At 71.5% G+C, this 54,694-nt stretch carries 58 protein-coding genes and 1 pseudogene (2 of these 59 only partly in view); 35 read left to right on the plus strand and 24 right to left on the minus strand.

From position 1 onward, the window contains the following. Positions 1-1,014: the 3' portion of a tannase/feruloyl esterase family alpha/beta hydrolase gene (locus tag OG943_RS26305; RefSeq protein ID WP_328603591.1), read on the plus strand. The gene continues 609 nt to the left of window position 1, outside the view; only the last 1,014 of its 1,623 coding nucleotides appear in the window; its start codon lies off the left edge, out of view; its stop codon occupies positions 1,012-1,014. Between the two features lie 294 nt (positions 1,015-1,308). Here OG943_RS26305 and OG943_RS26310 read toward each other — a convergent pair whose 3' ends face one another. Then, entirely contained in the window at positions 1,309-1,569 is a 261-nt protein-coding gene (locus OG943_RS26310) for a hypothetical protein (RefSeq protein WP_328603592.1), read from the minus strand. A 90-nt stretch (positions 1,570-1,659) separates the two neighbouring features. Then, a complete protein-coding gene (locus OG943_RS26315; protein WP_328603593.1) occupies positions 1,660-2,619 on the minus strand; it encodes a quinone oxidoreductase family protein in 960 nt (319 codons plus the stop codon). 97 nt (positions 2,620-2,716) lie between these two features. On the opposite strand from OG943_RS26315, the gene OG943_RS26320 reads away from it, so the two are divergent. Together OG943_RS26320 and OG943_RS26325 are read left to right on the plus strand one after the other, a co-directional pair. After that, positions 2,717-3,160, plus strand: coding sequence for a MarR family winged helix-turn-helix transcriptional regulator (locus OG943_RS26320; RefSeq protein WP_328603594.1), 444 nt, complete (start codon positions 2,717-2,719; stop codon positions 3,158-3,160). Between the two features lie 171 nt (positions 3,161-3,331). Continuing rightward, positions 3,332-3,727 carry a histone-like nucleoid-structuring protein Lsr2 gene (locus tag OG943_RS26325; RefSeq protein WP_328603595.1) on the plus strand — a complete coding sequence of 132 codons (396 nt, stop codon included), beginning with the start codon at positions 3,332-3,334 and terminating at the stop codon, positions 3,725-3,727. A gap of 289 nt (positions 3,728-4,016) precedes the next feature. On the opposite strand, the gene OG943_RS26330 is transcribed toward OG943_RS26325, so the two are convergent. Further along, complete coding sequence (locus OG943_RS26330; RefSeq protein ID WP_328603596.1) at positions 4,017-4,406, minus strand: DUF5997 family protein; 390 nt, start codon at positions 4,404-4,406, stop codon at positions 4,017-4,019. Between the two features lie 58 nt (positions 4,407-4,464). Between OG943_RS26330 and OG943_RS26335 the strand changes: the two genes are divergently transcribed. Then, positions 4,465-5,214 carry a LysR substrate-binding domain-containing protein gene (locus OG943_RS26335; RefSeq protein WP_328603597.1) on the plus strand — a complete coding sequence of 250 codons (750 nt, stop codon included), beginning with the start codon at positions 4,465-4,467 and terminating at the stop codon, positions 5,212-5,214. 305 nt (positions 5,215-5,519) lie between these two features. Here OG943_RS26335 and OG943_RS26340 read toward each other — a convergent pair whose 3' ends face one another. Then, positions 5,520-5,690 (minus strand): hypothetical protein, encoded by a 171-nt coding sequence (locus OG943_RS26340; protein ID WP_328603598.1) that lies wholly within the window; start codon positions 5,688-5,690, stop codon positions 5,520-5,522. 309 nt (positions 5,691-5,999) lie between these two features. Here OG943_RS26340 and OG943_RS26345 point away from each other — a divergent pair, with 309 nt between their 5' ends. Together OG943_RS26345 and OG943_RS26350 are read left to right on the plus strand one after the other, a co-directional pair. Beyond that, positions 6,000-6,863 (plus strand): helix-turn-helix transcriptional regulator, encoded by an 864-nt coding sequence (locus tag OG943_RS26345; RefSeq protein ID WP_328603599.1) that lies wholly within the window; start codon positions 6,000-6,002, stop codon positions 6,861-6,863. Positions 6,864-7,111: 248 nt separating this feature from the next. Beyond that, positions 7,112-7,846 carry an SDR family oxidoreductase gene (locus tag OG943_RS26350; RefSeq protein ID WP_328603600.1) on the plus strand — a complete coding sequence of 245 codons (735 nt, stop codon included), beginning with the start codon at positions 7,112-7,114 and terminating at the stop codon, positions 7,844-7,846. 182 nt (positions 7,847-8,028) lie between these two features. On the opposite strand, the gene OG943_RS26355 is transcribed toward OG943_RS26350, so the two are convergent. Then, positions 8,029-8,736, minus strand: coding sequence for a hypothetical protein (locus tag OG943_RS26355; RefSeq protein ID WP_442874810.1), 708 nt, complete (start codon positions 8,734-8,736; stop codon positions 8,029-8,031). Positions 8,737-8,780: 44 nt separating this feature from the next. Further along, positions 8,781-9,006, minus strand: a pseudogene (locus OG943_RS26360) (helix-turn-helix domain-containing protein); the annotation flags it as partial. Positions 9,007-9,106: 100 nt separating this feature from the next. Here OG943_RS26360 and OG943_RS26365 point away from each other — a divergent pair. From OG943_RS26365 to OG943_RS26375, 3 genes are all read left to right on the plus strand, one after another. Then, positions 9,107-10,015 (plus strand): SDR family NAD(P)-dependent oxidoreductase, encoded by a 909-nt coding sequence (locus OG943_RS26365; RefSeq protein ID WP_328603601.1) that lies wholly within the window; start codon positions 9,107-9,109, stop codon positions 10,013-10,015. Between the two features lie 441 nt (positions 10,016-10,456). Continuing rightward, the gene (locus OG943_RS26370) at positions 10,457-10,750 is read left to right on the plus strand and encodes a hypothetical protein (RefSeq protein WP_091610771.1); all 294 of its coding nucleotides are present in this window, start codon (positions 10,457-10,459) and stop codon (positions 10,748-10,750) included. A gap of 920 nt (positions 10,751-11,670) precedes the next feature. Next, positions 11,671-12,105, plus strand: coding sequence for an ATP-binding protein (locus OG943_RS26375; RefSeq protein ID WP_328603602.1), 435 nt, complete (start codon positions 11,671-11,673; stop codon positions 12,103-12,105). On the opposite strand, the gene OG943_RS26380 is transcribed toward OG943_RS26375, so the two are convergent. Further along, positions 12,091-12,744: an NAD(P)-dependent oxidoreductase gene (locus tag OG943_RS26380; RefSeq protein WP_328603603.1), complete on the minus strand. Its 654-nt coding sequence runs from the start codon at positions 12,742-12,744 to the stop codon at positions 12,091-12,093. The genes OG943_RS26375 and OG943_RS26380 overlap by 15 nt on opposite strands. A gap of 50 nt (positions 12,745-12,794) precedes the next feature. On the opposite strand from OG943_RS26380, the gene OG943_RS48440 reads away from it, so the two are divergent. Both OG943_RS48440 and OG943_RS48445 read left to right on the plus strand, forming a co-directional pair. Beyond that, the gene (locus OG943_RS48440; protein ID WP_442874811.1) at positions 12,795-13,202 is read left to right on the plus strand and encodes a transposase; all 408 of its coding nucleotides are present in this window, start codon (positions 12,795-12,797) and stop codon (positions 13,200-13,202) included. Between the two features lie 40 nt (positions 13,203-13,242). After that, a complete protein-coding gene (locus OG943_RS48445) occupies positions 13,243-13,704 on the plus strand; it encodes a transposase (RefSeq protein ID WP_442874565.1) in 462 nt (153 codons plus the stop codon). Here OG943_RS48445 and OG943_RS26390 read toward each other — a convergent pair. Both OG943_RS26390 and OG943_RS26395 read right to left on the minus strand, forming a co-directional pair. Further along, complete coding sequence (locus tag OG943_RS26390; protein WP_328603604.1) at positions 13,690-13,884, minus strand: hypothetical protein; 195 nt, start codon at positions 13,882-13,884, stop codon at positions 13,690-13,692. The genes OG943_RS48445 and OG943_RS26390 overlap by 15 nt on opposite strands. A gap of 43 nt (positions 13,885-13,927) precedes the next feature. Further along, positions 13,928-14,467: a TetR/AcrR family transcriptional regulator gene (locus OG943_RS26395; RefSeq protein ID WP_328603605.1), complete on the minus strand. Its 540-nt coding sequence runs from the start codon at positions 14,465-14,467 to the stop codon at positions 13,928-13,930. Between the two features lie 85 nt (positions 14,468-14,552). Between OG943_RS26395 and OG943_RS26400 the strand changes: the two genes are divergently transcribed. Beyond that, positions 14,553-15,833, plus strand: coding sequence for an MFS transporter (locus OG943_RS26400; protein ID WP_328603606.1), 1,281 nt, complete (start codon positions 14,553-14,555; stop codon positions 15,831-15,833). A gap of 20 nt (positions 15,834-15,853) precedes the next feature. Then, positions 15,854-18,403 (plus strand): beta-mannosidase, encoded by a 2,550-nt coding sequence (locus tag OG943_RS26405; protein ID WP_328603607.1) that lies wholly within the window; start codon positions 15,854-15,856, stop codon positions 18,401-18,403. Between the two features lie 48 nt (positions 18,404-18,451). Here OG943_RS26405 and OG943_RS26410 read toward each other — a convergent pair whose 3' ends face one another. The 3 genes from OG943_RS26410 to OG943_RS26420 all read right to left on the minus strand — a co-directional run bounded on the left by OG943_RS26410 (position 18,452) and on the right by OG943_RS26420 (position 21,886). Next, positions 18,452-19,777, minus strand: a complete 1,326-nt coding sequence (locus OG943_RS26410) for a M14 family zinc carboxypeptidase (protein ID WP_328603608.1) — start codon at positions 19,775-19,777, stop codon at positions 18,452-18,454. Between the two features lie 178 nt (positions 19,778-19,955). After that, positions 19,956-21,083: a mandelate racemase/muconate lactonizing enzyme family protein gene (locus tag OG943_RS26415; protein WP_328603609.1), complete on the minus strand. Its 1,128-nt coding sequence runs from the start codon at positions 21,081-21,083 to the stop codon at positions 19,956-19,958. After that, entirely contained in the window at positions 21,080-21,886 is an 807-nt protein-coding gene (locus OG943_RS26420; RefSeq protein ID WP_328603610.1) for a creatininase family protein, read from the minus strand. Before OG943_RS26420 ends, OG943_RS26415 begins: the two co-directional genes overlap by 4 nt. Before the next feature lie 41 nt (positions 21,887-21,927). On the opposite strand from OG943_RS26420, the gene OG943_RS26425 reads away from it, so the two are divergent. After that, positions 21,928-22,860 (plus strand): ROK family protein, encoded by a 933-nt coding sequence (locus tag OG943_RS26425; protein WP_328603611.1) that lies wholly within the window; start codon positions 21,928-21,930, stop codon positions 22,858-22,860. 2 nt (positions 22,861-22,862) lie between these two features. On the opposite strand, the gene OG943_RS26430 is transcribed toward OG943_RS26425, so the two are convergent. The 5 genes from OG943_RS26430 to OG943_RS26450 are packed head-to-tail and all read right to left on the minus strand — an operon-like array spanning position 22,863 to position 27,859. Continuing rightward, positions 22,863-23,663, minus strand: coding sequence for an ATP-binding cassette domain-containing protein (locus OG943_RS26430; RefSeq protein ID WP_328603612.1), 801 nt, complete (start codon positions 23,661-23,663; stop codon positions 22,863-22,865). Beyond that, positions 23,660-24,457 (minus strand): ABC transporter ATP-binding protein, encoded by a 798-nt coding sequence (locus OG943_RS26435; protein ID WP_328603613.1) that lies wholly within the window; start codon positions 24,455-24,457, stop codon positions 23,660-23,662. Before OG943_RS26435 ends, OG943_RS26430 begins: the two co-directional genes overlap by 4 nt. Then, complete coding sequence (locus OG943_RS26440; protein ID WP_328603614.1) at positions 24,454-25,347, minus strand: ABC transporter permease; 894 nt, start codon at positions 25,345-25,347, stop codon at positions 24,454-24,456. The genes OG943_RS26435 and OG943_RS26440 overlap by 4 nt, the downstream gene beginning before the upstream one ends. After that, complete coding sequence (locus OG943_RS26445) at positions 25,344-26,315, minus strand: ABC transporter permease (protein WP_328603615.1); 972 nt, start codon at positions 26,313-26,315, stop codon at positions 25,344-25,346. The genes OG943_RS26440 and OG943_RS26445 overlap by 4 nt, the downstream gene beginning before the upstream one ends. After that, positions 26,312-27,859 carry an ABC transporter substrate-binding protein gene (locus OG943_RS26450; protein WP_328603616.1) on the minus strand — a complete coding sequence of 516 codons (1,548 nt, stop codon included), beginning with the start codon at positions 27,857-27,859 and terminating at the stop codon, positions 26,312-26,314. Before OG943_RS26450 ends, OG943_RS26445 begins: the two co-directional genes overlap by 4 nt. Before the next feature lie 68 nt (positions 27,860-27,927). Between OG943_RS26450 and OG943_RS26455 the strand changes: the two genes are divergently transcribed. The 5 genes from OG943_RS26455 to OG943_RS26475 all read left to right on the plus strand — a co-directional run bounded on the left by OG943_RS26455 (position 27,928) and on the right by OG943_RS26475 (position 33,914). Further along, positions 27,928-28,740 (plus strand): IclR family transcriptional regulator, encoded by an 813-nt coding sequence (locus tag OG943_RS26455; RefSeq protein ID WP_328603617.1) that lies wholly within the window; start codon positions 27,928-27,930, stop codon positions 28,738-28,740. Beyond that, positions 28,730-29,752, plus strand: coding sequence for a serine hydrolase domain-containing protein (locus OG943_RS26460; protein WP_328603618.1), 1,023 nt, complete (start codon positions 28,730-28,732; stop codon positions 29,750-29,752). The genes OG943_RS26455 and OG943_RS26460 overlap by 11 nt, the downstream gene beginning before the upstream one ends. A gap of 199 nt (positions 29,753-29,951) precedes the next feature. Then, on the plus strand, positions 29,952-32,624 hold the full coding sequence (locus tag OG943_RS26465; RefSeq protein WP_328603619.1) for an ABC transporter permease: 2,673 nt from the start codon (positions 29,952-29,954) through the stop codon (positions 32,622-32,624). Continuing rightward, positions 32,611-33,300 (plus strand): ABC transporter ATP-binding protein, encoded by a 690-nt coding sequence (locus tag OG943_RS26470; RefSeq protein WP_328603620.1) that lies wholly within the window; start codon positions 32,611-32,613, stop codon positions 33,298-33,300. The genes OG943_RS26465 and OG943_RS26470 overlap by 14 nt, the downstream gene beginning before the upstream one ends. Further along, on the plus strand, positions 33,297-33,914 hold the full coding sequence (locus tag OG943_RS26475) for an ABC transporter ATP-binding protein (protein ID WP_328603621.1): 618 nt from the start codon (positions 33,297-33,299) through the stop codon (positions 33,912-33,914). Before OG943_RS26470 ends, OG943_RS26475 begins: the two co-directional genes overlap by 4 nt. Before the next feature lie 4 nt (positions 33,915-33,918). Here OG943_RS26475 and OG943_RS26480 read toward each other — a convergent pair whose 3' ends face one another. Continuing rightward, entirely contained in the window at positions 33,919-35,154 is a 1,236-nt protein-coding gene (locus OG943_RS26480; RefSeq protein ID WP_328603622.1) for a copper resistance D family protein, read from the minus strand. A 97-nt stretch (positions 35,155-35,251) separates the two neighbouring features. On the opposite strand from OG943_RS26480, the gene OG943_RS26485 reads away from it, so the two are divergent. The 3 genes from OG943_RS26485 to OG943_RS26495 all read left to right on the plus strand — a co-directional run bounded on the left by OG943_RS26485 (position 35,252) and on the right by OG943_RS26495 (position 37,777). Then, positions 35,252-36,328, plus strand: coding sequence for an isocitrate/isopropylmalate dehydrogenase family protein (locus tag OG943_RS26485; RefSeq protein ID WP_328603623.1), 1,077 nt, complete (start codon positions 35,252-35,254; stop codon positions 36,326-36,328). Beyond that, entirely contained in the window at positions 36,325-36,756 is a 432-nt protein-coding gene (locus OG943_RS26490; RefSeq protein WP_328603624.1) for a cupin domain-containing protein, read from the plus strand. Before OG943_RS26485 ends, OG943_RS26490 begins: the two co-directional genes overlap by 4 nt. A 139-nt stretch (positions 36,757-36,895) precedes the next feature. After that, complete coding sequence (locus OG943_RS26495; protein ID WP_328603625.1) at positions 36,896-37,777, plus strand: GntR family transcriptional regulator; 882 nt, start codon at positions 36,896-36,898, stop codon at positions 37,775-37,777. On the opposite strand, the gene OG943_RS26500 is transcribed toward OG943_RS26495, so the two are convergent. Continuing rightward, positions 37,774-38,676, minus strand: coding sequence for a MurR/RpiR family transcriptional regulator (locus tag OG943_RS26500; RefSeq protein WP_328603626.1), 903 nt, complete (start codon positions 38,674-38,676; stop codon positions 37,774-37,776). The two genes, OG943_RS26495 and OG943_RS26500, sit on opposite strands and share 4 nt — an antisense overlap. A 14-nt stretch (positions 38,677-38,690) precedes the next feature. Beyond that, positions 38,691-39,524: a PHB depolymerase family esterase gene (locus OG943_RS26505; RefSeq protein ID WP_328603627.1), complete on the minus strand. Its 834-nt coding sequence runs from the start codon at positions 39,522-39,524 to the stop codon at positions 38,691-38,693. Positions 39,525-39,700: 176 nt separating this feature from the next. Here OG943_RS26505 and OG943_RS26510 point away from each other — a divergent pair, with 176 nt between their 5' ends. The 9 genes from OG943_RS26510 to OG943_RS26550 are packed head-to-tail and all read left to right on the plus strand — an operon-like array spanning position 39,701 to position 47,616. Continuing rightward, positions 39,701-40,834, plus strand: a complete 1,134-nt coding sequence (locus OG943_RS26510) for a C45 family peptidase (RefSeq protein ID WP_328603628.1) — start codon at positions 39,701-39,703, stop codon at positions 40,832-40,834. Then, the gene (locus OG943_RS26515; protein WP_328603629.1) at positions 40,831-41,574 is read left to right on the plus strand and encodes an amino acid ABC transporter ATP-binding protein; all 744 of its coding nucleotides are present in this window, start codon (positions 40,831-40,833) and stop codon (positions 41,572-41,574) included. The genes OG943_RS26510 and OG943_RS26515 overlap by 4 nt, the downstream gene beginning before the upstream one ends. 29 nt (positions 41,575-41,603) lie before the next feature. Beyond that, positions 41,604-42,548, plus strand: a complete 945-nt coding sequence (locus OG943_RS26520) for a transporter substrate-binding domain-containing protein (protein WP_328603630.1) — start codon at positions 41,604-41,606, stop codon at positions 42,546-42,548. A 22-nt stretch (positions 42,549-42,570) separates the two neighbouring features. Beyond that, entirely contained in the window at positions 42,571-43,215 is a 645-nt protein-coding gene (locus OG943_RS26525; protein ID WP_328603631.1) for an amino acid ABC transporter permease, read from the plus strand. Beyond that, entirely contained in the window at positions 43,212-44,072 is an 861-nt protein-coding gene (locus OG943_RS26530; RefSeq protein WP_328603632.1) for an amino acid ABC transporter permease, read from the plus strand. The genes OG943_RS26525 and OG943_RS26530 overlap by 4 nt, the downstream gene beginning before the upstream one ends. After that, entirely contained in the window at positions 44,069-45,016 is a 948-nt protein-coding gene (locus OG943_RS26535) for a GDSL-type esterase/lipase family protein (RefSeq protein WP_328603633.1), read from the plus strand. Before OG943_RS26530 ends, OG943_RS26535 begins: the two co-directional genes overlap by 4 nt. A 40-nt stretch (positions 45,017-45,056) precedes the next feature. Then, positions 45,057-45,923 carry an alpha/beta fold hydrolase gene (locus OG943_RS26540; RefSeq protein WP_328603634.1) on the plus strand — a complete coding sequence of 289 codons (867 nt, stop codon included), beginning with the start codon at positions 45,057-45,059 and terminating at the stop codon, positions 45,921-45,923. A gap of 4 nt (positions 45,924-45,927) precedes the next feature. Continuing rightward, positions 45,928-46,524 carry a TetR/AcrR family transcriptional regulator gene (locus tag OG943_RS26545; protein WP_328603635.1) on the plus strand — a complete coding sequence of 199 codons (597 nt, stop codon included), beginning with the start codon at positions 45,928-45,930 and terminating at the stop codon, positions 46,522-46,524. 33 nt (positions 46,525-46,557) lie between these two features. Further along, on the plus strand, positions 46,558-47,616 hold the full coding sequence (locus OG943_RS26550) for a zinc-binding dehydrogenase (RefSeq protein WP_328603636.1): 1,059 nt from the start codon (positions 46,558-46,560) through the stop codon (positions 47,614-47,616). Here OG943_RS26550 and OG943_RS26555 read toward each other — a convergent pair. Further along, positions 47,597-48,196 carry a TetR/AcrR family transcriptional regulator gene (locus tag OG943_RS26555; RefSeq protein ID WP_328603637.1) on the minus strand — a complete coding sequence of 200 codons (600 nt, stop codon included), beginning with the start codon at positions 48,194-48,196 and terminating at the stop codon, positions 47,597-47,599. The two genes, OG943_RS26550 and OG943_RS26555, sit on opposite strands and share 20 nt — an antisense overlap. A gap of 68 nt (positions 48,197-48,264) precedes the next feature. On the opposite strand from OG943_RS26555, the gene OG943_RS26560 reads away from it, so the two are divergent. After that, a complete protein-coding gene (locus tag OG943_RS26560) occupies positions 48,265-48,969 on the plus strand; it encodes an SDR family NAD(P)-dependent oxidoreductase (RefSeq protein WP_442874566.1) in 705 nt (234 codons plus the stop codon). Between the two features lie 15 nt (positions 48,970-48,984). On the opposite strand, the gene OG943_RS26565 is transcribed toward OG943_RS26560, so the two are convergent. Then, complete coding sequence (locus tag OG943_RS26565) at positions 48,985-50,346, minus strand: NAD-dependent succinate-semialdehyde dehydrogenase (RefSeq protein WP_328603639.1); 1,362 nt, start codon at positions 50,344-50,346, stop codon at positions 48,985-48,987. Between the two features lie 265 nt (positions 50,347-50,611). Between OG943_RS26565 and OG943_RS26570 the strand changes: the two genes are divergently transcribed. The 3 genes from OG943_RS26570 to OG943_RS26580 all read left to right on the plus strand — a co-directional run bounded on the left by OG943_RS26570 (position 50,612) and on the right by OG943_RS26580 (position 54,439). After that, complete coding sequence (locus OG943_RS26570; protein WP_328603640.1) at positions 50,612-51,130, plus strand: lytic polysaccharide monooxygenase auxiliary activity family 9 protein; 519 nt, start codon at positions 50,612-50,614, stop codon at positions 51,128-51,130. Positions 51,131-51,379: 249 nt separating this feature from the next. Beyond that, positions 51,380-52,177 (plus strand): trypsin-like serine protease, encoded by a 798-nt coding sequence (locus OG943_RS26575; RefSeq protein WP_328603641.1) that lies wholly within the window; start codon positions 51,380-51,382, stop codon positions 52,175-52,177. 264 nt (positions 52,178-52,441) lie between these two features. Then, on the plus strand, positions 52,442-54,439 hold the full coding sequence (locus OG943_RS26580) for an ATP-binding protein (RefSeq protein ID WP_328603642.1): 1,998 nt from the start codon (positions 52,442-52,444) through the stop codon (positions 54,437-54,439). Here the strand turns inward: OG943_RS26580 and OG943_RS26585 are convergent, their stop codons facing one another. Beyond that, positions 54,440-54,691, minus strand: coding sequence for a hypothetical protein (locus tag OG943_RS26585; protein WP_328603643.1), 252 nt, complete (start codon positions 54,689-54,691; stop codon positions 54,440-54,442). Between the two features lies 1 nt (position 54,692). After that, positions 54,693-54,694, minus strand: a 2-nt sliver of a protein-coding gene (locus OG943_RS26590; RefSeq protein WP_328603644.1) for a hypothetical protein. The gene runs 1,213 nt beyond the window's last position; only 2 of the gene's 1,215 nt are visible here; its start codon lies beyond the right edge, outside the window; the stop codon is cut by the window's right edge — 2 of its three bases fall inside, at positions 54,693-54,694.

The following is a 54,694-nucleotide window of genomic DNA, read 5'->3' on the forward strand; positions in this document are numbered from 1 at the left end:
GTCTCGTACGCGTATTGGACCGGCTGCTCGACCGGCGGCCGCCAGGGTTATTCCGAGGCGCAGAACTACCCGGCGGACTTCGACGGCATCGCCGCCAACGCCCCGGCGGTCGACTGGTCCCAGTTCGCGGTCGCGACGCTGTGGCCGCAGGTCGTGATGAACCAGGAGCACGACTTCCCGGCCAACTGCGTACTGGAAGCGTTCCGGCACGCCGCGATCCGGGCCTGCGACCCGCGGGACGGCGTGACCGACGGCATCATCGACCAGCCCGGCACCTGCGGCTACGACCCGCGTGCGCTGGTGGGCACCAAGGCGTTCTGCGACGGCAAGCAGTTCACCGTGACCGCCGCCGACGCCGACGTCGTCCGCAAGATCTGGGCCGGCCCGACCGACGAGCACGGCCGGCAGCTGTGGCCCGGGCTCCCGAAGGGCGCGGACTTCAGCGGGGTGGCCGAGACGAAGGTGGACGACAACGGCACGCCGTACGCCCCGGGCTTCCAGGTGGCTGTCGGCTGGGTGCAGACGTTCCTCGAGAAGCAGCCCGGCTTCGACACCTCGAAGATCACCTACCGCCAGTTCGCCGGCCTGTTCCGCCAGTCGGTCCAGGAGTACGACCACGTGATCGGCACTTCCGACCCCGACCTGTCGGATTTCCGGGCGGCCGGCGGCAAGCTGATCACCTTCATCGGCACCGCCGACCAGCTCATCCCGCCCGGCGGCACGCTGCAGTACCGCCGGCAGGTGGAGCGGGAGCTGGGCGGCACCCAGCGGGTGAACGACTTCTACCGCCTGTTCTTCGGCCCCGGCGTCTCGCACTGCCAGGGCGGCGGCCCGGCCCCGACGGACCAGCTCGGCGCGCTGGTGAACTGGGTCGAGCACGGCCAGGCACCGGCCACCCTGGCCGCCGCCACCCCGGACGGGACCACGACGCGCAACTTGTGCCCGTACCCGCAGGCCTCGCGGTACACCGGCCACGGCGACCCCGCCGTCGCCTCGAGTTACCGCTGCCGCTGAGGTCTTGCGCCGGATGTCTTGAAAGCCGTCTGTCTTGAAAGCCGTCTGGGCCGGGAGTTCCGCGTCCGGCACAGACGGCTCTTTCCCCCAGCCGACCTGGCACTCCACGAGGTAACCCCGACCAGCCGCCCTGGCCGACCACAAAGGACCGTCCTACGCGGACTCGCTCCCATCGAGCCACGCAGCCCGCGCCGGCCGTTGTGGTTAATTCCAGCAATCTGTCCACACAAGACAGTCATCGACGACCGGGAATCCGCTCACTCCGAGGCGCGCCCGCTCACCGCTACGCCACCCTCAGTCGGAGGTCAGCTCCTCAAGTTGCTCCGCGGCGGTGACGTTTCCGGCGTCGGCCAGACGCCGCAGTTCGTCGAGGTTCTCCTGCTCAGTGGCGACCTGGATCAGCTCGTCGGCGGCGGTCGAGCTGCCGCCGTCGGCCAGCCGGCGCAGCTCGGCCAGGTCGCCCCGCTCGCCGGCCAGCTCGATCAGCTGGTCGAGCGCGTCTTCGTCCCCGGCGTCGGCGCGTTCCCGCAGGCCGGGCAGATCCGCATCGTCCATGGCGTCAGCCTCCACCGGATCCGGCCCCGTGTCGAGGCCCTGTCTCCAGGCCCCCTGCCTCCAGGCTCCTGTCTCCACAGTGGATGGACGTCAGGGAGTCAGCACGATGCGCTGCCCCGGCGCGGTCGGGGTGTGCCACGCCTGCTCGACCTGCTCCAGCGGCATCGGCACGGCGTCCACGGCGAAGGTTCCAGCCGTGATCTCCGCGGCCAGCGACGGCAGTTCGGCGATGATGCCGGCCGCCGTCACCGAACCCTGGCCGCTGCCCAGGATGGTCAGGTTCCCCGCGCGCAGCAGGGCCGAGGGCAGCGTGATGTCCGATCCGGCCATGGAGCCGATCTGCACCCAGGACAGCGCCTTCGCCCGGTCGGCGCGCGCGGTCAGCAGCGCGGGCATGGCCTGCTCGGTGGGCCGTCCCCACAGGTAGTCGATGACAACGTCGACGTCCGCGGCCGCGGAGGCGAGCCGGTCGGCGGCGTCCGGCTCGTCATCACCGAGGCGCACCACTTCGTCGGCGCCGAGGGTCTTCAGCAGGTCGAGGCGCTCCGGGTCGCGGCCCGCACCGACCACACGGGCGGCACCGAGGTGTTTCGCGATCTGCACGGCGAGCTGCCCCGCGTTGCCGGTGGCGCCCAGCACCAGCACGGAACCGCCCGGCCGGAACGCGACGCGGCGGCGCAGCGCGATCCACGAGGACATGCCGGGGTTCATCGCCGCCGCCACCGCGGCCGGGTCCGTGCCCGGCGGCAGTGTGACGGCCCGGCTCCGGTCGACGACGGCCTGATCGGCCATGGTGCCCGGCGCGTCGCCGTCGACGATGAAGTAGAGCAGTTCCCCTTCCGGCGTCCGGCCGACCGCGTCGACGCCCGGGACCATCGGCAGGACGCCGTCGGAGGTGTAGTGGCTGCCGTTCGCGGCGGAGCGGACCCGTGGGTGCAGCCCGGCGGCCAGGACGTCCACCAGCACCTCCCGCTCGCCCGACGCGACGGGCGCCGGGAAGGTGTCGTAAGCGGGCGGCGTACTGAAGGAGCGGACTACGGCGGCGTGCATGGGGTTCTCCTGTCCGGGGCGGGGATATTAGTTTGTGGCGCGTACTACTTCACCCAAGGTAGTTTGCGCCGCGTACTAAGTCAAGTAGGGTCACCCCATGCGCACCGAGCCGACCCGGCCCTTGAACACCGTGGACGCCCTCGTCCAGTTGTCCTTCCTGATCCAGCGGGTGCTGTCCGAGATCGGCGCCGTGCACAACCTGTCGGTCATCCAGATCCGGCTTCTCGGCGTCCTGCGCGACCGCCGGCCCGGCATGCTCGAACTGGGCAGCCACCTCGGGCTGGACAAGTCCTCCATGACCGGATTGGTCGGCCGCGCGGAGAAACGCGGCCTGGTCGAGCGCTCGCCCTCGCCCCGTGACGGCCGCGCCGTCCTGGTCTCACTGACCCCGCTCGGCCGTCAGGTCATGCAAAGGTGCGGCATCGAGGTCGGCCGCCGGATCACCGAGCTCACCGAACCGCTCACCGCCGCCCAGGGCGCGCAGCTCACCAAGCTCGCGGGAGCGATCGTCGGCGTGCCACCCCAGGACGTCGACGGCTGACCGTATTACGGCCACGTTTCTTCACGACGGCCGAATCCGGCACTTTCCCGCATATCGGTTTTCCGGGCGGACACCGGCAGGCGGGCACTCCACTGTGGATTTCTGTTATCGTTCGCGTGAAGTCGCGCGGATCCGCGCTGCTGGAGATCCACCGAGGAGGAAAAACCCGGTATGGCTCAGAAGGTCCTCGTCCAGATGGTGGACGACATCGATGGCGGCGTGGCGCACCAGACCGTGCCGTTCGGCCTCGACGGCATTCAGTACGAGATCGATCTCTCCGACGAGAACGCGGTATCCCTGCGGGACGAGTTCGCCCGTTACATCGCCGCTTCCCGGCGCACCGGCGGCCGGAAGGTCCGTGTGGCGGCCGGGATCTCGCCGACCGTCACCCCGGCCGACCGCGAGCGCTCGCGCCAGATCCGCGCCTGGGCGATCGAAAACGGCTGGTCGGTGTCCGAGCGGGGGCGCATTCCCAGCGAGGTCATCGCCGCCTTTGAAGAGAGCGAACGCGAAGCCGCCGCCCCGCGCAAGCGAGGCCGTGCGAAGAAAGCCGGCGTGAAATCCTGAAGCCCGGCGTGCGCGCCCGGGATTTCTTCCCGCCTCGGTGAGCTGAACCGGGAAATCGGACGGTTCAGCTCACCGGGGGCCGGGGTTGGGAAACCGGCATTGGAAAAAATTTCCAATGTACTGGTCAGGCAAGTGTGATCATGATCAACCGCGGGTCCGGCCCGCGGCGCCATACCTCGGCGGCCCAGTTTTGGGCGCCGCCCCCGGTCCGTTTCACGGCCGGAAACCGGGACCGGAGCCGACGCGGATACCGTCGGGAAATCGAATTCCCGGGCCTGCTGCCTCCCGGTCAGGAACGCGGGCGGCGCGGGCCGCCCTGCTCCTTGACGCGCACGGCTTCCTTGCGGACCTCGGCCTGGGTGTCGCGTTCGTGCCGCAGCCAATCCGGGCCGGCCGACTTGATCTCGTCGATCTGCTCGGTGGTGAGGGCCTCGGTGATCCCGCCGCGCGCGAGGCCGCCGATGGACACGCCCAGCTTGGCCGCGATCACCGAGCGCGGGTGCGGGCCGTCGCGCCGCAGCTCACGCAGCCATTCGGGCGGGTCGGTCTGCAGGGCGTTCAGCTCGTCGCGCGAAACGACACCCTCCTGGAACTCGGCGGGAGTGGCTTCGAGGTACACGCCCAGCTTCTTCGCCGCGGTCGCGGGCTTCATCGTCTGGGGGGACTTGGGCGACGTCATGGCGTCCAGGGTAACGAGCGCGTGCGCCGCCCCTGATCACGCCCGGTAATCTGGCCTCGTGACAGGCTCGGAGGAACCCCCGTCGTTCAAGCTCGGCTACGTCCCAGGGGTGACGCCGGCGAAGTGGGTGCGGACCTGGCAGGAGCGATCGCCCGGGGTCCCGCTGGTCCTCGTCGCGACGCCCGCCGCCGACGCCGCGGCCCTGGCACGCGAAGGCGACGCCGACGCGGTCCTGCTGCGCCTGCCGGTCGACCGGACCGGCCTGCACGCGATCCCGCTGTACACCGAGACGACGGTGGTCGTGATCCCGAAGGACCACCTTCTGTCCGCCGCCGACGAGGTGTCCACCGAGGACCTGGCCGACGACGTCGTGCTACACCCCCTGGACGACCCCCTCGATTGGGAGCACCCGCCCGGCCTCGCGGCGCTGGAGCGTCCGGCCACGACGGCGGACGCCATCGAGCTGGTGGCCGCGGGCGTGGGGCTGCTCGTCGTGCCGCAGTCGCTCGCGCGGCTGCACCACCGCAAGGACCTGACCTACCGGACGCTCGCGGACGCGCCGGAGTCGCGCGTCGCGCTGTCGTGGCCGGACGAGGAGACCAGCGACCTGATGGAGTTGTTCATCGGGATCGTCCGCGGGCGAACGGTGAACAGCACGCGCGGGCGGCAGCCGGCTGCTGAGGCTCCGGCTCCCCGCAAACGTCCTGAAGCGGGCGGGAAGAAGCCCGCCGTCGGCAGGTCGGGCGGCCGCGGCGGCGGCGGGCCGCGCGGGGCGTCCAAACGCGGGAAGCCCCGGCGCCGGTCGTAGCGCCGCCGGTTTTTGTCGGTGGGTGCTGTCATGATCTTCCGCATGTGGCGAAGACAACGCAGAGCCCTCCCGGTCACGGCCCGGATCGGAGGCGCGACAACACAAACGGGCCGATGCTCGCGAGACGGCGGCGGTCGCCGTGGCGTGGTCGCGCGGCTGAAAGCGTTGGCGCACAACGCTTTCCTGACATTTCGCCGTCGATCTGCCACCCAGGACCGCCGCGAATGCAGCGACGAGGCCCATCAGCCTGGCTTGCCTACGAGCGGTGAGACCCGTCAGCTCGGCACGTCCACGAGCGAGACCCGTCAGCCGGGCACACCCACGATCTCGGACGGCAGCCCGGCGTTGAGGTGGGCCAGCAGCCAGGCCAGTTCGCGGGCGTCGATGACCCCGGCGTCGGCCGCGCGGATCCAAGCGCTCGCGGCCCGCTCGATGAATTCACGATCGACCGGTGGTCTCGTGTCGTGTTTGCTCATGGCCGCTCCCCGACCGCAGATGGTGTTCTGCCTGCCCCGGGGTCCTGGGGGTCTTGGTCCCAGCGTAATCGCTTCCGCGGCCAGGTCGGCGGTACTCGTTCGCAGGACTTGTTCGCGGCCCTCGTCGGCGGCCCTCGTCCGCGAGCCAAGTCTTCGAGCCGATGCCCGGCGCGGGCCTCCCGGTGAATCCGGTCTGCGATCGGCTCCGGCCAGACCCACCGACCAGCCGCGGACAGGAAACGAAAGGGTAGGAGTCAGGCGGCCACCTTGAGCACCCCATTCCCCGTATCGCCGCTTTAACCTGGGCTCATGGACAGCGAGAACCTCATCGGGCAGTTCCTGCGGGCCCGCCGTGAACTCGTGGACCCCGCCGAGCTGGGCCTGGCGGTCGGGCCGCGGCGGCGGGTCGCGGGGCTGCGGCGTGAGGAGGTCGCGCTGCTGGCCGGGGTGAGCACCGACTACTACGTGCGGCTGGAGCAGGGGCGCGAGCGGAACCCGTCGGCCCAGGTGGTGGACGCGCTGGCGCGGGCCCTGCAGCTGGACGACGACGCGGTCACGCACCTGCACGAGCTCGCGCGGCCCGGGCCGGCCCGGCGACGGCGGACCGGGCAGCGGGAACGCGTCAGCCGCCAGCTGGCGCAGCTGATGGACGCCTGGCCGCAGACCCCGGCGCTGGTGCTCGGGCGCTGCCTGACCGTGCTGGCCGGCAACCCCCTCGGCAAGGCGCTGTTCGGCGGCCACCCCCACAGCGACGACCTCGTCCGGCTGGTGTTCCTCGACGCGGAGGCGCGCGAGTTCTACCCGGACTGGGAGAGCGTCGCGGCCAACACCGTCGGCGGGCTGCGCTCGGCGGCCGGCCTCGACCCCGACGACCCGCTGCTGATCGAGACCGTGGGCGAGCTGTCGGTGAAGAGCCCGGAATTCCGCCAGCTCTGGGCACGCCACGACATCCGCCAGAAGACCAATGGGACAAAACGGTTCCACCACCGGCTCGTCGGCGACCTGACCCTGCACTACGAATCCCTGACCGTGAACAGCGCGGCGGGCCAGCAACTGGTGGTGTACCAAGCCGATCCGGGCAGTCCCTCCGAAGAGGCGCTGGCGCTGCTCGGCAGCCTCACCACCGCCGAAAGCCCTCGCGAAATCGGGAAACGCATTCCCACCGAAAACTGATTTCCGCTTAATACCAACAATTCCTGCTGGGGAAGAACCATGCCTGAAAACGCCTCGCCCGGGTGGCTCATCACGGGCATCGACGACTAGGCCGAGACCGCGGGGCAACGCCGAGCCACCTCGGCAGCTACTGCTGGGCCGAGCCGCCTACGACATCGCATCGGCCCGGCTCGGCTCGGCGCACTCAAGTCCACTTTCGACATCTGGCGCGAAGTCACCCTGAGCGCCGATTACCCAAAGGAGCAAGCATGAACACCAACACCCGCAAGGTCATCCTCGTAACGGGCGCGAGCAGCGGCATCGGGGAGGCCACGGCGCTGCGGCTCGCGGCCGACGGCCACCACGTCGTCGCCAGCGCGCGGCGCGAAGACCGTCTGGCCGAACTGGCGGCGAAGATCCGCGCGGACGGCGGCAGTATCGACGTCCGCCGCCTCGACGTCACCGACCGCGCGGACGTCGCCGAGTTCACCGACCGCGCCCGGCTGGAGCACGGCCGCGTGGACGTGTTCGTCAACAACGCGGGCGTGATGCCGTTGTCCCGCCTGGACTCCCTGCTCGTCGACGAGTGGGACCAGATGGTCGACGTGAACATCCGCGGCCTGCTGAACGGCATCGCCGCCACGCTCCCGATCTTCCAGCAGCAGGGTGGCGGGCACTTCGTGACCATCGCGTCCACCGGCGCGCACGAGGTCGTGCCCACGGCCGCGGTCTACTGCGGCACGAAGTACGCGGCGAGGGCGATCACCGAGGGCCTGCGCCTGGAGGCCGACCCGAGCATCCGCGTCACCACGGTCTCCCCCGGCGTCGTCGAATCCGAGCTGGCGGCGACGATCACCGAGCCGGGCGCGCAGGAGGCCATGCGGACCTACCGCGCCCACGCCATCCCGCCGAGCGCGATCGCCGACGCCATCGCGTTCGCGCTCGGGCAGCCGCCCGAGGTCGACGTGAACGAGCTGATCGTCCGGCCGACCCGGCAGCGCTGAGGCCCGTAAGGAGCGCCTCGGCAACTGAGCACCGGACCGTGCCGCCGGCCGGCGGGTCGGCTGCACGGTCCGGTGCTGTCAGACGATGTCCGGTGCAGTCCGCCGACCGGTGGTTTCGACATACCCGCTTCCGGAGCCTCGGTCCCCGAGGGGCCCTGGCCGCCAGAACCTGAGCCCAGCGCCTATCCGGGCGGCTGATCCCGGTCCTGGCCCCGGCGGCTGAGCAGCCCCGCGATCAGCATCTCGAGGGTGTCGCGCAGGCCTGAGGTGAACTCCATCCGCCAGCGGGCCAGGACCGGGTCGCTTTCGTAGACGGCGCGGACGGCGGCGCCCGGGTGCGAGTGAGTCCACACCGCGCCCGCCACCATGATCGTCGCGCCGGCGAGGCGGGTGGCCGCGGGCTCGGACAGCTCCGGCAAACGCTTGCGCAACAACCCGGCCAGCTCAGAAACGTGCGCGACCGCGGCGTGTTTGTACCGCGCGGCCGCCTCGGGTGACACGTTGTGCTCCAGAACCGCCGACTGGGCACTGCTCAGGTCACACAACACGGGCCGCGCCGCGAGCGACTTCGCGAGGGCATCAGCCAGCCGATCTCCACGCACAGCCACCGCCGCATCGGCGAACTGGCCCCCGCGCTCGACTACCGCCACGCCGGTGTCGGCCAGCCGATCCCCACGCTCGGCCGCCGCCGCATCGGTATCAGCCAGCCGATCCCCCGGTTCGGCCACAGCCACGTCGGCGAGCTGGTCCCCACGCCCAGCCACCGCCCCATCGGTATCAGCCAGTCGATCCCCGGGTTCGGCCACAGCCGCGTCGACATCGGCAAGCTGATCTCCGCGCCCAGCCACCGCCGCGCCGATATCAGCCGACCGGTCCCCGCGCCCCACCACCGCATCGGCATTGACCGCGGCCGCCAGTTCCGCGTCGAGGCCGTCGAGCCAGTGCCGGGACTCGGCGTTCAGCACCTCCAGCAGCACGGCCTCGCGGGACTCGAAGTACCGCAGCACGTTCGACTTCGCCAGCCCGGCGCGCCGGCTCAACTCGCTCAAGGTGACCCGTGCGACCGGCATCTCGGCGAGCATCGCGGCGGCCGCGTCGAGGATCGCCCGGCGGCGGACCTCGCGCTGCTCCTCGCTGTGCGCACGCTGGAACGACGTCATGCCCGAAGTCTACAGACCCATGGTCTGTTGCGAACAGAACGACGGTCTGTTAACTTCGATCCCGTAACAGACCGACGTTCTCTAACTAGGGATGGCAGACATGACCGGCAAAGTGTGGTTCATCACCGGCAGCGGCCGAGGCCTCGGCCGCGACCTCGCGGAGGCGGCACTGGCCGCCGGCGACCGCGTGGCGGCAACCGCCCGGGACCGCAGTCGCCTGGACGACCTGGTGCAGGCACACGGGGCGGATTCCGTCGTCCCGATCACCCTCGACGTCACCGACGCGGCGGCTGCCCGCGACGCCGTCGACGAGGCCGTACGCGCGTTCGGGCGCATCGACGTCGTGGTGAACAACGCGGGGTACGCGAACCTCGCGTCCGTCGAGGACACCCCCGAGGACGACTTCCGTGCGCAGGTCGAGACGAACCTGTTCGGCGTGGTCAACGTGACCAAGGCGGCGCTGCCCGTACTGCGTCGCCAGGGCGCGGGCCGGATCGTCAACGTGTCCTCGCTGGGCGGCCGCACCGCGGCGCCGGGGCTCGCGCCGTACCAGCTGTCCAAGTGGGCGGTGAGCGGTTTCACCGAGGTCCTCGCGCAGGAGGTGGGGCCGCTCGGGATCAAGGTCACCGCCATCGAGCCCGGCGGGATCCGCACGGACTGGGCGGGCAGCTCGATGCGGGTCCCGCCGGTCTCCGCGGCCTATGCGCCGACCGTCGGCGCGATGGCGGCACTGCTCGGCCAGAGCGGGCCGCAGGCGGCGGGCGACCCGGTGAAGGTCGCGGACGCGATCCGCCGGCTGGTCGAGATGGACTCGCCGCCGGTCCGCGTCCTGCTCGGCTCCGACGCACTGGCCATCGCGAAAGCCGCGGCCGACGCGCAGGCACACAGCGACGCCGCCATGGCCGACTTCAGCCGCTCGACCGACCACGCCGACGCGACCCCGGCCGAACTGGACCCGTTCGGCGGCAGCGCGGCTCTGTCATCCGGTGGCACCCCGACGAGGTCCTGAACGACGGCACGCCTCGGCCGAACCGGACCCGTCCGGCAGCAACACGGCACCGTCGTCCAATGGCGCCCCGACAAGGTCGTGGACGACGACGGCCCTGGCCGAATTGGACCCATCCGGCGGCACCGCTCGATGGCGACCCGACAACGTCGTGAACGACGGCATGTCCCGGCTGAACCGGACCCATCCAGCGACAACACCGCACCGCCATCCGATGACGCCTCCACGCCGTTGTGAACGACGGCGTGCACACGGCAACCGCGCCGTGCGGTGCCTGGTTCGAGGCGGACGTGCTCGGTATGCTCCAAGGCATCGGCGTCACGACGGTGCCGCGGTCTGGTTCGGACCTCCGTCCCCTTCGGAACGGCGGGCGGTGCCGGATCATCCGGTGGCCCTCGCGTCGCCGGGACATGCCGCAGCGGCCCGGTTTCCGAGGAGGTCACCATGCCCGACCCGACGCCCGATGCGGACCGAACAGCGGTCTGGCGTGCTTACGACGCCCTCGGCGAACTGACCGGCCGCATGCGCGCGGTCCTGGACGAAGCCCTCGCCGGCCGCCGCTCGGTCGCCGTCACCGGCTGGCGCGAGCTGGAACAGGCCGGTGAAGGCGCCCGCGCACTGGCCGAGGCCCGCCGGTGGAGCGAGGAGATCGCCCGCCTGGCGACGGCCGCCGCCGAGGCCATCGGCCGCGCCCAGCACTGCGCCCAACGCCCGGCCCAAGGCCCGGCACCTAGCTAAGGCAGCACCTAGCTGACAGCTGAGGAACGGCGCCCGGCTGAGGCCTGGTGCCTGCCCGAGGCCCAGCACCGGCACCGGCACCTAGCTGAGACTCGGCACGCTGCCCGGCGCAGACCTGATGCTCCGCACCTAGTTGGACTCCGCGAGGTGCCGAGCCCGGCGCACTTAGTTGAACTCCGCGCGGTGCTCCGCACTCAATTGGGCTCCGCGCGGTGCTCCGCACTTAGCTGGGCTCCGCGCGGTGCCGAGCCCGGCGCGCTCAGCTGGGCTGATCACCGAGCTAAGCCCGGCGCTCAGCCGAGGCTCGGCACCCAGCTCAGGCCTAGTGCCTACCCGGGGCCTGGCACCGGACTGAGGCCCAGCCCCGCGAGGCTTCAGACGGTTAGAACCCACGCCTCGGCCAGGGCATGGGTTCCACCAAGTGAGGCGTGACCGCGCGCGGTCACGCCTCAGTTCCGCCGCGACGAATTCGGTGATGCTTCGGCGATCCCGGCAGCGTCGAGCGGTTCATCGCCGCCACACCGGCCAGCAGGCCCGCCGACGCGGCGAGGCGGCGAGGCGGCGACTCCAGGCCAGGCAGTGCGGCGAGACCAGGCGGCCCGGAGACAAGGCGAGGCGACACGAGGCAAGAATCAGGCGCGGCGGCGAAGCGCGGCCAAGCTAGAGCAGTGGCGACGCGGCCGGGCGAACCCAGCGGTGCGGCAGCGAGGCGAACAATCAGCCTGCGCCACAACATGGTCACCAGCCGCACCCAGCGGCCGGCCGTCCCCGTACGTAGCGATTCCCGCTGGCACACCACTCCGCCCCGGCAACGCGCCACCCCCGCTCGCCGGGTGAGGGTGTGAATGCCACGATCCCGGGGTACCACACTGGCAAGCCCACGCTCTGGAACCCGGCTGGGAGACCCGCTGAGGAGAACCATGGGCATCACCAGCGCGCCACATATCTACGATTTCGCCGACACCCGCGAGCTGTCGTCGCTGGCCCCGCTGCGGACGTGGGTGCGGGCCCGGCTGGCCGGGTTGCCGCGGGAGCTCGTGCAGGACACCGAGTTGCTGGTCACGGAGCTGGTCACCAACGCGTTCGAGCACGCCGCCGGGCCGGTGGCGCTGCGCCTTGAGCTGCCGGACGACCGCGCGGTCGTCCGGGTGGAGGTCGAGGACGGCGGACCGGACCTGCTGCCCGCGGCGGCCGCCGTCTCGCCGGACTCCTACCGGGGGCGCGGGCTGTTCCTGGTCGACGCCCTCAGCACCGGATGGGGTGTGGAAGACGGGCACGGGCGCAAGACGGTGTGGGCGGAGTTACCCGTGGAGCAGGGCCAGTCCGGCGAGAACCGCCACTCACGAGTCCTTTAACGACGCCAGGAGCTGCTCGACCGTGACCGCGGGATCGTCGCGGTAGTCCTGCCAGCGGGCGAACAGCGCTTCCGCCGCGGTGAGCAGGCCGGGTGGCAGGCCACCGTCCGCGCAGGCGGCGGCGATCTCCGCCATCTCCCCCTCCCAGCGCCAGGCCTTCTGCCCCGCGGAAACGATCCCGGCGGGCTCCCCGAGCGGAGTGCCCGCGAGCTTCGCGCCCGCCAGCTCCCGCAGCTCGTCGCCCACGCCGTGCTGTTCGGCCAGCGCGTAGGACTGCGCGGCGAGCGCGAAAGTGAGCTTGTTGTACAAGGCGAACGCCAGCTTGAGCGCGGAGGCCTGCCCGACCGGGCCGTCGAGCACGATCGGCTGGAGGAACGTGTCCGTGAACAGCGCTTCCACCTGCGAAGCGACGGCGCCCGAGAGGTACAGCCGGGTCACGCCCTCGCGCCGCGGCGGCGGGCCGACGATGCCGCCGTCGACGACCGTCACCCCGCCCCGGCGGCGGAACAGCTCGTCGATCTGCCAGGTGTGGCGCGGGCTGATCGCGTTCGCGTCCAGGTAAACGCCCTGGAACGGGGTCTGGGCGACCGCCGCGGCGACCTCGGCCGCGAAGGCGGGCGGGCAGACGCTGAGGATCACCCCGCACTCGGCTAGGGCGTGTCTGACAAAGGTTAAGGCTGGTGGCTGGGATGCTGCCGGACGTGTCGCGGTTTCAGTTGCTCTCAGATGATCAGTGGGTGTTGATCGAGGACTTGCTCCCGGTCCGCACCGGTAAACAAGGCCGACCGTTCTCCGATGCCAGGTCGATGGTCGAAGGGATCATCTATCGCTATCGCTGCGGGATCGCGTGGCGGGACGTGCCCGAGGTTTTCGGTCCCTGGCAGACGATCTGGACCTGGCACCGCCGGATGGCCGGCGATGGCACCTGGGACACCGTGCTGCAACGCCTACTCGCTGCAGCGGACGCGGCCGGTCAGGTGGATTGGTCGGTGTCGGTGGATTCGACGATCGCGCGAGCGCATCAGCACGCCACCAACATCACCCGCCCCACAGGGGGCTGGGTCGAACTACACGGATCTGCGCATCGAGCCGCCTGATCATGCGATCGGCCGGTCCCGCGGTGGCTGGAGCACCAAAGTGCACCATCTCGTCGATGGGAACGGCCGGCCGCTGGTGACGTTGGTCGGTCCCGGACAGGCCGGGGACGCGCCGATGTTCCCGCACCTGATGAGGCACCTGGCGATCCGTCGGGCTGGGCGCGGACGAACCCGAACTCGGCCTGACCGCGTTCGCGGCGACAAGGCATACTCCTCGCGGGCGATCCGCGGGCATCTGCGTGACCGCGGGATCACCGCGGTGATTCCCGAGCCGGCTGATCAGGTCGGGCACCGCAAACGCCGCGGTTCCCGCGGCGGACGCCCACCTGCCTTCGACGCTGTTGACTACCGCGGCCGCAACGTGGTCGAGCGGCGGTTCAACCTGCTCAAGCAGTGGCGGGGTGTGGCTACTCGTTACGACAAGCTCGCCATCGTCTATCGATCAGCGGTCGTCCTGCATGCCGTGATCATCTGGACCAAGACTTTGTCAGACACGCCCTAGGTCCTCCAGCCGCGGCACCTCGACCAGCCCGGCCTCCCGCGCGCGACGCCGGGTGGCGAGGCCGCGGCCCTCGGACACCCACAGCGTCCGCACTCCCCGCGCGGCGAGCAGCGCGCCGACGGCCGCGCCCATGTCGCCGGGGTGCAGCAGGCCGACGGTCGTACTGGCCGGAGTCACCATCTCGCCGCCTCTCCCCGCCGATTGGCGGTCCACAGTGGACGTTTCAGGAACGCAGCGTTTCGTAGAGCCGCCGCAGGTCCGCGACCATGTCGACGGACGGGTCGCGCAGCCATTGCGCCTGCAGGCCCTCGAGCGCGGCCAGCATGACGCGGCCCTTCCACGGGTCGTCGTCGCCGAGGAGCTGGGCGGCCAGCCGGAGAATGGCCGCCGACCGCTGCTGCATGAACTCGCGCGCGGGGTGGCCGGGCACCGCGGACGCCGCCGTCATGTCCAGCAGCAGCTTGATCAGGCCGGGCGTGCGCGTGCCGTGCTCGATCAGGGCCATCACCCCGTCGCGCGAGCCGAGGTCGTGGTTCGCCAGGTCGGCGCGGTCGCGCGCGGCGAGCACCTCGACCAGCAGCTCGTCCTTGCCGTCGAAGTAGTGCAGCACGCCGGCCTCGGTGAGGTTCACGCTGTCGGCGATGCTGCGCAGCGACGGCCCCTGCGGACCGGAATTCGCGTACGCCTCCAGCGCGGCGGCGAGGATCTGCTCCCGCCGCGCCAGCCCCTTCGCGTACGGACCTCGTTTGGCATCGGCAGGCATGAGCCGATCTTAGGCCGGACCCGCCGCCGGGCCGAGACACCACGCAAATGAAAACCTAGCGTCATGAGGTTTTTAGACGTACGGTGTGGTCACAGCCCTCCGCGACGACGCAGTACGAGGCGAGGCCACCATGATCGAGAACCCGGCGCAGCCCAGAACCGCGGCGCCCGCCCGGCTGGGGCGGCTCGGCCCGCTGCTGGGCGGGCTGCACCTCGGCTGGTCGCTGCCCTCGGCCGCGGCCGGGACGCTGCTGCAGGCACTGCTCGCCCAGCGGCTCGGTGACGGCAAGGTCGGCGCGCTGGCGGTGATCACCACGGCGGGCGCGGTGGTCGCGATCGCCGGCACCGTCGTCGCGGGCGCCTGGTCGGACCGCACCCGGAGCCGGTTCGGCCGGCGTAACCCGTGGATCCTCGGCGGCGCGGTCGCCTCGGCCGCCGGGCTGGCCCTGACCGGGGTGCTGACCTGGCTGCCCGCGCAGATCGTCGCGTTCGCCCTCTTCCAGGGCGGGCTGAACGCGATGCTCGCCGCCGCGGGCGCCCTGCTGCCCGACCGGGTCGCGGGCAGCGCGCTCGGCAAGGCCTCGGCCTTCGCGGGCGGCGGCTACCTGGTCGGCACGGCGATCGGCGGGGTGGCGGCGTCGGCCGCGATCACCGCGCCGGCGTGGGGGCTGGTGATCGTGCCGTGGACGATGGTGGCCGCCGCGCTGGCGCTGGTCCTGCTCGTGCGCGAGGGCTCCAGTCTCGGCCTGCCGCGCGAGGCCGCGTCCGTCCGCGCGGTGCTGCGGTCCCTGCTCCCGCCGCGCGACCGCGACTTCCTGCTCGCCTTCACCGGCCGGTTCTGCGTGGTGCTGGGGCTGACCGTGGTCGTCTTCTACCAGCTGTACGTCTTCACCGACTTCCTCGGCACGGGCACGGTGGCCGCGGCGGGCCACATCGCGCTCGGCACGGTGCTGCTCGCGGTGACCGCGCTGATCACGGCGGCCGGCGGCGGCGTGCTGTCCGACCGGCTCGGCCGTCGCAAACCGCTGGTCGTGCTCGCGTCACTGCTGATCGCCGCCGCGGCGGTGCCGGTGACGCTGGCGCCCGGCGTCGGCACGCTGATGGCGTTCTACGTCGTCGCCGGAGCCGGCTACGGGCTGTACCTCTCCGTCGATGCGGCGCTGATGGTCGAGGTGCTGCCCAGCACCGGCGCCGAGGCCAAGGAGCTGGGCATGCTCAGCGTCGCCAACAGCGCGCCGTCGGTGGTCGCGCCCGTGGTCGCGGCCGGGCTGGTCACCGGCTTCGGCTTCCACGCGCTGTTCGGGTTCACCATCGTCATCGCGGTCGCGGGCGGCCTGTGCGTCGCCGCGATCCGCCGGGTCCGCTGAATCGAAAGGCCGTGAAACCCATGTACCTCAACCAGTTCGAGCTGGCCGGCAGCGCACCCGACGCGGCCGCGCCACCGCCGGACGGCTGGCTGCCCGCGGTTGTCCCCGGCGGCGTCCACGAGAGCCTGCTGGCCGCGGGACGGCTGGAGCACCCCTACTTCGGCGCGAACGACGCCGCCGTGCGCTGGGTCGAGGACCGGGCGTGGTGGTACCGCACGAAGTTCTCCGCCCCCGTCGGCGAACGGGTCGTGCTGCTCTGCCACGGCCTGGACACCGTCGTTTCGCTGTGGCTGAACGGCGAGCCGCTCGGGGAGCACGCCTCGCAGTTCCGGCCCGCGCGGTTCGACCTCACCGGGAAGCTTCAGGCTGACAACGAGCTGGTGCTGCGCTTCACGCCGCCGCTGGCCGGACTGGAGGCCCCGGCCTCGGTGGCGAAGACCGTCGAGCTGATGAAGGCGCTGATGGGGGCCGCGCTGGGGTCCGAAGAGGACGGTGAGGCGCCGCCGGGTGTGCTGTCCGGCAACCCGGCGCTCACCCTGCGCCGGAAGGGCACGTTCTCCTGGGGCTGGGACTTCGCGCCGCGGCTGCCGTCGATCGGGATCTGGCAGCCGGTGGAACTGCTGGTGGAGTCCGGCGCGGTGCTGACCGGGCACCACATCCGCGCGACGGCCGTGGACGCCGGGGCCCGCACGGCTTCGGTGGCCGTCGACGTCGAGGCCGATGCTTTCGCCCACAACGGCCCGCTCACCGCCCGCCTCCGCCTCACCTCCCCGGCCGGCGCGGTCACCGAGTACGAGCTGGACCTGCCCGGCGGGCGCGGCGCCCGCACCGCGTCAACGACGTTCGAACTGGCCGACGCGGAACTGTGGTGGACCCACGACCTCGGCGACCCGGCGCGGTACACCGCCCAGCTCGATCTGATCACCGCCGACGGCACGGTGCTGGACCAGGCCGAGGACCGGATCGGCCTGCGCACGGTGGTCCTCGACCGCCCCGCCGACGAGGCGGAGGGCGGCCGTCTGTTCCGGTTCCTGGTCAACGGCGTGCCCACCTACACCCGCGGCGCCAACTGGATCCCGGCCGACATGATGGTCGGCTCCGTCACCGCGGACCGCTGCCGCGCGCTCGTCACGAAGGCGCGCGAAGCGAACATGACCATGCTGCGCGTCTGGGGCGGCGGGGTCTACGAGCAGGACGCGTTCTACGACACCTGCGACGAGCTGGGCCTGCTGGTGTGGCAGGACTTCATGTTCGCCTGCATCGACTACCCGAGCGAGGACCCCGGCCTGCGCGCCGAAGTCGCCGCCGAGGCGGAGTTCCAGACCCGGCGGCTGCGTAACCACCCATCGCTCGCCGTGTGGTGCGGCAACAACGAGGTGCACGCCATCCACGGCCTGATCGACCCGACGTACGCGCCCGGCGACTGGGGATACGCGTTCTTCCACGAGATCCTGCCCACGGCCGTCGCGCAGTACAGCCCCGGCACCGAGTACTGGCCGGGCAGCCCGTGGGGCGAGGACGACCCGCGCGGCGTCAACGGCGTCCGCGACGGCGACCGGCACGCCTGGGAGGTCTGGCACGGCGTCGACGTCGGCGCGGGCGGGCCGGCCGAGTTCGCGAGCCACGGCGAGGCCGTGCACTTCCACCGCTACGCGTACGACCGCGGGAAGTTCATCAGCGAGTTCGGCATCCACGCCTCGCCCGAGACGTCCACGATGGAGCGCTGGACCGAGGCGGGCACGCTCGCCCTGCACAGCGCCGAACTGCTCAACCGCAACAAGGACGTGCCGAAGAACAAGGGCGACGAGATGATGGCCGTCGAGACCGGGCTGCCCCGCGATCTGCGGGAATATGTCGACTTCTCGATGGCCACGCAGGCCGAGGGGCTCAAGTTCGGCATCGAGCACTACCGCCGCCGCCAGCCGCACAACAGCGGGACGCTGGTCTGGCAGCTCAACGACGCGTGGCCGGGCATGAGCTGGTCGGTCGTGGACTACGACCTGACACCCAAGGCGGGGTACCACTTCGTGCAGCGCGCGTACCGGCCGGTGCTCGCGAGCTTCACCCGTTCCGACGACTCCCTGCAGCTGTGGGTGACGAACAGCGGGCCCGATGCCGCACGTCTCGACCTGCTGGTGGAGGTCGCCACCTTCGCCGGTAAGTCCATTGTGGAGGAACGGCTGACGGTCGAAGCCGCGCCGTACAGCTCGGAGCCGGTCTGGACCGACGTGGTGACGCCCGGGCCGGACCGGTTCGCATGGGTCTCCGACGCGGCGGGCCTCGTCGAGCCGAACCGGCTGTTCTTCGCGCCGCTGAAGGACTTGCAGTTCGGCGAAGGCCGCGTCGACGCGCGAGTGATCGCGACCGGCGAGGGCACCGCGTCCATCGAACTGAGCTCGACCGGCTACAGCTACCTGACCCGGATCGCCACGCCCGCGCCCGGCGTCTCCTTCAGCGCCAACTACCTCGACCTGCGCGACGGCGACACCGCGCGGATCGAGGTGACCGGCCTGCCCGCGGGCTTCGACCCCGCGGACCTCACCGCGTCCCGTTACGCCGGCCAGGACTGACTCGTGAGTGGCTATGACGGTTAGAACCGTCATAGCCACTCACGAGCCTTACTGCTGGTACGGGGCCGCAGCCGCCTTCGCCGCCGCGATGAAGGAGTCCTTGTTCTTCGGCCAGAAGGTGCTGTCGACGCAGGAGTACTTCGGCAGGAAGCCGCCGCAGGTGCCGCTCGCACTGCCGACCTCGAAGGTCACGCTGGCGACGCCCAGCGCGCCGTAGGTGAAGTCGTCGGTGGTGCCGCTGGTGTCGTAGCCGACGGTTTCCGCGTTGGTGCCGACCAGGTATCCGTTCGACGCCGCGTACTTCGCGCCCAGCTTGCGGTACTGCGCGTCGTTCGGCGACTTCGACTGCGTGAAGCCCCACGGGATGATGATGTCGTTGCCGTAGCTGTGCAGGGTGATCATCGTGCCGCGCGCGGTGGTGGGCGCGGGATCGTTGTCGCCGGTGCCGCGCTGCACCGGGTAGATCTTGCGGAACAGGCCTTCGAGCGCCTTCACCTCGGGCTCGGAGCCCGCGCTCGCGCCCTGGTAGGTCTCGTCGCACGGGGAGTCGGAGTCGCCGCCCCACCGGAACGTGGAGTTGCGGTTCACGTCGATGCCGATGTCCGTGCCGGAGCAGCTGCCACGGGAGTTGTCGGCGTTCTTCCGCTGGAGCTTCGGCGAGTTACCGCCCGAGGCGACGATGTCCACGCCGTCCGGGTTGGCCATCGGGACCACCCACACCTCGGTGGTGTCCAGAATGGACTTGGCGGTGGCGTCGGTGGCGTACCCGTCGGCGAGGTAGTCGATCCAGCGCCAGGCCAGCTCGCCGGTGGACAGCTCACGGGCGTGGATCTGCGCCATCAGCACGAACTTCGGCTTCGGCGAGGTGGTGCTCAGCGTGCAGTCGCCCGCCTGCTTCTTGGTCAGGCAGATCGCCTGCATGTCGTGCCCGCCCTGGCCTTTCGTCTTCTTCCACGACTGGCCGATGGTGTACTCCGTGGCGAGGTCGGGGTGCGCGGCGGTGACCTGCGCGAGGTGCGCCTCGTGCGCGGCGACGGTGCGATAGCCGCCGTAGAAGGTGTCCGCCGCGACCGAGTTCGGCGCCGCGGCGGGCAGGTCCTTGTAGACGGTGTCGAAGAACTCCGGCTGGTAACCGAGCGCGCGCAGCTTCCCGGCGACGCCCTGGTCACCGACCACGTAGGCGTCCGCGGCGCTCTGTTCCGCGACGTCGAAGCCCGCCTTGGCCAGCTCGGCCGCCTGCGCACCGGTGGCGGGCACCCGCCAGTACACCGGGGTGCTCCCGGCGGCCGGCTGCGCGGCGGCGGTGCCGGCGAGCACTCCGCTCAGCAACAGACCCGCGGCGAGCGCGATCCGGAACAGGGGCCTGGACGTCATCAGAACTCCTCGGGGCCGGGGATCGTCGGCACGCCCAGTGTGACCGTCCGGGACAAACCGGCCATACCCCCGAAAGTCGGTTCCCCGCCGCCGGAGTCCCTGAAGGCCACCTTGAGGGACCTATATGCCCTGAAGGTGGCCTTCAGGGCCTTCGGCTGGAACGTGCGGGGGGGGGGAGTCAGCCGGTGAGGTCGCCTTCCCGCTCGTTCTTCGCCGCGTAGAAAGCCAGCTTTTCCTCATCCACCTGCACACCGAGGCCCGGCCCGGACGGCACGCGCAGACGGCCGCCCGCCAACGTCAGCGGTTGCACGATGTCGTCGGCGTGCAGGTAGTACATGCTGTCGATCGCGCGGGACAGCACCGGTGTGCTGGCGACGACGGCGAGGTGCGCCGCCGTCGCGATGCCGAGTTCGCCGCCGCTGTGCAGGTTCATGCCGAGGCCGAAGGTCTCGCAGTGCGCGGCCAGCGCCTTGGTCGCCGAGATGCCGCCCCACTTGTAGACGTCGCCGTGGATCACGTCGACCGCGCCGAGCCGCACGGCCGGCGCGAAATCCTCGAACCGGACCACACACATATTGGTGCACAAGGGAATCCGGATCTTCGCGCGGACCTGGCTCATGCCCTCGATGCCGGCACACGGGTCTTCCAGGTACTCCAGGTCCAGCTCCTCCAGCGCCAGCCCCGCGCGGACGGAGTCCGGCACCGACCAGGCGGCGTTCGGGTCCACGCGCAGCTCGACGTCCGGCAGCGCGCGCCGCAGCTCGCGCATGATCCCGACGTCGCCGCGCACATCGTTGGTGCCCTTGAGCTTCACCGCGGAGAACCCGCCCTCCCCGACCACCTTCGCGGCGTACTCGGCCAGGCCCTGCGCCAGCTCACGCCCCTGCGCGCCGGGCGCGTCGGCCCGCGTGATCAGGGCCGTGATCGGCACCTCGTCGCGCACCGGGCCGCCCAGCAGGTCGGTGACGGACTGGCCGGTGGCCTTGCCCATCACGTCCCAGCAGGCGACGTCCAGCGCCGCGAGCGCCGCGTAACCGAGGTAGCCGTGGAAAAACGGCACCATGTGGTGCCGCCGGTGGAAGGCCTCCAGCGCGAACGGGCTGGTGCCGACCAGCTCCGTGGCCAGTTTCCGCGCCAGCTCCGCGACCGGGCGGCCCCACATCGTCTCGCCCCAGCCCTCGATGCCGGTGTCGGTGCGCAGCCGCACCACCGTGCGGGTCTCCCCGGTCTTGGTCTCGAACGAGCTGGTGAACGGATTGGTCAACGGCAGGTTCACGACCTGCACGTCGACGTCGGTGATCTTCATTCCTCCCCCTGGGTTCGGTGTCCGTGGCTTTCCCTTGTGGCGGCGTCGAACGCGCGCACGGCTTCGGCCAGTGCCGTCACGCGTGCCGCCAGCAGGTCTTGTCCGCGCTCGGCGGTGGCCGCCGTCGCGTCGTCGGTCGAACCGCCGGCGCGGGCCCACTCGCCGTGCCGTTCGACGGTCAGGCCGGGGTACGGCGGCTGGTCGAACAGCGCCGGCGGCGTGACGGCCGGGCGCGGCGCGCGCTCGCGCACCAGCTCGGGCCGGGCCGCGAGCATCAGCGACGTCTCGAAGGCGCCGGCGTGCCCGGGCGAGCCAGCTTCGCCAAGCGACCAGTACGAGCAGGCGGCAAGCGCAACGTCGGCGCGCAGTGCATATTGCTTCACCGCGAGCCGCATGATCTCGTCGTTGCCGCCGTGGCCGTTGACTATCAGCACCCGCCGGAAACCGCTCACCACCAGCGAATCGAGCACGTCGGCGAGCACGGCTGACAGCGTCGCCGCGGAAAGCGAGACGGCGGCGGCGAACAGGTGATGCGGGCTGTGCCCGAACGGGAGGCTCGGCAGCCGCACCACGGCGGGCTCGCCGCCCAGCCGCGCCAGCGCACCATCGACGATGGCCTCGGCCAGCATCGTGTCCGTGCCCATCGGCAGGTGGGCCGCGTGCTGCTCCTGCGAACCGATGGGCAGGAGGGCAATGGCGCCGGGCGAAGGGGCGGCAGGCTGCTCCCCCGAACCACTCGACACCCCACCACCAGCCGCGGCGTCGCGTACCTCTTGCCAGGTCATCCGCGTCAGTTCGGACATGCAGGCTCCCCTCGAAGCTCCGGTCGTGGCATCGTGGCCCCATGAGCACCGGCGAACGCCCGGCCCTGCGCCTGGTCCCGGCGCCGGCCGCCGAGCCGGCCGCGCCCGTGCTGGGCGCGGTCGAGCTGCTGCCCGGACGGGTGCGGGCCGCGCTGGTCGACCTGTCCGGCGAGCTGCTGTGGCGGGCCGAAGCCGGCTATCCGCGGGGCACGGCCGACCAGGCCGAGATCGACGCGGCGCTGGCCGAGGCCGTCCGCTTCCCGGTTCAGCCGATGGGGGTCGGCGTCGCGGCCGCCGGGCTGGTCGACGCGGCGGCGGGGGTGATCATCGAGGTCAGCGAGGTGCCGGCGCTGCACGGCTACCCGATCGCCGCGGTGCTGACCGGGCTGGCCGGCGCGCCGGTGCACATCGAGCACCGCGCCCGTCTGCAGGTGCTCGGCGACCGCTGGTTCGGGCCCGGCCGCGGGCGCAGCACGTTCGCCTCCGTCTCGACCGGTGAGGTGCTGGGCGTCGGCATCCTCTACGACGGCGAGGTGCTCGCCCCGCCCGGCGGCCGCAGCGGGGCGCACATGACGGTGGCTGCCAGCGGACGGCCGTGCACCTGCGGGGCCCGCGGCTGCTGGAAGACGGTCGCGACAACGCCGTGGCTGCGCGCCGAGGCCGAGCGGCGCGGCCTCGGCGCACGAACGGTGCGCGAGCTGGCCGCCTCGGGCGACCCGCTGCTGGAGGAGTACGCCGGCAATATCGCGCTGGGCCTGGTGAACGTCCAGCAGCTGTTCGCCCCGGGCCTGTTCGTGCTGCACGGCGAGGCGGCCGAAGGCGGCGAACGCTTCCGCGCGGCCATCGAACGGCGGCTGCGCGAGGACTCCTCGTGGGCCACCGGCGCGGAGCCGCCGCAGGTACTGGTCAATACGGGCGCGGCCGACGACATCGCGCTGCTCGGCGGCGCGGGGCTGGTTCTCTCGCACAACTGAGGTCATGACACCCGCAGACGGCGAGCCAGCCGCGGATCCGGATTCGGCACCGCGTCCAGCAGGCTGCGCGTGTACTCGTGACCCGGCGCGGAAAACAGCGTCGCCGCATCAGCCAGTTCCACGATCTGCCCGGCCCGCATCACCGCCACCCGGTCGGCGATCTGCTGCACCACCGCGAGGTTGTGCGAGACGAACACATACGTCAGCCCCAGCCGCGTCTGCAGTTCGGTCAGCAGGTCGAGCACCTGGGCCTGGACCGAAACGTCGAGCGCGCTGGTCGGCTCGTCCAGCACCACCAGCCGCGGACGGAGCGCGAGTGCCCGCGCGATCGAGACGCGCTGGCGCTGGCCACCGGAGAACTCGTGTGGGTAGCGGTCCTGGACATCCGGCGGCAGGCCCACGGCGTCGAGCAGCTCACCGACCCGCGAACGCACCTTCGCCCGGCCCCCACGGCCACGAAACGTACGGTCGTGCGTCACCAGCGGTTCGGCGACGATGTCCGTCACGCGCATCCGCGGGTTCATGCTGGAGTACGGGTCCTGCAGCACCACCTGCATCTCGCGGCGCACCTTCCGCAGCCGCGCGGCGGGCAGCGCGAACAGGTCCGCGCCGTCGAAGCGCACGGTGCCCGCGGTCGGCTCGGTCAGCCGCAGCAGCAGCCGGGTGAGCGTGGTCTTGCCGGAGCCGGACTCGCCGACCACGGCGAGCGTCTCCCCCGCCGTCACGTCCAGGTCCACGCCGTCGACCGCGGCCAGCGAGCCGTAGTCCTTGCGCAGGCCGCGGATCTCGACCAGGTTTGTCATGCCCGCTCCAGTTTCGGGGTCGCCCGCAGCAGCTCGCGGGTGTAATCCTCTTGCGGGGCCTCGAAAACCGCCGTCACATCCCCGGTTTCGACCACCCGGCCACGGCGCATCACCACCGCCCGGTCGGCGACCTCGGCCACCACGCCCAAGTCGTGGGTGATGAGCACGATCGCCATCCCGTGCCGGCGTTGCAGGTCGACCAGCAGCTCGAGGATCTGGGCCTGCACCGTCACGTCCAGCGCGGTGGTCGGCTCGTCGGCGATCAGCACGCGCGGCCGTCCGACCAGCGCCATCGCGATCATCACGCGCTGACGCAAGCCGCCGGAGAGCTGGTGCGGGTACTGGTCCGCGCGCCGCTCCGGGTCCGGGATCCCGGCCTCGCGCAACGCGGCCACCGCGCCTTCACGCGCCTGACCGCGAGAGGCGTTCTGGTGCCGCCGCAGCACTTCCGCGACCTGCGCGCCGACGCGCTTGAGCGGGTTCAGGCTCGTCATCGGGTCCTGGAAGACCATCGCGACGTCGTTGCCGCGGATCTTCCTCAGGTCCTTTTCGGACAGTCGCAGCAGGTCGCGCCCGTCCAGCAGCACCTCGCCGGCGGGGTAGACGCACGGCGGCTCCGGGTTGAGCCGCAGCACCGAAAGCGCGGTGGCGGTCTTGCCGCTGCCCGACTCGCCGACCACGGCCAGCGTCTCACCGGCGCCGACGGTGAAGCCCACCCCCTCGACCGCGTTCACGGTCCCGGTGCCCAGCCGGAACTCGACGTGCAGGTCCCTGATCTCCAGCAACGACGTCATGAGCGGTACGCCTTCGGGTCCGCGACGTCGCGCAGCACGTCGCCGGTGATGTTGACGGCCAGCGCGGTGATCATCAGCGCCAGCCCGGGGAACACCGCGACCCACCACGACGTGCCGAGGTACAGCTGGCCGTCGCTGAGCATGCCGCCCCAGGTGACGGTCTGCTTCGGCACGCCGAGCCCGAGGTAGCTCAGCGAGGCCTCCGCGACGATCGCCGCGGCGACGTGCAGGGTGCCGATGGTGGCCAGCGGCGCCATCACGTTGGGCAGCAGGTGGCGCCGCATGATCGTCAGGTCCCCGACGCCGATCGCGCGGGCTTCGGTGACGAAGTCCCTGGTACGCAGGGAAAGCACCTCCGAGCGGATCACCCGGGCGTAGGAGACCCAGCCGGTGAAGCCGAGCACCAGCACCACGTACCAGAGCCCGGAGCCGAGGAAGCCGACGATCGCCAGCGCCAGCAGGATCGACGGGAACGCGAGCTGGATGTCGGCCAGCCGCATCAGGATCCGGTCGAACCAGCCGCCGAGGAACCCCGCGACCAGGCCGATCGCCGCGCCGACGACCCCGGCCAGCAGGGCCGCGCAGGCCCCGACCAGCAGCGAGATCCGGGCGCCGTAGAACAGCCTCGACAGGATGTCGCGGCCGAGCTGGTCGGTGCCGAGCAGGTGGCTGGAGTCGCCGGCCGCCGTCCACGCGGGCGGGCGCAGCCGGACGAGCAGGTCCTGCGCGGCCGGGTCGTACGGCGCGATCAGCGGCGCGAACACCGCGACCAGCACCATCACCGCCAGCACGACCACGGCGACGACCCCGAGTTTGTTGCGCAGCACCGCGCGCACCGCGCCACGCCGGGTGGCGCGGGCAGCAGGGACAGTGGTGGTGACAGCAGTCATGAGTTCACCCGCACCCTCGGGTCGAGCACCGTGTAGGACAGGTCCACCAGCAGGTTGACCACCACGAACGTGGCGGCGAAGAACAGCACCGACGCCTGCACGAGCGGGAAGTCGCGGTTCTGGATGGCCTCGACGGTCAGCCGGCCGATGCCGGGCCAGGAGAACACCTGCTCGGTCAGGATCGCGCCGCCGAGCAGGGTGCCGACCTCCAGGCCGATCACCGTGACCACGGGCAGGGCGGCGTTGCGCATCCCGTGGGACACCACGATCCCGCCGGTGCTCAGCCCCTTCGCCCGCGCCGTGCGGATGTAGTCCGAGCCGAGCACGTCGATCATCGACGAGCGCAGCAGCCGCGCGATCACCGCCACCGAGTACACGGCGAGCGTCACCGCGGGCAGGATCAGATGCGTGAAGCCGCCGTACCCGGACGCGGGCAGCACCTGCAGCTGCACGGCGAAGACCAAGATCAGCACGATGCCGACCCAGAACGGCGGAGTCGACTGTCCAACCAGGACACCCGCCATCACGCCCGAGTCGCCGGCCCGGCCACGGCGCAGCGCCGCGAACGTGCCCGCGGGGATCGCCAGCACAAGCGCGACGACCAGCGCGGCGGCGGCCAGCTCCAGCGTCGCGGGCACGCGGGCGAGCAGTACCTCCGACACCGGCTGGTCGTAAACGAGCGAGTTGCCGAAGTGTAGCCGCGGCAGGCCGCCGAGGTAGTCGAGGTACTGCGTGAACAGCGGCCGGTCCAGGCCGAGGCTCGCCCGCAGCGTCGCCTCCTGCGCCGCGCTCGCGTCGGGCGGCAGGATCAGCTTCACCGGGTCGCCGGACAGGCGAACCAGGAAAAACGCCGCCGTGGCAACGAAGAACAGGACCACGATCGCCGTCAGTACCTTGGTGACGATCACCCGCAGCACCCCGGCGCCCGCCGCGGGCGGCTTGGCGACGGAGACGGTCGGCGCCGTCACGAGGCCACCTGAGCCTTGGCCATGCCGAGCACGCCGACGACGCCGGGCTGCCAGCGCGGCCGCGTGTTGACCGCGTAGATGTTGTCGATCTGGTAAAGGAACACGAACGGCGCCTCCTGCTTGAGAAGGGACTGGAGCGCGGTGAAGGCCCGCTGGCGGCCGGCCGGCTCGACGGTCAGCTCCTCGGCGTCGATCAGGCGATCGGCCCCGGGGCTGGACCACCGGCTCTGCCGCCGGTCGTGGCGGACGTTGGACTGCACCAGGCTTTCCGCGTCGAGCGTCCAGCCGGTGCTCGCGGCCAGGTAGATCGGGCCGAGCGCGCCGCGGTTGTCCGACGTGAGCCGGCTGGTGTACGTGCCGGTGTCGACCAGGTCGACCCGCGCCCGGACCCCGGCCTTGGCCAGCAGCCCGGAGATCGCCTCGGCGATGTTGGAATCGCCGGTCTGCGCGGTGATCGAGGTGTCGAAGCCGTTCGGGAACCCGGCGTCGGCCAGCAGCCGCTTGGCCAGCCCGACGTCACGCGAGTACGGCGTGATCGAGGGATCGAAGCCGAACGCCTCGCGCGGGAACATCGTCGGCACCTCGCGCGCCTTGCCGTCGAGCACCGCCTTGATCAGCAGCGGCACGTCGACCGCGTGGTTGAGCGCCTGCCGCACGCGCACGTCACGCAGCGGGCCCGCCGTGGTGTCCAGCGACAGGTACGAGGTGCGGATGCCCGGGTAGTTGCGGATCTCGACCCCGGTGTAGCCCTGGATCTGCAGGGCCGCGTCCGGGGTCAGGCTCGCGACGATGTCGACCTCGTTGCTCTGCAGGGAAGCCAGCGCCGAGGACGGGTCCGGCATCGGCAGGAACACCAGCTCGTCGAACGACGGCCGGCCACCCCAGTAACCCGGGTTGGCGCGCATCCGCAGCTGGTGGTCGCGCTGGAACTCGACGAAGGTGAACGGCCCCGTGCCGATCGGGTGCTTGGCGAACCCGGCCGAGCCGACCTGCTTCAGGTAACCCGGCGGCACCACGACCCCGCCGAACAGCGAGACCTTCGCCGGGATGATCGGGTCCGGCTGGCTGCACCGCAGCTCCACGGTCAGCTCGTCGACGACCACGGCCTGCTTCACGTAACGCAGCTCGACGATCGGCGACTTGGTGGCCGGGTCGAGCAGCCGGTTGACGCTGAAGGCGACGGCCTTGGCGTCACACGGCTCGCCGTTGTGGAACCGCACGCCGGGCCGCAGCTCGAACCGCCAGGTGAGCGGGTCCGGCGAAGTCCAGGAAAGGGCGAGGCCGGGCGCGAGCTGGTTGTCCGGGCCGCGGGTGGTGAGCGTGTCGAACAGGTTGATCAGGACGTTCATCGAGGTCAGGTCGCCCTGCTTCTGCGGGTCCAGGGTCTTCGGATCCGAGGTCTGGGCGACGCGCAGCACGCTGCCGACGCTGCCGTCCGCGCTGCCGCAGCCGGCCAGCAGCCCGGGCAGGGCCAGGGCCGGCAGAGCCAGGCCGCCGAGCCGGAGCGCGTCACGGCGGGTCAGACGGGAACGCGGAGGAGCCACGGGTCTCCTTTCCATATAACGACATCTCGTTCCGTTAGATGGAACGGGATTGCGCTAAGGTAGGCCGCATGGAGAGGGCTGTCAACGACAAGACCGGGGCCCGCGGTGAACCCCGGGGGGCGGTGGGGAAGGCGCTGGAGGTGCTCACGGCGCTGTCGCGGCCGGGCGGCCCGCACCGGCTCGCCGACCTGGCCAAGGCCTGTGACCTGCCGAAACCCACCGCGCACCGGATGCTGCAGACGTTCGCCGAAGCCGGGTTCGCGGCGGGCACCGGCGGCGGGCAGTACGACGTGGGGCCGCGGCTGCTCGGCCTTTCGGCCGCCGTGCTCGCGGGGAGCCGGGCCACGCGCTTCACCCGGCCCGTGCTGACGGAGCTGCGCCGCCGCACCGGGCACACCGTGCACTACGCGGTGCATCACGCCGACCGCGCCGTGTACGTCGAGAAGGTGGAGCCGGATCAGGCGTACCGGATGAATTCGCAGGTCGGCGGCGAGGTGCCGCTGTACTGCACGGGGGTGGGCCGCGCGATCCTGTCCCGGCTGCCCGAGGCCGAGGTGGCCGCGGTGCTCGACGCGGCGCCGCTCGACGCGCGCACCCCGAAAACCCTGACCGACCCGACCGCGATCCGCCGTGAACTGGCCACTGTGGACACTCTGGGCTACGTGGTCGACGACGAGCAGAACGAGCCGCACGTCCGGTCCGTCGCCGCGCCGGTGGTGGACGGGCTGGGCCACGTGGTCGGCGCGATCAGCGTTTCCGGACTGACGTTCACCCTGCCGCTGGACAGCATGCCCACGCTCGGCCCGCTGGTCGCCGAGGCCGCGAACCGGCTTTCGGCCACGCTCGGGCACGGGATGCGGGTAGTGTCCGATGAGGACTGAACTCGGGGAGATCCTTCGTGACGCCCGGGAAAACCGGGTGTTCTCCGCCGCCGCCTGGTCGGTCGGCACCGCCGACGGTGTGCTCGACCGCGGAGTGCTCGGCACCCGCTGGCACGACGGCCCGGACGCGGCCGAGGACAGCCTGTGGGACCTCGCTTCGGTGACAAAACCGTTGGTGGGACTGGTGATCGCGGCTCTGGCCGACCGCGGCCGGCTCGGCTTCGACGACCCGCTCGCCCGCCACCTGCCGGCGTACGCGGGCGGCGACAAGGCCGAGATCACCGTACGGCAGCTGCTCACGCACACGTCCGGGCTGCCCGGCGGCACGCCGCTCTACCGCGAGCACCCGACGCGTGAAGCGCTGCTCGAAGCGATCCGCACCGGCCCGCTGCGCACGGTGCCGGGCAGCCGGGTCGAGTACTCGTCGCAGGGTTTCATCCTGCTGGGCCTGATCGCCGAGGCCGCCGGCGGCCGTCCGCTGGACGAGCTGGCCGAGGAGTTCGTCGCGGTCCCGGCCGGGCTGACCGACACCCGTTTCGGCCCGGTGGACGCGGCGCGCGCGGTCGCCACGGAAGACTGCCCGTGGCGCGGGCACATGGTGCGCGGCCAGGTCCACGACGAGAACGCCGTGGTACTGGGCGGAATCTGCGGTCACGCCGGCCTGTTCGCCCCGCTGCCGGACGTCGAACGCCTCGGCCGCGTCCTGGCCGGCGCCGCCGCCCCGCTGCTGAAGCCCGCCACCCACGCCGAAATGACCGCGTGCCAGACCGAAGGGCTCAACCTTCGCCGAGGCCTCGCGTGGCAGGGCTTGGACGTGCCCGGCTCGCCGGGCGGCACGGACCTTTCGCCGCGGGCGTACGGGCACACCGGTTTCACCGGAACCAGCCTGTGGGTGGAGCCGGACCGCGGCCGCTACTACGTGCTGCTCACCAACCGCGTCCACCCGTCCCGTAGGACCCCGGGCATCGAGGCCCTCCGCCGCGACTTCCACGCGGCCGCGGTCCAGCTCTGAGACGCGCCCTGAAGGCCACCTTGAGGGCATAGAGGACCCTGAAGGTGGCCTTCAGGGCACAACGTGAGTCCGGCGCTGAAACCCTTGCGGCGCACGCGATGCGGTCACGCTGGCACCGTCCGTCACCGCCGGGAAATCGTTATCCCGAAACGATCTGTTTCCCTACCGGCCACGGACCGGGTGTGTGAAACTCCACCGCATGCCGAGAAGGGGGATGCCGTCGCCATGGGCGCGTGCGCCGGTGATGATCTGGCGGCAGCCGACGGTGGTGCTGGCCGTGCTGGCCGCCGCGGTGCTGGTGGCGCTGCCGGCGGCGGCGATCTCCCTTTTCCTTTCCTCCGCGGGAACTGAGACACTGCAGAAGCAGACCAGCGCCGCGTGCGAGTGGGCCGTCGGCGCGCAGTGGCAGGGACAGCTGCCGGTGACCCCGGCCAACCCGCAGGTGCCGGAAAAGGTCGGAAAACCACTGTTCGACGCGCGCGTCGCGGCGGCCACCGAAGCCGAAGCGGGGATACCGAACCTGTCGAAGCCGGTGGCCACGCTCGTGACCGGCGCGGCGGTGGCGACCGCGACCGGGACCCCCGTGCACCCGGACCAGCGGGTGCTGAACCTGGTCGCCCGCGACGGGTTCGCCGGCCACGTCCAGGTGCTCTCCGGCGGTACGGGCCCGGGAATCTGGCTGCCGGACCAGTTCGCGGACTCGCAGCGGCTGAAGGCGGGCGACCTGGTGTCGGTCACCAGCGGCTCGCGCGGCGGCCTGAACGCGGCCGACCACACCCAGGTCACCGGGGCGGCGCCGGCGGGCACGATGCGGGTCGCGGCCGTGTACCGCGACCTGCGCTCCCAGCCGGACCAGCAGTACTGGTGCAGCCTGAAGTCCCTTTACCGGGGCAGCCCGCTGGGCAACGCCCCCGTCTACCCGCTCGCCTTCGTCCCGAGTGACGAACTGCTGAAGGTCACCGACGACGCGGCCAGCTCGCTCATCGAAAGCTCGGTCGACGCCACGGGGATGACCACGGCGGGCGCGGCCCCCGTGATCGACGGCCTCGAGCGGCTCCGGGCGCGCAGCGCCGACCCGAACGACCCGCTGGGCGCCGCGTTCTCCCGCGGGCAGTACACGTCGTCGCTGCGCGGGATGGCCGAGCGGGCCGACCACGTGACCTCGTCGCTGGTGGCCACCGTCGTGCCGATGGGCGCGGTGGGCGCGCTCGCGGGGCTGGTGATCGCGGCCGCGGCGGGGTCGTTCTGGGTGGACCGGCGACGGGCCGAGCTGGCGGTGCTGTCGGCGCGTGGCGTCGGGCCGTTCGCGCTGGTGGGCAAGGCGGTGCTGGAAGTGGGCACGGTGGTGGTCCTCGGGTCGGCCGCGGGCTGGTTCGCGGCGCGGTACCTGGTGGCCACCGTGGGTCCGAGCCCGCTGGTGACGCCGGGCGCGCTGACCGGTTCGGCGGTGGCCGCGGGCGCCGCGCTGCTGGTGACGCTGGGCGCCATCGCGGTGGCGAGCGGGCGCCGGATCACGGCGCACTTCGACACCCGCGCGACGCGGGGCCGGCTGTGGCCGTGGGAGCTGGTGCCGCTCGTCGCGGCGGTCGTCTGTTACTTCGTCCTCGGCGACGGCGCGCAGACGGGTGTCGGGGCGGCAGGTTCCGTGGCGGGGATCCCGCCGCGGCTGGTCGTGGTGCCGTTGCTGCTGGTGATCGGGCTGGCGTTGCTCGCCGCGCGGATCGTGCGCGGGTCCGTCGTGCGGGTGAACCCGGTGAAGGTGACCAGGCCGGTGTCGTTCCTGTCCTGGCAACGGATCGCGTCCGGCCCGGCCGCGGCCGCGGTGCTGATCGCGGCGACCGCGATCCCCGTGGCGCTGTCGGTGTACGCGACCACGGTGACCGGCTCGGTGGACCGCACGCTGCACGCGGAATCCCAGCTGATCGTCGGCTCCGACGTGGTCCTCGGCCTGACCGGGCCCGCGCACGTGCCGCCGGACCTCGCCGGCCAGTCCAGCCTGGTGAGCCGGTACGACTCCGGCCACGTCGGCCACACCACCGTCAACGTGCTCGGGGTGGACCCGAAGTCCTTTGCCACCACCGCGTTCTGGGACGACGGCCTGCCCGGCCCGACCCTGGCCGAGCTGATGGGCACCCTCGCCGCGCCGGGCGCGCCGGCCGGGATCCTGGCCGGCCTGCCCGCCACCGCGAGCACGGCGGACGTCGAGATCAACGGGCAGACCACAAAGCTGGCGATCACGAACGTCGCCCAGCTGCCCGGGAAGAACTCCGGCTTCCCGCAGCTGATCGTCCGCCAGGACGTGCTCGACCGGCTCGCCGGGGAGAACGCGCACCCCCAGCTGTGGGTGCGCGGCGACCCGGCGCGGATCATCCCGGCACTGAGCGGCACGGGCACGCCGATCGGCACGGTCAGCCAGGCCCAGGACGTGACCGACAACGGCGTCTACTCGGCGATCACTTACACCTTCGCGTTCCTGACGGCGGTTTCGGTGCTCGCGGGCGCGATCGTGGTGGTGGGCTTGCTGTTGTACCTGAACGCGCGGGCCCGGACACGGCGAAGCGCGTACGTGCTGCTGCGGCGGATGGGGATCGGGCCGCCGGCGCATTGGCGGGCCCTGCTCTACGAGGTCGGCGGGCTGCTGGTCGCGGGGCTCGTCTTCGGTCTGGTGTTCGCCGCGGTCGCCGTCGCGGTGACCAGCCCCGGTTACGACCTCGACCCCGGCATCGCGCCGGGCACCCTGATCTCGGCGCCGTGGTCCTTGGCCCTGCGCCTGGCCGCCGCGGCCCTGCTCGCGGCGGTGCTGGCCACCCTCGCCGCCCAGCGCGCGGTCTCCCGCGCCCGCCCCGCGGAGGTGCTGCGTGACACCGAATGACCCGCCGGCGCCGGGCAGTCCACCAGCGCTGAGCTGTGCCGGGCTGACCCACCACTACCCGGCCTCGGACCACGACGTCCCCGCGCTGCACGACGTCACGCTGTCGGCCGCCCGTGGCCGGGTCACCGCCCTCGTCGGCCCGTCGGGGTCCGGGAAGTCGACCCTGCTGCGGATCCTGGCCTGCCTGGACCGGCCCACCCACGGCACCGTCGAGGTCGACGGCGTCGACGCCACCGCGTTGTCCGCCCGCCGCCGCCGGGCGCTGCGCCGCCACCAGCTCGGCTACGTCTTCCAGAACCCGATCGACAACCTGCTGGGTTACCTGACCGTCGACGAGCACCTCGACCTCGCCACCCGCCTGCGCCGCACCGGCCCGGCCGGCGGCGAACTCCTCGACGCGCTCGGCCTGGCCGGCCGCCGCACCCACTACCCCCGGCAGCTCTCCGGCGGCGAGCAGCAACGCGTCGCCCTCGCCTTCGCCGCCGCCGGTGATCCGAGCGCGCTGCTCGCCGACGAGCCCACCGCGCAGCTCGACCGGGCCTCCGCCCACCTCGTCGGCGAGGCGCTGCACCGTCTCGCGGAGCTCGGGCACGCCGTTGTCATCGCCACCCATGATCCCGAGCTCACCGCCGTCGCCGACGACGTCCACGAACTCGTCGACGGGAGGATCGTGTGAGCCTGCTGACGCTGACGGACGTCAGCAAGAGCTACCGGGGCACCCTCGCCCTGCGCCCGGTGAGCCTCGAACTGCAGCCCGGGGAACTCGTCGCGCTGGCCGGCCCGTCCGGCTCCGGGAAGAGCACCCTGCTGATGATCACCGGTGGCTGGGAAACCCCGGACACCGGCGTGGTGACGCCGCACCCGCCGTTGCCGGACCGGCCGATGTCGGACCAGCAGTGGGACCACGTCGGTTTTGTCCCGCAGTCGATCGGCCTGTTCGACGAACTGTCCATTACGGACAACCTCGCCTTCCCCGCCCGTGGCCGCGAAGACACCACCGACGTGGCGAAGCTGCTGGAAACCCTGGACCTGGCCAAGTTCGCCCACCGTCGCCCGGCGCAGATCTCCCGTGGCGAGCAGCAACGCGCCGCCGTCGCCCGCGCGCTCGTCACCTCTCCCGCGCTGGTGCTCGCGGACGAGCCCACCTCGCACCAGGACCGCGCGCACGCCGAGCTGGTCCTGATCAGCCTGCGCGCCGCGGCCGACGCCGGCGCGGGTGTCCTCGTCGCCAGCCACGACCCGCTCCTCACCCAGCACGCCGACCGCACCATCACCCTCGCCGGCGCGTAACGACTCAGGCCGGTTCGGGCGCCGGTTCTTCCGCGTGGACGGGCTCCACACGCGACAATCGCGCGGAGACTTTCGCCGTGGTGACAAAGGAGATCGCGACCAGGACGGCCAGCAGCACGCCGATGCCGACGATGCCGCCGCTCAGGGTCGGATCCGGGTCGCCCGCCTCGGCGCGGCCCGATCCGGTCAGGAAGGACAGTACGAAAAGGACTCCGACGGCCAGCACGGCCTCGACCGCGACCAGTCCGGGGAACACCTTCACGGCCAGGCGGAAGACCGAGCCGTCCGCACCGGCCGCACGGGCGCGGGCGATGCGCGGCATCAGCACGAATTCGTTGGCCCCGCCGAGCACGATCATCGTGGCCACCAGCGAGACCTTCACCAGCAGGAAGCGGCCGAAGCTCGTGGTGAACAGCTCCGCCGGACGGCCGACCAGCGTCCACGCGAGGTACAGGCCGGTGATCAGCACACAGCCGACGGCGGCCAGCGCGACCGTGCTGAAGCGGGCCCACAGCTGCGCCCACGTCGTCCCCGCGCCACGGCCGAGGCGGCGCCACGCCGACGCCAGCACGACCAGCCCGGCGATCCCGCCCACCCACGTGGAGACGGCCCACACATGCGTGTGGTCCAGCAGCGAGTTCACCACACTGTCCACAGTGGCCTTGCCGAAGTCGGTGGGCAGCAGGGTCACCTGGTAGGCGACAAACGTGGTCACCAGCGCGGTCCACACCAGGCCGGTCAGCCGCGCACGCAGCCGCGGCGACCACAGCAGCATCAGCACAATCGCGGCGACGGCCCACAGCGCGTACTGGATGAACGCCTCCGCGCCGCTGGAAATCCATTCGGCCGGCTTGCCCGGCACCGTGATGAAACGCCAGATCGCGGACGGCGAAAGCGCGTCGCCGTAAGGGATCTCCTTGCCCTTCACCCGGGCAGCCTTGCCCGCCAGCTGGAAGTACAGCGCCACCAGGTACCAGGTGCCGGCCACGGCGAGGAACAGGCTGGTGCGGCACCGCAACACGGCCCGGTCGGCCGGGTCCACCGAAGGACGGGCCAGCACCGGCCGCAGCACGATCAGGTGCAGCATGCACCCGCCGATCGTGCCGATCAGGCCGGCGAAGTAGGCCATTTTCGTGACGACGCGCCAGACCTCCGGGGTCGGGTTCGCGTCGGCGGCGAGCACGGCTTGCGTGAGCAGCGGGGACATCGGCAGCCATCTCCTCGTGCGGATCAGCGCCACGGTAGTGCATCCTACGGTCAAAGTGAAGTGTGAAATATCTGCTACATTGCGGTACATTGGATGTGCGAAATACCAGCGGACCCGAGGAGGAGCGCGCGTGAAAGTCCTTGTGCTGCCCGGAGACGGCATCGGCCCGGAGATCACCGCGGCCACCCTCGACGTGCTCACCGCGGCCGACGGGCAGCTCGGGCTGGGCCTGGAGTTCGACGTCCACGACATCGGCCTGGCGTCGCTCGCCGCGTCGGGCACCACGCTGCCGCCGGACGTGCTGGCCCGCGTGCCGGAGGCCGGCGGCACGCTGCTCGGCCCGGTTTCGCACTACGACTACCCGCCGCGCGCGGAAGGCGGGATCAACCCGTCGGCCGAGCTGCGCACGCGGTTCGAGCTGTTCGCGAACGTACGGCCGTGCCGCTCCCGCGCGGACCTCACCGTGCTGCGTAAACCGATGGACCTGGTCATCGTGCGCGAGAACACGGAGGGCTTCTACGCCGACCGCAGCATGCACGCCGGTCCCGGCGAGTTCATGCCCGACCCGGACCTCGCGCTGGCGGTGCGTAAGGTCAGCGCCCGGGCCTGCGCCCGCGTCGCGCGCGCCGCGTTCGCGCTCGCCCGCACCCGGCGTCGCAAGGTCACCGTGGTGCACAAGGCAAACGTGCTCAAGCTGTCCGACGGCCTGTTCCTGCGTGAGGTCCGCGCGGTCGCCGAAGAGTTCCCGGACGTGGTGCTGGACGAGGTGATCGCCGACGCCGCGGCGGCGCTGCTGGTGCGTGCCCCCGGGCGGTTCGACGTGCTGGTGACCACCAACATGTTCGGCGACATCCTGTCCGACGAGGCCTCCGAACTGTCCGGCAGCCTCGGCCTCGGCGGCTCGATCAACGCCGGCGACGACCTCTGCGTGGCCCAGGCCCAGCACGGTTCGGCCCCGGACCTCGCCGGCCGGGACGCGGCGAACCCGGTGTCGCTGATCCTGTCCGCCGCGATGCTGCTGGACTGGCGCGGCCGCCGGGACACGAACCCCCAGCTCGTCGAAGCCGCGGAGCTGATCACCCGGGCGGTCGACGCCGTGCTCGACAACCCGGCCACCCGCACGGCCGACCTCGGCGGCTCGCTGGGCACCGCCGCGTTCGCCGCCAGGGTCGCGGACACGATCGTCCACTTCGGAGCCGCCCGATGACCGCCGAACCCTTCCCGTCCGCCGTCCTGCGCCCGGCCGAGCTGCCTTCGGTGGACCGCGGCGGCGGCGCCCGCACCATCCCCCTGGTCACCCGGGCCCGGGGTGCCGCGGTGTTCCTCAACGGCATCACCGAGTTCGACGGCGGCGCGGGCATCCCGCTGCACACGCACAACTGCCCGGAGAGCGTGGTGATCCTGGACGGCGAGGCCGTCGCGGAGATCAACGGCACCGAGCACCGATTGTCCACAGGGGACACCACCTATGTGGACGCGCGCGTGCCGCACCGGTTCCGCAACGCCTCGGCCACGGCGCCGATGCGGATCCTGTGGACCTACGCCTCGGTGGACGCGACCCGCACGATCGTCGCGACCGGCGCCACCACCCGCGTCGACGCGGAACCCGGCCCGGCCGCGCCCCAGCGTCCGTGACGCTGCCTGGGTTGCGCCCCAATGTGGCGTTCGGTGCGTCCAACGCACCGAACGCCACATTGGGTGCGTCCAACGCAACCAACGCCACATTGGGGCGCTGTGAGCCGGGTCCGGACTGGCCGCGCGCTAGCCTGGTCCGGTGCCCGAACCGGAGCGAGGCCCGACCCCGCTGACCCGCCAGGTGGCCGCGCGCATCGCCGGGTACATCCGGGAGACCGGGGCGGCGCCGGGCGACCGCCTGGCCGAACGCACTCTCGCGGCCCAGCTGCGGGTCTCCCGCTCGCCGGTCCGCGCGGCCCTGCGGCTGCTGGCGGACGACGGGCTGGTCGCCGCGGCCGAGCAAGGCGGCTACACCGTGGCCGGTCCCGGCTCACGGCACACCATCCCGGATGAGAGCGAAGCCGAGAAACGCTACCTGCGGATCGCGTCGGACCGGCTGGACGGCGAGCTGCCGGACCGGGTCAGCGAGAACGAGCTAGTCCGCCGCTACGGCCTCACCCCCGCCCAGCTGGCCCACGTGCTCCGCCGCATCGCCGGTGAGGGCTGGATCGAGCGGCTTCCCGGCTACGGCTGGGAGTTCCAGCCGATGCTGACCTCACCACAGTCCTATGCGGACAGTTACCGGTTCCGGCTCACGATCGAGCCCGCCGCCGTGCTGGAGCCCGGTTTCGTGCTCGACCGCCCGGCGCTGGAGGCGGTCCGCGCGCAACAGCTGGAACTGGCCGAAGGCGGGGCCGGGACGGTCGGCAACGCCGAGCTGTTCGCCCGCAACCGCGCGTTCCACGAGGCCGTGGTCGCCTGCGGCCGCAACCCGTTCTTCATCGACGCGCTGCGCCGCGTCGACACCCTGCGACGGCTGATCGAGTACCGCCGCGCCCTCCCGCGCGACCGTGCCGCCGTCCGCGCCCGCGAGCACGTCGCCATCGCCGACCTCCTGCTGGCCGGGCGCAACGCGGACGCGGCGGAGCACCTGCGCCGTCATCTGAGCACGGTCAGCGTGGAGAAACAGGCGGGCGGCTAAGCACCCCGGCCCCGGCGCGGCGGCCGGGTCCGGCCGTCCCCCTGGACCAGCTCCGAACGCAGCGAGGTGAGCAGCTCGGAGGTCTTCGTGGCCCGCGTTTCGTCGCGGGAAGCCAGGCGCAGCAGCAACGCGTCGGTGAGCACCTCCGCGCTGAGCATCTCGCCGGTGAAGTTGCTGACGGACTGCGGCGCGGTCAGCGCGACGTCCACCCGCGAGCCGAACAGCGGGCCCAGCGAACTGGAGATGAGCAGCACCCGCGCGCCCACCGCGCCGGCGTGGTCGAGGACCACCTCGATCTCCGCCAGCAGGCGGCTGGGCACGTAGAGCACCACCAGGTCGTCCGGGCCGAGGCCGACCAGGTCGTCGGCCAGCTGGAAGCCGGTCGAGCCCGTGGCCCGCGCGCGGCGGCCCATCCGCGTGAGCCGCAGGCCCAGGTACCGCGCGAGCAGCCCGGACGGGCCGAGGCCGAAGCCCAGCACCTCACGGGCGTCGTCCATCAGGTCGACGGCGCGGTCGAACCCGGCCGAGGAGATCAGCCGCCAGGTGGCGCTGAGCCGTTCGGCCGCCTCGGTGAACACCTGCGCTACCACCGGGTCCGGCGCGCCGCCGCCGTTGTGGTGCGGCCGGGTTTGGTTCAACGCGGTTTGGTGCAGCAGGTGGTGCGACGGGCTGGTCTGCAGCACCACTTCCTCCGCCAGGCTGCGCCGCAGCTCCAGCAAACCGGTGAAGCCGAGCGACTTGGCCGTGCGGACCACGGTGGCGTCACTGGTCCGCGTGGCGGCGCCGATCTGCTCGGCGGTGGCGAAAATGGCCGCGCGGCCGTGGTCACGCAGGTACTCCGCGACCAGACGCTCGGCGCGGGACAACGCCGGCAGGCACCGCCCGATCCGCGCGGTCAACGACTCCCCATGGCTCACAGCCGCCGTGCCAGCACTTCGAGGAAGAAGTCCTTGACCGCGGGCTGCACCAGCATGCCCCGGTGGCCGACCCCGGGCACGAGGTCGAACCGCACGTCGATGCCGTGCTGCTCGAAGTTGCGGCGCAGGGTGGTGAGCCGGGCGATCCGGGTGTCGCCGCCCGCGTCGATGCCGGGCTCGGCGATCTCCCAGGTGTCGGTGTCCTCGGCGCCGACCACCATCTGCACGGGCAGGGCGCGCAGCGCCTCGATCGCGACGTCGCGGCCGAACAGCTCGCGCACGTCGGCGGTGCCCAGCCACCACGGCACGTCCGGGTCGATCCGCGTGACCCGGCCCGGCGCGCCGATCGAGACGGCGGCGAGCCGCTCGGCGTGCAGGTAGGCGAACCGGTGCGCGAACTGGCCGCCGCCGGAGAAGCCGTGCAGGTGGAAGTGGCCGATGTCGACCCGGTAGCGCGCGCCGACCTCCGCGACGATCCGCAGCAGCACCTCGTCGTAGCGGATGCCGTGGAAGCTGAGGCGCTTGAACCCGTGCAGGTCGCCCGCCTCCGCGATGCCCGCCGGGAACAGCGGCGCGAGCACCACGCAGCCGTGCTCCTCGGCGAACGCGCGGTATTCGTCGCGGTAGCGCTCGGCGGTGCGCTGCGTGCCGTGCATCAGCACCAGCAGCGGCAACGGCGTGGTGGCCGTGCGGTGGGCGCTCGGCACGTAGAGGCAGTACGAGAACCGCTGGTCGTCCTGGAGGGCGAAAAACGCCGTCGGGCCCGAGTAGTAGAACTCGACCGGGTCGAGGACCCGCGCGCTCTCGGGGGTGGGATGGGGGCTTGTCATAACGACTGTCTCCTTGGCGAACCATCAACCGGCCGGACCGTCGCGACTCTGTAGTAACGACGACAGGTATTGACAACCTGGTAGCACGGTCTATCTTATCCGTAGCTGCCACTACAAGTTCGCGATCAATGTAGCGCACACTTTCACACCATCGCCAGCACCGGGAAGAGGTATTCATGGTTGTGCGGCTGATCGAGATCGAAGGCGGGCCCCGGGAGCGCGGCCGGGCCTACGGCGAGGCCGCCCGGACGGAGATCCGCGCCTCGGTCGCCTACTACCGCAAGGCTTTCCGGCTCTCGTCGAATCTGGAGTGGACGGACGTGCAGGCCTCGGCCCGACGCTGGCGCGAGCCGGTCGCGGCCGCCGCGCCGGACCTGCTGGAGGAGATGGACGCCATCGCCGAGGGCGCCGGCCTGCACCCGGACGAGATCCTCGCGCTCAACGCCCGCGGTGAGATCGTCCGCAACCACGACAGCGGCTTCAACCCCGAGCCCGCCGAGCCCGCGGACGGCTGCTCGTCGTTCGCCCTGCTGCCCGAGGCGACCGGCGACGGTCACGTCTACTGTGGACAGAACTGGGACTGGCGCGAGGGCACGCAGGAGACCGTGGTGCTGCTGCGGGTCGTCCAGCCGCCGAAGCCCACGCTGGTCATGCAGGTCGAGGCCGGCCAGATCGGCAGGCACGGCGCCAATTCCGCGGGTATCGCGCTGAACGCGAACGGGCTCGACGGCCGGTTCGGGGCCCCGCTCGGCCTGCCGCAGCCCGTGCTCCGCCGGCTGATCCTCGACCAGGACCGCTTGCGCGGCGCGTTGCAGACGCCGTTCGACGTGCACCAGCACATCGCGACCAACCTGCTCGTGACCCACCGCGACGGCGTGGCCGTCGACCTCGAAACCACCCCGCTCTCCCACCGCTGGGGCGGCCCGAAAGACGGCATCCTGGTCCACGGCAACCACTATGCGTACGGCGTGCCCGAGGCGATCGCCCATGACTACCGGATCTCTTCGGCCGACTCGCTCTACCGCGTCCCGATCATCGAACGCGGGCTGGCGGCGGTCCGCGACGCCGCGGACTCCGCCCAGGTGCGCAAGGTCGTCGCCGCCGTGATGAGCGACCACATCGGCCACCCCGACGGCGTCTGCGAGCACGCGGACGAGCGGCTGCCGGAACTGCGGCGGTCCAAGACGATCGCTTCGAGCCTGGTCGACCTCACCGCCGGCGAGTACCGCGTGGCGGTCGGGAACCCGTGCGAGAACGACTACGAGCTGCTGCCATGGCAGCTCTACGACGGCCCCGGAGGCGACCGATGACCGGCCCCGTCCTCGTCGGCCTGCGCGGCGTCGGCAAGAGCTACGGCTCGGTGGAAGTGCTGCGCGACATCAACCTCGACATCCACCACGGCGAGGTCGTGGTGGTGCTCGGCCCGTCCGGCTCGGGGAAGTCGACGCTCTGCCGTTGCATCAACCGGCTCGAGCGCGTCGACGCCGGCACCATCACCCTCGACGGCCGGCCGCTGCCCGCGGAGGGCCGCGAGCTGGCCCGGCTGCGCGCCGACGTCGGCATGGTCTTCCAGTCGTTCAACCTGTTCGCGCACCGCAGCGTGCTGGAAAACGTGCTGCTCGGCCCGATGCGCGTGCGCGGGCTGTCCCGCCGCGAGGCCGAGCCGACCGCCCGCCGGCTGCTGGACCGCGTGGGCGTGGCCGACCAGGCGGACAAACTGCCGGCCGAGCTGTCCGGCGGCCAGCAGCAGCGGGTGGCGATCGCGCGGGCGCTGGCCATGGGCCCGAAGCTGGTGCTGTTCGACGAGCCGACCAGCGCGCTCGACCCCGAGATGGTGCACGAGGTCCTCGACGTGATGACCACGCTCGCCCGCGAGGGCACCACGATGGTGGTCGTCACGCACGAGATGGGCTTCGCCCGCCGTGCCGCCCACCGCGTGGTCTTCATGAGCGAAGGCCGGATCGCCGAGGAGGGCACCCCCGAAGAGTTCTTCGACCACACCGCCACCGACCGGGCGCGCGACTTCCTGTCCAAGGTTTTGCAGCACTGAAGCCGTCCCCACCGTCACGAGGAGAGAGCATGACGACCAAGACCAGGCTCGCCGCCGCTGCGGGCGGGGTGATCGTGACCGGCGCGCTGCTCGCCGCGTGCGGCAGCGCGCCGGCCGGCACCCCCGGGGCGGCGGCCAAACCCGCCGCCGCCGAAATCGCCGCCACGATCAGCCAGGACGAAGCGGTCGCGAGCGCGCCGGTGGGCCAGAACCTGCCCATTTCGTCCACTGTGGACCGGATCCGCCAACGCGGTGAGCTGGTCTTCGCGGGCAGCCGCAACACCCTCGGCTTCTCCCAGCTCGACCCGGCCACCGGCAAGATCTCCGGGTTCGACGCGGGGATGGCCGACCTGCTCGCCAAGTACCTGCTGGGCAAGCCGTCGACGAAGATGCAGAGCGGCGGCTCGGATACCCGGGAAGCGTTGCTGGGCAACCACACCATCGACGTCGCGATCCAGACTTACACGATCACCCCGGAGCGCGCCCAGCTGGTCGCCTTCGCCGGCCCGTACTACGAGGCCGCGAGCGGCATCGTGGTCAAGGCGACCGACACCAGCATCACCAAGGCCGCCGACCTGGCGGGCAAGAAGGTGGCGACGGAGTCCGGCGCGGCGAAGTCGGCGCTGGTCGACGAGGTGCCCACCGCGCAGCCGGTGCTGTTCGACACCACCGCGCAGTGCATCGCCGCGGTGGAGCAGGGCCGCGCGGACGCCGTCACCCTGAACAACGCGTCGCTGCTCGGCGCGACCGCGACGAAGACGGACGTGAAACTGCTGCCCGCGACCTTCGGCAAGAACCCGTTCGGCATCGGCCTGCCGAAGGACGACCCGGCGTTCAAGACGATCGTCAACGGGTTCCTGGAGAAGATCGAGGCGGACGGCACCTGGGCCAAGCTGTGGTCGGGCACCGTCGGCAAGCTGCTGAAGACCCCGCCGCCGGCGCCGCCGAAGGTCGGCTCGGTCCCGGGTTCCTGAGCGCACACCGATCGGAGGCCCCATGTCCGTGCTCTTCGCGCACCTCGGCGAACTGCTGACCGGTCTGCTGACCACCCTCGAGCTGGCCGTGCTCTCGTTCCCGCTGGCGCTGGTGGCCGGCACCGTGCTCGGCGTCTGCCGGGTGAGCCCGATCGGGCCACTGCAGTCCGCGGCCGGGTTCTACGTGCACTGCCTGCGCAATTCGCCGCTGCTGCTGATCCTGGTCATGGTGGTCTTCGGCCTGCCCTACCTCGGCGCGACCATCCCGCTGTTCGGCTCGGTCGTGCTGGGGCTGGGCCTCTACTTCGGCGCGTACGTCTGCGAAACGGTCCGGTCCGGCATCGCCGGAGTCCCCATCGGACAGATCGAAGCGGCCCGCGCGCTGGGCCTGACGTTCTCCGGTGTCCTGCGGCAAGTGGTGCTGCCGCAGGCGTTCCGGTCGATGGTCCAGCCGCTGGGCACGATCTTCATCAACGTCAGCCTGGCCTCCGCGCTCGGCGCCGCGGTCGGCGTCCAGGAGCTGACCGGCTCGGCCCGCCAGTTCAACCTGGACTACGCGCAGCCGGTGCCCAGCTTCATCGCGGCGGTCGTCGGCTACCTGCTGATCACCCTGACCGCCGGCCAATTGACCGGCGTCGTCGAACGGAAAGTGCGGGTCCGGCGATGACCTCCGACACCGGCCTCTTCGACGAGCTGGGACCGAAAGCGCGCAAGCGGCTGCGGATCGCCACGGTGGTGTCCGTCGTGGTGCTGATCGGCCTGATCGCCGGCGCGGTCGCCCAGCTCGCCCACGTGCAGCAGCTCACCGCCCGGCTGTGGGAGCCGCTGATCCAGTGGCCGAACCTGCGTTACCTGCTCGACGGGCTGCTCACCACCCTGGAGATCGGCCTGGTGGCGGCCGCGCTCTCCCTGGTGTTCGGCACCCTGTCCGGGCTCGGCCGGCTCTCGTCGCACCGGTGGCTTTCGCTGCCGTGCGCCGCGGCCGTCGAGCTGTTCCGGGCGATCCCGCTGATCCTGCTGGTGTACTTCTTCCTGATCGGCCTGCCCACGTTCGGCTGGAGCCTGCCGACGTTCTGGGTGCTGACCATCCCGATCGTGCTGCACGCCGGCGCGGTGTTCGCCGAGATCGTCCGCGCCGGGGTGAACTCGCTCGACCGCGGGCAGTTCGACGCCGCGGCCGCGATCGGGCTGCGCCGCGGGCAGACGATGCGGCTCGTGGTGCTGCCCCAGGTGTTCCGGGCGCTGCGGCCGGCGCTGGTCACGCAGGTGATCCGGACGTTGAAGGAGTCGAGCCTCGGCTACGTCGTCAGCTACCCGGAGCTGCTGCGCAACGGCCAGGTGATCGGCGAGTACAACGCGAACTTCCTGCAGACGTACGCGCTCACCGCGGTGATCTACATCGTCATCAACTTCGGGCTTTCGCGGATCGCCGACCTGCTCGACCGGCCGCGCCGTCCCCGGCGGACGACCGCCGCGTCACCGGCCGTGCCCACCGTTCCCAGCGAGACGCTGAGCCTCCGGTGATCCTCGCCGCGGACGATCCCCGGCTGCTGCTCACCGGCCACGCGGAGCTGCTGCGCGAGGACGGCCGGCTCGTGCCCGTCCGCCTGCCCCGCGGGTATGCCGACCCGGGCCTCACCGCCGCGGCCGCTGTGCCCGCGGGCGTCCGGCTGGCCTTCGACAGCGACGCGACCGGCTTCGAGTGGGACGCCACGTCGTCCGCGGCGCCGTTTGACGTGGTGGTGGACGGCGAGCTGGTGCTCCGCTCGCGCGAGACGCCGTTACGAGTCTCGGGGCTTGTCTTGGGGCGCAAGCGATTTGAGATCTGGCTGCCACAGCTGGGTCACGTCCGGCTGGGCCCGTTGCGCCTGCCCGGCGGCGCTGTCGTGGCGCCTCCGGCGATCCGTCCACAGTGGACCGCGTACGGCAGCTCCATCACCCAGTGCACCGGCGCGGACGGGCCTTCCGAAACCTGGCCCGCGCTGGTCGCGTCGGCGAACGACTGGACGTTGCGCTGTCTCGGCTTCGCCCGGCAGTGCCACCTCGACCCGGTGGTCGCCCGGCTGATCCGCGACACCCCGGCCGACCTGATCAGCCTGTGCGTCGGCACCAACATCCACGGCGCGGCGAGTTTCAGCGCGCGCACCCTGGCCCCCGCGCTCACGGGCTTCGTCCGCACCATCCGCGACGGCCATCCCGACACCCCGCTGGCCGTCCTCTCACCTCCGGTGGCCCCCGACCGTGAGCGCGCGGCGAACGCCGTGGGCCTCACCCTGGCCGACGTCCGCGCCGAGGTGGAGTCAGCCGTGCGCGCGCTCCAGAAAGACGACCCGGCGCTCACCCTGGTCCCCGGTCCGGAGATCGCCGACGCCGCCTGGCTGGCCGACGGAGTCCACCCGTCCGCCGACGGCTACCGCCGGATGGCCGGCCGGCTGACCCCGGTCCTCGGCGGCCTCATTACCTGCTAGGTAATTTACATACAGACTGTATGTATGTACTTTGGCCGGTATGACACGAGGCGAAGAACTGGGACAGGAGCGCAGCGTCCGGCTGCCGCAGGGCGAGCTGCGCTACTTCGAACGCGGCGAGGGCCCGTCGGTGGTGTTCCTGCACGGGGTGCTGACGAACGCGCTGCTGTGGCGGAAGGTCGTGCCCGACGTCGCGGCGGCCGGGTTCCGCTGCCTGGCGCCGGACCTGCCGCTGGGCGCGCACACCGTCCCGATGCGGGCGGACGCCGACCTGAGCGTGCCGGGGGTCGCCACGCTGATCGGCGACCTGCTCGACGCGCTGGACCTGCACGACGTCACGCTGGTCGCGAACGACACCGGCGGCGCGCTGACGCAGGTCCTGCTCGCGCGGTACCCCGAGCGCGTCGGCCGGGTCGTGCTGACGCCGTCGGACAGCTTGGAGTACTTCTTCCCGCCGATCTTCCGGACGCTGCCGGTGATCGCGCGGGTCCCGGGGTCGATGGCGGTGCTCGGGCAGCTGCTGCGGATCCGGGCGCTGTACGGGCTGCCCCTGCTGTTCGGCTGGGTGACCAAGCACCCGCTGGCGCCGGAGATCGCCGACGACTACCTGACCCGGCTGCACCGCTCCGCCGGCCTGCGCCGGGACCTGCGGAAGCTGCTGCGCACCGTCCATTCGCGACACACGCTGGCCGCGGCGGAGAAGCTGCGGCACTTCGAGCGGCCGGTGCTGCTGGTGTGGGCGAGCGAGGACAAGCTGTTCCCGATCCGCCTCGCGCACCGGCTGGCCGAGCTGCTGCCCGACGCGAAACTGGTGGAGGTGGCCGACTCCTACACGTTCGTCTCCGAGGACCAGCCGGCGGAGCTGGCCCGCCACGTCGTCGAGTTCGCGGGCGCCATGGCAGATTAGGCGGGTGCGACGTACCCAGCAGGACCGCTCCGCCGGCACCAGGACCGCCCTGACCACGGCCGCGCGTGAGCTGTTCACCACCCGCGGCTACCAGGCCGTGCCCGCCGAGGAGATCACCCGCACCGCGGGCGTCACCCGGGGCGCGCTCTACCACCACTTCGGTGACAAGCAGGGCCTGTTCCGCGCGGTCGTCGAAGAGGTGGAGCGCGAGATCACTGCCGAGGTCGAGTCCGCGCTGGAGCAGGCACCGGACACGCTCACCGGCATGGCCACCGCGCTCAGCGTGTTCCTCGACATCTGCCTGCGCGACGACGTCCGGCGCATCTCGCTGACGGACGCGCCCGCCGTGCTGGGCTGGGAAGCCTGGCGGGAACTGGAGGCCGAGTACGGGCTGAAGCTGCTGGTCGACGCGCTGGCCGGCGCCCACGCCGAAGGCCTGCTCGTCGACCTGCCGCTGCGGACGCTGGCGCAGCTCGTGCTGAGCGCGGTGATGGAGGCCGCGCGCATGATCGCCGCGGCCGACGACCCGGCCCGCGTCCGCGCCGAGGCCGAGCAGGTGTTCGCCGGCTGGCTCGGGAGCCTGCTGCGCCCCGCGAGCTGAGCGCCGCCGATCGGGCTGTGCGACGGTGGGGTGATGGACGAGGTGATGACTGCCGCGATCCTGACGCGGCACGGAGGTCTTGAGGCGCTTGAACTCCACCGGGACTGGCCGGTGCCCCGGCCCGGGCCCGGCGAGGTGCTCGTCCGCGTGACCGCCGCGGCGCTGAACAATACCGATGTGTGGACACGTGAAGGCGCGTACGGCACGGCGGCGGACCCGGACGCGCTCAGCGGATGGCGCGGCCCCATCGACTTCCCGCGAATCCAGGGCGGCGACATCGCCGGAGTGGCCGTCGAAAGCGGCCGCCGCGTGCTCGTCGACCCGGCGATCTACCGTGACGGCGGCCAGGACGCGCCGCCGGTCGGGCTGCTGGGCAGCGAGGCGGACGGCGGATTCGCGGAGTACGTCGTGGTGCCCGCCGACCAGGTCCACGACGTCACCGCGTCACCGCTGAGCGACGAGGAACTGGCGTGCCTGCCCGTCGCGTACGGGACGGCGATGGGCATGCTGGAACGAGCCGGGATCAAGGCCGGTGAGACGGTGCTGGTCACCGGCGCTTCCGGCGGCGTCGGCGCGGCGCTGGTGCAGCTCGCCGCCGCTCGCGGGGCGCGGGCGTACGCCGTGACCAGCGCGGCGAAGGCCTACGCGGTCATGGAATTGGGTGCTTCGGGTGTGATCCTGCGTGATGCCGGGGGCACGGGTGCTGCCGCTGGAGATGTCGCCGAGCAAGTCCGCGCTCTGGGCCCCCTGGACGCGGTCGCGGACGTCGCCGGCGGCCCCCTGCTGGCCGACCTGCTCCCCCTGCTCCGTGACGACGGCCGCTGGGTGATCGCCGGCGCCGTCGCGGGCGCGCTGGTGCAGCTGGACCTCCGCCGGCTGTACCTGCACAACATCCGGCTGATCGGCTCGTCGATGCACACGCGCCCGCACTTCGCCGAACTCGTGCGCACCGCGCTGTCGGGCGCGGTCCGTCCCCCGGTCGCGGCCACCCACCCGCTGGCGTCGCTAACCGAGGCGCAGCAACAGTTCCTGCACCACAACCACGTGGGAAAGATCGTCGTACGGCCGAAACTCACTTCGATTGAGGCCTGAGCAGGTCCTCGACCAGGGTGCTCACCAATCCACGAGGAACGCTGGACCCGGTCAGCGCGCAGTAGACGATCGGGCCGATCAGTGCGTCGAGTGTGGCGTCGGGGCTGAGCCTGGGTGAGATCTCGCCGGCGTCGATCGCGCGCGCGAGCATCTCGCGTTCCTGCTCGCGGCGTGGGCCGAGGTAACGCTGGTGGAAGCTCCGGGCCGTCTCGGGATCGTGCTGGGCCTCGGCCATGAGCGCGAGCAGGACCTTGCCGGCCGGGTCGCGGGTGAGGAACCGCGCGAAGCCGCGCAGGTAGGTCTGGATGCTTTCCGCGGTCGGCTTCTCGGTCGGGACGGCGGAACGCTTGTCGCTGTCCTCGATGAGCGTGTCAAGGAGGACCTCGACCTTCGAGGGCCACCACCGGTAGATCGTCTGCTTGCCGACACCGGCGCGGCGCGCGATCGCCTCGACGGTCAGAGCGCCGAATCCGTGCTCGACGAGGAGATCGTCGGCGGCGTGAAGCACGGCCAGGCGCGCGGCTTCGTCGCGCCGGTTGCCCGAGCGGGTCCGGCGGGGCTGGGAGCTGGCAGCGGGCATGCGGGACACCTTACCGGCAGCGGTATTGTCGAGACGCAACGTCTCGTCTATGCTGAGTTTTCCGCACCATGAATGGAGTCACCGTGTCCGACACATCCCGCGCCCTCGTCATCGGAGCCTCGCGAGGGCTGGGCCTCGTCCTAGCGAACGAGCTGGCCCGGCGCGGCTGGCAAGTCACCGCCACGACGCGCCGGAGCGGCGGCGAGCTGCAAGCGAATGCCGACGCCTCCGCGGGACGGCTGACGGTCGAATCACTGGAGATGACCAGCCCCGAGCAGCTGGCCGCGCTGCGCGAGCGCCTGTCCGGCACCCGGTTCGACCTGCTGTTCGTCAACGCCGCGATCAACCGGGGCAACCTGCCCATCGGCGAGGTCCCGACCGGCATGTTCACCGAGGTGATGATCACCAACGCGCTGAGCCCGCTGCGCGCCCTCGAAGCCCTGCGCGAACTCGTCGTGCCCGGCGGAACCGTCGCGATCATGTCGTCGGAGCAGGGCAGCATCTCGCAGAACACCGAGGACGGCTTCGAGCTTTACAAGGCCAGCAAGGCCGCGCTGAACCAGCTGATGCGCAGCTACACCACCCGCTACGCCGACGACGGGCAAACCAAGCTGCTCATCGACCCCGGCCACAACAAAACCGACCTCGGCGGCCCCGACGCGCCCCTCACGGCCGAGGAGAGCATCCCCGCCGTCGTCGACGTCCTGGAGAAGCAGGCCGGCGCCCCTGGGCTCCAGTTCCTGGACCGCCACGGCGAGGTCGTCCCCTGGTGACGCAGACCGGCGGGGTCAGAGGCGGATCGATTTCTTGTTCATGAACTCCTCGATCCCCAACGCCCCCAGCTCGCGCCCCATGCCCGAGCGCTTGATCCCGCCGAACGGCAGGTCCGCCTCCGAGCCGCCGGATTTGTTAAAGTAGACCATCCCCGCCTCAATACGGTCGGCGACCCGGCGGAGGCGGGCGGGGTCCGTGCCGAAGACGCTCGCGCCCAGGCCGAACGGGGAGTCGTTGGCGATGGCGATCGCCTCTTCCTCCGTGCCGGCACGGAAAACCAGCACAACGGGGCCGAAGATCTCCTCGCGGTAGGCGTCCATCTCCGGCGTGACGTCGGTGAGCACCGTGGCCTCCAGGTACGCGCCCGGGCCGTCCACGCGGTGGCCGCCGGTGCGGAGCGTGGCGCCCTGGCGGATGGCCGTCTCGACCTGGGCGGCGACCTCGTCCGCGGCGGCGACGGACGCGAGCGGCGGCAGTTTCGTCGCCGGGTCCGCCGGGTCGCCGGGCTGGTAGAAGTCGGCGACGCGTTTGGTCAGCCGGTCCACGAACTCGTCGTACAGCTCCGAAAGCACGATCATCCGCTTCGGCGCGTTGCACGACTGGCCGCAGTTGCGCATCCGGGCAGTGGCGACGGTGTTGACGGTCGTCTCGATGTCGTCGGTGTCCAGCACGATCAGCGGGTCGGACCCGCCCAGCTCCAGCACGCAGCGCTTGAGGTTCCGGCCCGCCTCCGCCGCGACGGAGATGCCCGCCTGCTCGCTGCCGGTCAGCGAAACGCCCTGGATACGCGCGTCCTCCAGCATCCACGGCACCTGGCGGCTGGACGCGAAGACGTTCACGTACGCGTCTTCCGGCACCCCCGCGTCGTGCAGGATCCGCTCGATCGCCGCGGCCGAGCGCGGGCAGATCGACGCGTGCTTGAGCAGGATCGTGTTGCCCAGCACCAGGTTCGGCGCCACGAACCGGGCCACCTGGTAACACGGGAAGTTCCACGGCATCACGCCGAGCAGCGCGCCGATCGGCTCCTTGCGGATCACCGCGGCGCCGCCGCGCAGCGCCAGCGACTCGTCGGCGATCAGCTCCGGGCCGTGCTCCGCGTAGTAGTTGAAGATGTCCACGACGATGCCGACTTCGCCGCGGCCCTCGTTGATCCGCTTGCCCATCTCGAGGGTCATGATCGCGGCGAGCTCGTCGGCCCGCTCCGCGAACAGCTCCGCCGCGCGCGCCACGATGGCCGCGCGTTCGGCAACCGGCCGGAGCCGCCACGAGCCGTAGCCGCGGTGGACGCGCTCGATCGCCGCGCGGACCTCCTCGTCGGTGGCGTTCCCGATCTCCTCGATCCGTTCACCCGTCGCCGGGTTGGTGACTGTGTACATGGCGGCGTGGATCCTCCGTGCTTCACGAACGCGTGCGATTGGACCCACTCAGTCTACTGCATACAATATGGAGTCGCCAATGCCGCATCTCCAGCGTCCATTCAGGCGACGTCCTGACCGAATCGCCCGAATCTGCCGTATGGTCTAGACCACACTTCTCTCCCCCCTCCGCCCGCGCTCCACTCGCCGCGGCCGGTCGATCGCGCCTGCCCGAGGCCGCGACCGGCCGTCACGGGAGCGGGCCTGCCTGTAGAAGGAGCCCGGCATGAAACGGAACCGCAAGCTCGTCGCCGCACTGGCCGGCGCGGCGATCGCCCCGGTGATCGTCCTGGTCGGCCCGGTCGGCACCGCGAGCGCGCACGGCTACGTCAACGCGCCAGCCAGCCGGCAGGCGCAGTGCGCGCAGAACATCGTCTCCTGCGGCGAAATCAAGTACGAGCCGCAGAGCGTCGAAGGACCGAAAGGCCTGAGAAGCTGCAACGGCGGTGTCGCTCGCTTCGCCGAACTGAACGACAACAGCAAGGGCTGGCGCGCCGCCTCGGTGGGCCGCACGGTGACGTTCAACTGGACGTTCACCGCGCGGCACAAGACCACCGACTACGAGTACTACATCGGCAACACCCGCATCGCCAGCTTCAGCGGCAACAACCAGCAGCCGCCCGCCACCGTCTCGCACTCGGTGAACCTGGGCAGCCACACCGGCCGGCAGACCGTGCTGGCCATCTGGAACATCGCCGACACCACCAACGCGTTCTACTCCTGCATCGACCTGCAGGTGAGCTGACCAGCGGCCGGTGCGCGGGCCGCTGGTCCGCGCACCGGCCCCGGAATCCCAAAATACTCCACAATGGACAGACCGGCGACGGAAAATTACGAAAACCTCCACCGAGAACGATTCCGAAATAGTCCCCGAACGACGGATTCACCAGCTTCACAGGGTCCCGTACAGTGCCAGGAAGCAGCGATTACCTGATCAGGTAATCGGTGTTGGCAGCCCGTAACAGAGACCTTACCGTCAAACGGGAAGGAAACGATGTTCGGAAGACTGAGATCTGCGGCGTCCACAAGACGGCAGGCGTTCCACTCGAAGATGCAGGCAGCCGCGTATCGGTCGACCGTCAACGCGCTCGACACCGCGCCGAGCCTCACCCATCGATCCACCCCGATCCCGTGGATCGTCAGCGTCCAATACGACGCACCAGCCCACAGCCGTTACCGCTGGCACACCGCGACCGGCGTCCTCATCGCACCGCGGGCCGTCCTCACCTGCGCCCACGTCTTCAGCCCCGATGCGCAGCGACCCGGCACGATCCCCCTGGCGGACCGGAAGTTCACCGCCCGCGTCGGCGGTACCGGCCTCGACGACGGCGTCGCGCACGAGATCACCGAGGTCCGCCTCCACCCCGGGTTCGACCCGGCCACCGCGGCCCACGACCTCGCGGTGGCCACCCTCGGCACCGCGGCCGAGCTGCCGACGCTCGCGCGCGACGACCGGAGCCCGGCCGTCGGCGACGCGATCACCATCCTCGGCTGGCCCCGTGGCCGCGACGGCGACGGCCGGCTGGCCCAGGCCACGACAACCCTGATCGACCCGCGCATCGGCGGCACCGGGGAGCTGTGCGCGGCCAACCTGCCTGTGCCCGACGACCTGGGCGCCGGCTGTTCCGGCGGCGCCGTCCTGAAGAGCAGTGACGGCGGTACGGCACGGCTCGTCGGCATCCTCAGCCACGGCGCCGGGGTGGCCATCGACGAGGCGGGCCCGCCGGCGGTCATCATGAATGTGCCGGCCGAGGCGGGTTTCATCGACCACGCCGTCGCCGAACCGTATTGAGCCGCGTTTTCCAGGCCATCGAACGACGCATCCGGGTGAACAACCGCGTGCCACGTTTCACAGCCACCTGGTTTCCGTTGCGGGGTGCGGTACAAAAAGAAGTTCTTGAAAGGTGGCCGCACGGGGGCGGGCGTGGGCGAGCAGACGGCAGGCGAACGAAACACGGGAACCACGCAGAACAGCGTTTCCGGTCCGGTTCACGGTTCCCTGGTGCAGGCGGGCACGATTCAGAACGTTCACCTGCATACCCATCGGGACATCCCGGTGCCCTCCCAACTGCCCGGCAGCCCACCGTTCCTGCCCTGCCGCGGCGACGAACTCACCGCCCTCGACGGATTCCTGGCCCATACGGGGACGGAGCCGCCGCTCGTGGTGATCAGCGGACCGGGCGGGGTCGGGAAGTCCGCGCTGGCCCTGCGGTGGCTGCACCGCGTCCGGGACCGGTTCCCCGACGGCCAGCTCTACGTCGACCTGGGCGCATTCGACGCGGCGGGCCCGGTGCCGCCGGAGACAGTGCTGGCCTGGTTCCTCGCCGCACTCGGCCTTGCCGACGACGAGATTCCCGAAGGCCTCGCCCGCAGGGAGGCGCTGTTCCGCACCCACACGGCGCAGCGCCGGATCGCGGTGCTGCTGGACAACGCCGTGTCCGGGGGCCAAGTACGCCCACTGGTGTCGTCCGCGCCGACGGCACTGACCGTCGTCACCAGCCGCTGGCGCCTGCCGCGGCTGGCCGGCGAGGGACTGTCCGTGGACATGCACCCGTGGGACGTCGAGCAATCCGTGGAGGCGCTGACGGCGCTCGTCGGCAAAGACCGGGTCAGTGCCGAAATCACTGCCACCCACCAGATCGCGACCGCCTGCGGGGGCCTGCCCCTCGCGCTTTCGATGATCGCGGCGCAACTCCGGACCCATCCGAGGCGCAGCGTGGCGCGTGAAGCCGACCGGCTCGGCGACGACACCCGGCTGCTCCGCATGTCGGTCGACGGGGACCCGGCGCTGCAGGCCGTCTTCGACAGCTCGTACCGCAGCCTCGACGAGGACACCGCTCGTGCCTATCGCCTGTGCGGTCTGCACCCCGGGCCACGCTTCGGCGCCGAAGTCCTCGCCGACGTCTCCGGCACCACGGAGGACGACGTCGAAGAGACCTTCGACCGGCTGGCCGAGATGCACCTTCTCGGCGAGGAAGACGATGGCAGCCACCGTTTCCACGACCTCGTCCGCGCGCACGCCCGCGCGACGGCCCGGCTCGACGACGGCACCGACGAGGAAGCGGTGACCCGCCGGTTCGTCGAGTGGTACCTCACCATGACCGTCCGCGCCACCGACGTCGTGCACCCGCATCGCTGGAAGCTCGAACCGCACTTCACCCTCGGGGCTCCCGAGCACCGGTCCTTCGCCACCACCAGGGAAGCGATGGCGTGGCTGCGCCGTGAGCAGAGGTCGATCCGGCATTGTGTGCTGGAGGCGCGCGAACGTGAATGGCACGAACTCGTATGGCCGTTCTGCGAGGCGCTGTGGGGCTTCTTCCTGCACCACCGCGACTACGCCGACTGGATCCGCTTGCAGCAGCTCGGCATCGATTCCGCGATCCACTGTGGACATCGGATCGCCGAGGCGCGGCTGCGGTCCCAGCGTGGCTACGCGCTCGCGAAGAGCGGCGACTACCAGCAAGCGATAGCGGAGAACGAGCTGGCGCTGCGCCTCGCCCGCGCCGAAGGGCACGACGCCTCGGCGGCGACCGCGCTGTCCCAGCTCGGCCGTGCCGCACGCGACAACAACGACCTGCCTGCCGCTCTCGGCTACTACCGCCAGGCGCGGGACCTGGAGGCCCGGCTCGGGCACCGGCGCAACGCGGCGCTGCTGAGCCGCCGGGTCGGGCAGGTACTGAGCCGTTCGGGCCGGCTGGCGGAGAGCATCGCCGAGTTGTCCGGCGCCGCGGGTGTGCTGGAAGAGTCCGGTGATTCCGTCCAGCACTCCCGCACCCTGATGGTCCTCGGCACGCTCCTCACCCAGCACGACCGGCAGCAGGAGGGCCTCGGCCTCCTGCGCGAGGCCCTGCGGATCATCACCGCCGCCGGGTCGCCGCACTACACCGCCGAAGTGCTCTTCGCCCTGGGTGAAGCCGAAGCCTCGGCCGGCGACGTGACGGAGTCCGCGGCCCACCTGAACCGGGCGTACGAGCACTTCAGCTCGGCTGGGGATCCCCGCTCGGACGAGGTGCTGGCCCGGCTGCGGAACCTGAGTCCCCCAGTCGGCGGGTGATCACCCGGCGATCCTGAAGGCGAGCACCGCCGCGGCGGGCGTCCGCACCACCGCCAGCCAGGCCCCACGATGCACGCCGAGCAGGAGCAGGCCGGCGAGCCAGGCTCCGACCGTGTCCACCTCGGCGCTCGACGTGCAGACGACCACGTCCGCGCACGAGCACCACGCCGCCGGGGCCCGGCCCAGCTCGGCGACCACCAGGTCCGGACCCGCGCGCAGCCGGACCACCCCGTCGGCGAGGACCTCCTGCATGTC

The organism is Amycolatopsis sp. NBC_00345 (assembly GCF_036116635.1).
Taxonomy (GTDB): Bacteria; Actinomycetota; Actinomycetes; order Mycobacteriales; family Pseudonocardiaceae; genus Amycolatopsis.

Coding starts and splice junctions, on each gene's coding strand:
- OG943_RS48440 (WP_442874811.1), top strand. CDS start 12,795: ATGCTGCCGGACGTGTCGCGGTTTCAGTTGCTCTCAGATGATCAGTGG.
- OG943_RS26395 (WP_328603605.1), bottom strand. CDS start 14,467: ATGCCTGCCGATGCCAAACGAGGTCCGTACGCGAAGGGGCTGGCGCGG.
- OG943_RS26540 (WP_328603634.1), top strand. CDS start 45,057: ATGACACGAGGCGAAGAACTGGGACAGGAGCGCAGCGTCCGGCTGCCG.
- OG943_RS26340 (WP_328603598.1), bottom strand. CDS start 5,690: ATGAGCAAACACGACACGAGACCACCGGTCGATCGTGAATTCATCGAG.
- OG943_RS26440 (WP_328603614.1), bottom strand. CDS start 25,347: ATGACTGCTGTCACCACCACTGTCCCTGCTGCCCGCGCCACCCGGCGT.
- OG943_RS26465 (WP_328603619.1), top strand. CDS start 29,952: ATGCCGAGAAGGGGGATGCCGTCGCCATGGGCGCGTGCGCCGGTGATG.
- OG943_RS26350 (WP_328603600.1), top strand. CDS start 7,112: ATGAACACCAACACCCGCAAGGTCATCCTCGTAACGGGCGCGAGCAGC.
- OG943_RS26365 (WP_328603601.1), top strand. CDS start 9,107: ATGACCGGCAAAGTGTGGTTCATCACCGGCAGCGGCCGAGGCCTCGGC.
- OG943_RS26420 (WP_328603610.1), bottom strand. CDS start 21,886: ATGTCCGAACTGACGCGGATGACCTGGCAAGAGGTACGCGACGCCGCG.
- OG943_RS26455 (WP_328603617.1), top strand. CDS start 27,928: ATGGAGAGGGCTGTCAACGACAAGACCGGGGCCCGCGGTGAACCCCGG.
- OG943_RS26370 (WP_091610771.1), top strand. CDS start 10,457: ATGCCCGACCCGACGCCCGATGCGGACCGAACAGCGGTCTGGCGTGCT.
- OG943_RS26375 (WP_328603602.1), top strand. CDS start 11,671: ATGGGCATCACCAGCGCGCCACATATCTACGATTTCGCCGACACCCGC.
- OG943_RS26565 (WP_328603639.1), bottom strand. CDS start 50,346: ATGTACACAGTCACCAACCCGGCGACGGGTGAACGGATCGAGGAGATC.
- OG943_RS26390 (WP_328603604.1), bottom strand. CDS start 13,884: ATGGTGACTCCGGCCAGTACGACCGTCGGCCTGCTGCACCCCGGCGAC.
- OG943_RS26550 (WP_328603636.1), top strand. CDS start 46,558: ATGGACGAGGTGATGACTGCCGCGATCCTGACGCGGCACGGAGGTCTT.
- OG943_RS26345 (WP_328603599.1), top strand. CDS start 6,000: ATGGACAGCGAGAACCTCATCGGGCAGTTCCTGCGGGCCCGCCGTGAA.
- OG943_RS26515 (WP_328603629.1), top strand. CDS start 40,831: ATGACCGGCCCCGTCCTCGTCGGCCTGCGCGGCGTCGGCAAGAGCTAC.
- OG943_RS26315 (WP_328603593.1), bottom strand. CDS start 2,619: ATGCACGCCGCCGTAGTCCGCTCCTTCAGTACGCCGCCCGCTTACGAC.
- OG943_RS26570 (WP_328603640.1), top strand. CDS start 50,612: ATGAAACGGAACCGCAAGCTCGTCGCCGCACTGGCCGGCGCGGCGATC.
- OG943_RS26560 (WP_442874566.1), top strand. CDS start 48,265: ATGAATGGAGTCACCGTGTCCGACACATCCCGCGCCCTCGTCATCGGA.
- OG943_RS26435 (WP_328603613.1), bottom strand. CDS start 24,457: ATGACGTCGTTGCTGGAGATCAGGGACCTGCACGTCGAGTTCCGGCTG.
- OG943_RS26575 (WP_328603641.1), top strand. CDS start 51,380: ATGTTCGGAAGACTGAGATCTGCGGCGTCCACAAGACGGCAGGCGTTC.
- OG943_RS26425 (WP_328603611.1), top strand. CDS start 21,928: ATGAGCACCGGCGAACGCCCGGCCCTGCGCCTGGTCCCGGCGCCGGCC.
- OG943_RS26320 (WP_328603594.1), top strand. CDS start 2,717: ATGCGCACCGAGCCGACCCGGCCCTTGAACACCGTGGACGCCCTCGTC.
- OG943_RS26525 (WP_328603631.1), top strand. CDS start 42,571: ATGTCCGTGCTCTTCGCGCACCTCGGCGAACTGCTGACCGGTCTGCTG.
- OG943_RS26520 (WP_328603630.1), top strand. CDS start 41,604: ATGACGACCAAGACCAGGCTCGCCGCCGCTGCGGGCGGGGTGATCGTG.
- OG943_RS26310 (WP_328603592.1), bottom strand. CDS start 1,569: ATGGACGATGCGGATCTGCCCGGCCTGCGGGAACGCGCCGACGCCGGG.
- OG943_RS26460 (WP_328603618.1), top strand. CDS start 28,730: ATGAGGACTGAACTCGGGGAGATCCTTCGTGACGCCCGGGAAAACCGG.
- OG943_RS26510 (WP_328603628.1), top strand. CDS start 39,701: ATGGTTGTGCGGCTGATCGAGATCGAAGGCGGGCCCCGGGAGCGCGGC.
- OG943_RS26530 (WP_328603632.1), top strand. CDS start 43,212: ATGACCTCCGACACCGGCCTCTTCGACGAGCTGGGACCGAAAGCGCGC.
- OG943_RS26415 (WP_328603609.1), bottom strand. CDS start 21,083: ATGAAGATCACCGACGTCGACGTGCAGGTCGTGAACCTGCCGTTGACC.
- OG943_RS26490 (WP_328603624.1), top strand. CDS start 36,325: ATGACCGCCGAACCCTTCCCGTCCGCCGTCCTGCGCCCGGCCGAGCTG.
- OG943_RS26585 (WP_328603643.1), bottom strand. CDS start 54,691: ATGCAGGAGGTCCTCGCCGACGGGGTGGTCCGGCTGCGCGCGGGTCCG.
- OG943_RS26430 (WP_328603612.1), bottom strand. CDS start 23,663: ATGACAAACCTGGTCGAGATCCGCGGCCTGCGCAAGGACTACGGCTCG.
- OG943_RS26505 (WP_328603627.1), bottom strand. CDS start 39,524: ATGACAAGCCCCCATCCCACCCCCGAGAGCGCGCGGGTCCTCGACCCG.
- OG943_RS26410 (WP_328603608.1), bottom strand. CDS start 19,777: ATGACGTCCAGGCCCCTGTTCCGGATCGCGCTCGCCGCGGGTCTGTTG.
- OG943_RS26325 (WP_328603595.1), top strand. CDS start 3,332: ATGGCTCAGAAGGTCCTCGTCCAGATGGTGGACGACATCGATGGCGGC.
- OG943_RS26405 (WP_328603607.1), top strand. CDS start 15,854: ATGTACCTCAACCAGTTCGAGCTGGCCGGCAGCGCACCCGACGCGGCC.
- OG943_RS26330 (WP_328603596.1), bottom strand. CDS start 4,406: ATGACGTCGCCCAAGTCCCCCCAGACGATGAAGCCCGCGACCGCGGCG.
- OG943_RS26555 (WP_328603637.1), bottom strand. CDS start 48,196: ATGCCCGCTGCCAGCTCCCAGCCCCGCCGGACCCGCTCGGGCAACCGG.